We start from the raw sequence: 57,671 nt of genomic DNA on the forward strand, positions 1-57,671 counted from the left end.
AATGTAAACGCATATCAGTAAGTGGTTGCAACAAATAACCGACTGTTGTTCCTGTTTCGAATTTATAGTTGGCCTGAACCAAGGCATTTATTTTTGTGCCAACCAGCTGAGATTGAGCACTTTTTTTTAATAAAGCATAGACCGTATAATTGTGCGAAGACCAATCTGACGCATTAGACTGCTGAAACTCAGCATCGTCGTTGAAAGTACTTTCGGATAATAAAGACTCAAAATCAAAACTTGAATTGCTCGGATGATTTTTAATAACTGCCGTGATTTTGAGTGGTTTTTCCGTAAAATCAAAACGAAGTATTTTTCCGACAACCTCGGTGTTATTAAATAGTTTTTGAGCAATTTTTTCAGTAATCACAATCGAATTTGGTTCTTTTAAGGCTGTTTGCTTTTCGCCTGCAATCGTCTCAAAATCAAATATTTTCATAAAATTCTCATCTGCCAAATTGATGGTCAAGTGAAATTTGTCTTTGGTTTCAGGGTTTGACAAATTATCCCGGCCAAAACTCGTCATACGCGCCGTTGTCTCAATTTCTGGAATACTTTTCTTTGATTCTTCGGCCAATTTATAGCTTACGGCCGCAATCGTAAGGTCATCGGTTTTGGTCTTTTTGTGTTCGATGACTCGATAAATGCGCGACGCGTTACGGTGCTGTTGGTCAAAGGTTAATTCATCAAATAAGTACAAACCAATGATAAGGAAACACGTGATTCCGAAAGTCAGGCCAGCCACGTTCAAGGCCGTATACAATTTGTGGCGAGTAAGGGTACGAAAAGCGATTTTGAAATAGTTGCGTATCATGGTTGGGCTGTATGTATAGGTTGTTGGATACGGATTAGATTGGCGCTTGATGTTTGACCAACGGACATATGCGAGGGCATCGCGCCAATAGCGTTGACGGGCGTTTGACTCACCCAACCGCTGTGTGCGGCGTTGGTAGCGTTCATGCAAATCGCCCATGATTTCCTCTCGCAAATGTGGTGCGAGCAGGCGATTGAGCAAATCATCAAGCCACGGAAACGGACTAAGTGGGTTTGGAAATTTCATGACTGCACAAGGATTAGTTCCATTTTAAGGTCACTTGTGGTACAATGCGGTCCCAAAGACGGTTTCGAACTTGCCGAACGTCGTTCAATATGCGACCGCCCAAAGCCGTAACAGTAAAAATTCGTTTGCGGCGTCCTCCACGTTCGGAGGTGGCTTCTCCTAATTGAGACGTTACATAACCTTTTTGTTCTAGGCGTTGTAAGGCAGCATGCACAGCTCCTGTGCTTACAGTTTGGCCTGTTTCTATTTCCAATTCTTCGGCGATAGATACCGAGTAAGCATTGGGTGCCAGAACCGCTACGGTTAATAAAACTACTTCTTCAAATTCCCCTAAGTCGCTTCTTCGCATGAGTGGTGAAAGGTATTTTAAAGTTTAGTGCTGAGTCCCTCCAAACCTTAGAGACTGGAAGGGACTATTTTAGTCTTATTTTTAAGACAATTTTTATTTCATCTATTTCTGTATGTAAAATACCTTGCCAATTTTCAAAAAAACTACCTCGAAAGGGAGGTGTGCCAAATTATCTTCGGTCAGTGCGCTTCTTCCCCCCTAAATCCTCCCTCTGTTTTCTGCTTAGGGGAACTTGTAAAGCCCTTTTCCTGCAAGGAGAAGGGTTGGGATGAGGTTAAAACAAAAGATAATTTGGTACTCCTCTACTTCTGAAATAGCTTGTCTACCTGCTGAGAAGTGTCCAAAAACGGACAAGTGATGTACACAACTGGACGCTATTTAATCCGTTTTAAGGCTTTCTACGGGATTGTTGAGGGCTGCTCTGAGCGCTTGAAAACTAACCGAGACCAAGGCGATAACGAGTGCGAAAATAGCCACAAATATCAAATACCACCATTGGAGTTGGGTACGATAGGCAAAAGTTTCTAGCAGTTTTTGGCCTAACCAGTAAGAAATAGGCAAACTGATAATCAACGCTACACCTACAAGTTGGAGAAATTGGCCTGAAAGCATAGCCACAATATTGGTGACACTCGCTCCCAATGCTTTACGAATGCCGATTTCTTTGGTGCGCTGTTTGGCCACGAGCGAAATCAACCCAAAAATGCCCGCGCAAGCAATCAAAATAGCAAGCAATGTCACAAAGCTTATCATCTGCCAAATACTATCAATAGGCTTATAGGTTTTGGTAAGTTCGTCGTTAAGATAAAAATAAGATAAAGGGCGGCGGCTAGGTATATTTTTAAATCGCGCTTCTACTGTTTTAATGATGGTGTTTGCTTTAGTTGGGTCTTTCAAACGGATAGTTAAAAAATTACTAAGTTTTTGTTTGCCTGCATACCAATGAAGCAGCGGGTCTATGGATTCTTTCAGATTTTGATAATGAAAATTTTTGGTGACTCCTATTATTGTATAATTAGTAGGGTCATTTTGTTGGCGCAGTTGTTTGCCTACGGCGGTTTTCCAGCCAAAGGCCTTCATTGCCGCTTCATTGATAATTATATTATGATTGACTGAGTCAGCAGAATTATCCAAAAAACTACGTCCTTCAATGAAAGGGATTTTGTAGGTTTCAAAGTAATTTTCAAAGGTATTTGCGTGAAGTATACGTACACTTTGGTTAGGTTTTTTTGCGGGATAATACTCATTGAAATTGTACCAATATTTCACCGGTATAAGCGTAGAAGTACAAAACGACTCTACATTTGTATTTTGTCGCAGCTCATCCAATATCACCCTCCCCGCCGAAAGAGCCGCAGACGAATTGCGGTAATCTAGGTTGGTATTAAAAACCAAAACGTTGTTTTTATCATAACCTAGGGCGGTGGTTTTCATGAAATTGATTTGTTGTCGCAGACCCAACGTGCCTACAATCAACATCACCGCCAATACAAACTGCAATACAATCAGACCGTTTTGTCGGAAACGTCCACGGTTAGGATTGCTGGAAATCTTCCCCTTGACGGCTTCGGTAGTCTTCAATTGCATGAGGTAGTAAGCAGGATAAGTACCCGCTACGAAAGTCACCAAAAGCGAAATAGATAGTATGATTACAATTGTAGGATAGTCGTGTTCTAAAGAAATGTCGAGTTGCATGTGCCCTTCTCGAAGCTGATTGAAAGAAGGAATCAAATAATACTTGGCAAAAAATCCGGAAAACCACAAAGAGAGCAGCATAACAATGCCCGCTTCTAGCCAAAATTGTTTTAAAATCACACTTCTAGTAGCCCCAATGACTTGTTTTACTGCTACTTCCTTCAATCTTGGCAAGGCCGAAGCCATGTTGAGATTGATTAAGTTGATACTAATAATCAACAGCAGAAAAACCGCAATGGCAATAGATCCATAAATAAGCCCTTTAAATGTAGGGTTTTGATTATGAATAAAATGTTTGAATTTGCTTAGATATAAGGAGTTGTTACGAGATTCGGGTACAAAGTGAGTTTTTACAATTTGGGGGAGTTTGGCTTCTAATGCTTTGGGGTCAGTGCCTTTTTTGAGTAAGACAAATACCGGTGAAAATATATTGAACCAATTGGCTCGTTTTTTAAAATCAGGGAGAGAAAAGAGTAATTGGGTGGGAAGTAAAACTTCAAACTGCTGGGAGGAGTTGGAAGGAATAGGTTCTAATACCCCCGACACTTTAAACTGTAAAGTATCATCGAGGGTGACGGTTTTGCCGAGAGGGTTTATATTACCAAATAAATTCTGGGCGATTTTCTCGCTTATCACGATGGAATTAGGGCCTTTGAGCGCCGTGGTAGGAGTGCCATATTTTAGTGGGAAACTAAAAATTTGGAAAAAAGAGGAATCTACAAAAACGGTGCTTTCTTGGAGGTCTTTAGTGCCATAATGAATCCACGGTGAATACCAGGTTTGGATGTGGGTACCTGTTTCTATTTCAGGGTAATTTTTTTGCAATTGTTCTAAAATAGGGTAAACTGTTTTTTCATGTTTTTGGTCATTAATTTCGGTTTGGATATAATAAATCCGGTCACTATGAGCATGAAACTCATCAAAAGTGAGGCATTTTTGTGCAAAGAGGATTAAAATCACTACACATGCCATCCCTACCGACATCCCAAAGATATTGATAAGCGAAAAAAGACGATTTTTCCACAAATTGCGAAGGGCAATTTTGAAGTAATTTTGTATCATAACGCTTAATTTAGTTGTAGGTTAATCTTAGATAGACCTGTCGACTTTTGGAGGAATAACTTCTCAACTGATTCCGTAATTCAAACCAATGACAGAAAATCGATGGATATAGTACTTAGTTTTGGTAACAATGTACAAAGTACTCCCTAAAGTAATTAGAGATGTAAAAAGGTATGTTGGGTATTTCTGTCTTTTTGGTGAACAAATAGCTTGCCAGTACAATAAAGTGCTGATATTGTGTGGTTTGTCTCTTAAAAAAGTTACTAAAATGTCCGAAATCGTACATGTTTTGTACATTTTCGTACACTTTGTATAGATTTTCAAAAAGTGATTTATAACTTTTTTGAGATTATTTTTAAAAAAATTGGAAAATAATATTAGGGTAAATTGAAGGATTAGGGTCTTAGTAAATAAAGGATATTCTAATCAATCGCTCTATCAAACAACTCAACTTCTATAACGCACTTTCTCCCGATTTTCGGCAAGACCAAGTTGCATCCTCAGAAGATGTAAACGAAGGGATGGTGTATTTGGATGAAGAATTATTTATTAGAAAGGCATTTGAGGAAGATCCCAAAAAGGGCTGGGAATTGTTGTTTCGAGAATACTATACCCCTTTGTGTAGTCATGCCATTCGATACGTATATTCTCGCGAAGCTGCGAGAGATTTGGTAAGTGAAGCTTTTTATGTTTTTTGGCAAAAAGAAATTTACCTTCACATTACTACTTCTTATCGTGCTTATCTATACACGATGGTGCGTCATAGAGGGCTAAAATACCTGCAACGGGAGTTTAATCGTGATGCCAATGTAATAAGCATAGAGGCATTTGATAGCGAAGATGGGGTTTTTGTGCCTCATAGCCTTACCCCCGAAGATATCCTCAGCTATGATGAGTTATCCCAAAAAGTAGAATCTGTTATTGACAATTTATCTCCCCAAAGTCGCAAAGTGTTTATGATGAATCGGTTTGAGGGTAAGCGATACCAAGCCATTGCGGAAGAACTTCAAATTACGCTCAAGACCGTGGAAGCTCATATGAGTAAGGCGTTGGCAGGGTTGCGAAAAGCCCTCAAAAATGATGGCGCTTGGCTCGTTTTATATTTTTTCATTTCGTAAAAAAAGCCCGTTCTGCGGGCTTTTTTTACGAAATGGCGTTGGACTATTCTTTAGCCCCCATTCGTGAGAATCCTTGCTCTCTTTGTTTTATCAAAAGCGATTTCATTTCAGAGGCAATTACGGGTTGTTTTTCCAGTAAATTAGATGTTTCTCGTGGGTCGTTTTCAAGGTCATAAAGTTGAGCTTCCAGATGCTTCAAGGGCGATTCATCTTTCGACCAGCCTCCGCTACCCTGACCTTCTACGTATTTCCATTTACCTTTTCGAATAGCAAACATGCCACTAATAGAATGGTGTATGGTACTTACGCGATTAGCCTTGGTGGGGTTTTTGGATGTGAAATAAGTAGAAAAGTCAAAGCTATCTTGAGCACTGTGGGCAGGAAGACTTTGCTTAGTTAAAGTAGCAAAAGTCGCCATCATATCCGTGAGGCATACTGTTTGAGATACACTACGAGGGTTTTTGAAAGCAGCAGGCCAACGCACTAAGAAAGGAACTCGATGCCCGCCTTCCCAAATGTCAGATTTTTGACCCCGATAGATATAATTGGCTTGATGGGCTGGAAATTTTTCAGCATCACCAGGTTTCCAGTCAGCACCATTGTCGGAGGTAAATATCACTAAAGTATTGTCTTTGACTCCTGCTTCATCAAGAGTCTTCAAAATACGGCCTACTACATCGTCGGTATGAGTTACAAAATCACCGTAGATACCAGCCTTCGACTTACCCTGAAAATCGGCGGCGGGTAGCCAAGGAGTATGTGGACTGGTTAGGGGCAAATACAAAAAGAAAGGCTTTGTGTCTCGACTCGCTTGTTGGATGAAAGTTTGTGCTTGTTGGGTAAAGTGGTCGAGAGTTTGTTCGAGTTTAAAATGCTCTGCCCCTTTACCCGCTCTCCAAAAAACACCTCTTGGGTTGTTGTTGCCCGCAATATCGGTGATGACTCTTTCGGTAGGTTTGCCATTTTCGAGGTAAACATAAGGCGGAATATCCAACGACGAAGAAATAATATAACTATAATCAAAGCCGAGGTCATTAGGGCCTTTTACTAAATCACTTTTAAGGTCAACATTGGTTGCAGAAGCCTGTTCGGAAGGGCTGCCCAATTCTTGAGGCTTTAGGTTGGCATTGCTGGGCCAATTGAGTCCTAAATGCCACTTCCCGATAGCCGCTGTTTTGTAACCAGCTTGTTTTAGCAAATCAGCCACTGTAAATCTTTCTGGCTCAATCAGCATAGGAGAGTAGCCCCCTAATACCCCTTTTTTAAGTGGTGAACGAAAGGCATAACGACCCGTAAGCAAACCATAACGCGTAGGAGTACAAACGGCTGAACCTGAATGAGCATCCGTAAAGCGTAAACCTTCTTTTGCCAATTGGTTTAAGTGTGGTGTGAGAGTTTGGGCATTGGGATTGTTACATTGTGTATCACCATAGCCCATGTCATCGGCCAATATAATGATGATATTAGGGCGAGAGAGGTTGAACTCAGGTTTTGTTTTGGTAATGAAAGCCGAAAAACCGACCAATGTTACCGAGGCCAACGAAGCTAGAATTTTATGAGTGACGATTTTCATATCTATAAAACAATAAATATCGGTTAATTATAGCCGGGATTTTGGTTTCCTAAACGAGCATTATTGATAAATTCAGTAGCCGGAATGGGGTACAAATATTGTTTTTTATTGGTAATAGGATGAGTAATCGTACGCGCCGTAGGAAATTTTAACGCCAGTAAAGAGAGTTGTTGTTGGATAGTTGATTCCAAGATTCCCCAGCGGTTCAAATCAAAATACCGCTTCGTTTCAAATGCCAATTCAATACGGCGTTCGGCTCGTAGGGCTTTTCTAAAATCTGCTTGAGAGGGTAGTTGGGTAGCATCTAAGGCTGCTAAGCCCGCTTTTGTGCGTACTTGGTTTAATAGCACAAATGCTTGACTGTTTGATTGATAGGTTTTTTCGTTGAGTGCTTCTGCTTTGGCTAGCAGGATTTCGGCATAGCGAATCAAGGGAAGATTCCAAGTGCTTCTTCCATTAGGGTCTTTGGTGTTGTAGTATTTGTGGACATAGTTTAAGCTACCGACAGGTTGGGAAGCATCAACAAAATTGGCTAATCCATAATTACTCAAAATCACCGCTTTACGCGTGTCTCCATTTTCAAATGCTTGTACGAAGCCATTGCCCGAAGAAGGCCCTCCGCCTTTGCCTTTTAAGTTGTCATCGGTTGGGAGAATTAGAGCGCTGCCATTAGGAGTACTAGTAGGGGCAAAAAAAGTACTCATATTGGTAGTGGTAGAAGCATCTATTCCGCCGTATTGAACTTCAAATAAAACGCCCGTACCGTTTTCGGCAGAACCATTAAAATAAGAAGCATAATCGGCCGCTAAACTGCGCTGTCCGATGATTTTATCGGTATTTTCAATGACCGCATCCCACTCCTCTAATTCCAAATGAACCAATGCTTTGAGGGCTATGGCCGAAAGTTTGGTGGGGCGTCCAGCTTCATTTCCGCTGGTTCCGCCCGAATAAGTAAGGGGCAGTAATTCTATCGCACTCGTCAAATCATTTTTAATTTGTGTATAAACTTCGGGAATACTTGCCCGTGGTACTTCCGAATCATTTCTTTCTTTGATTTCTTTCACAATGAGAGGTACTCCTCCAAACAATCGAACCAAATTGAAGTAATAAAAAGCGCGTAAAAATTTGGCTTGCCCTTCGGTATAGCTTTTGGTTTGGGGATTTGAAAAGGTAGTTAATCCCAAATTGTCGATGACGGAGTTGGCCCGCGTAATACCTTGATAAGTAGACTGCCATACTGTTTGTGAATGTGTAAATACAGGCTCGGCCACAAACAAATCGGGCTCTAGCTCGTTACGCCAAGTCCAGCCGTCGTCGCTTGCCAAATCGGTGAGACGTTGCATAGGCCCTTTGTACAAGCCTTGGAGGGGCGCATATACACCGTTGAGGGCAGTGTTCATCCCAGCTTCGGTCGTAAATAAATTTTCTAAAGCAATTTGACCTTGCATTTGGGGTTCTAGGATGCTTTTACAGCTAGATACTAGCCAAAGCCCTAAAAACAATATCAGATAGGGAGGTTGTATGATCTTTTTCATAGAGTTGCTCTGATTTTAAAATCCGATTTGTAAAGAAGCCGAATACATTCGAGTAAGAGGATAAGGGGTATTGTCGATACCGGCTGATAGTAAGTCATTACGGCTAGAAGATTCGGGGTCTAATCCTTGATATTTGGTAAGCGTAAGCAAATTGACAGCCTGAAGAGAAACCCGTGCTCTACTAAGTTTAAGAACGTTGAGTAAAGAAGAAGGTAAATCGTAGGAAACACTTACGTCTTTCAAGCGAAGAAAATCGGCATTTTCGAGAAAGCGACTTGAGGCACGGGTGGCAAGATAGGTGGTATTGCCCCCCTGCGAAGGCCGAGGAATGGTATTAGAAGGGTTGGTGGGTGTCCAAAAATCGGCGACTTCGACGAGTTGTTGATTAAATGGTACAGAGCGGGCGTTTAGATTTCGCATCGAATTGTAAAGCTGATTGCCCGCAGAAAATGTTGCAAATACTGAAAGGGAAAATGGCCCATAGCTGAAAGTATTGGTCAGTCCTCCAAAGAATTTGGGGTGAGGCGTGCCCAAAATCGCTTTATCACCAATGTCAAATTTTCCATTTCCATTGATATCAGCATAGCGGGGGTCGCCTGGGACGGCTCCATACTGCGCTGCTAAGTCTTTGTCGGCAGTTTGCCAAATGCCCACAAACTCATAGAGATAAAAAGCTCCCACGGGCGAGCCTGCGCGGGTTAAATTGGCTGGCTCACCTGGCAACTCAAGCGTATAACCTGGAATTTCTAAGGGAGCACCTATAGAATTGGTACCAATGTCTAAGACCTTGTTTTGATTATAAGTAAGATTGAAATCAGTGGTCCATGCAAACTTTCCGACAAAGTTGCGGGAAGAAAGTGCCAATTCCACACCTTGATTTTGTACAGAACCAATATTGATAGTAGGGTTTTCAAGTACACCCGCCGTAAAAGGTACGGGGGTTCTTACCAGTAGCTTTTCTGATTTTTTGGTATAATAATCAATGGTTACAGAAAGACGGTTTCGCAATAATCCAAAATCTATGCCCGCATCTAATTGCTTGGCTGATTCCCATTGCAAATTAGGGTTTCCAATATTTTGGGGGGCGTTTCCTACTACTACGGTATTGCCAAATACGTAGGGAGCCGCACCTGCACGGGTGATAAAAGCATAATCTCCAATGTTTTGATTTCCCGTAAGCCCATATCCGACGCGTATTTTAAGGTCACTCAACCAAGTTTGGTTTTGCATGAAAGCTTCTTCCGAAACGCGCCACGCGGCAGAAGCTGATGGAAATACCCCATATCTTTTGTTGGCCCCAAATTTGGAAGACCCATCTCTGCGAACAGTAGCGGTGAGTAAGTATTTACCTTCATATCCGTAATTTAATCGCCCAAATAAAGAGGCCAAACCAGAGGTAATGTCAAAGCCATTTCCTGTAAAATTGGTTTGATTGGATAATTGATTGAGGGCATTGTCTACCGTCCCAGTACCAGTTATGTTACTACCTTTATTGATATAAGATTGAGCTGAAGTTCCAACCAAAGCTTTTATATCATGTTTGCCAAAAGTTTTGGCGTATTGAAGGGTAGCATCTGTCACCCAGTTGATTTGCTGCCCCGTAGATGTAGTTGTACTACCTTGGTCAAGGGCATAGATGCCTACTTTATAAACTGGTAAATAGGTAAAATCATTTTGGAAGACCAAATCTGCTCCTGCATTGCCCGAGAGAGTAAGCCCTGATAAAAGCTCCCAATCGGCTTTTATATTTCCTAATAGCCTACTGGAAGTAGATTTTCGAGTGGGTAAATATAAGTCAATGAGCGGATTACGATTTTCTCCAAAGTAAGGGTCTGCGGTATTTGTGATTCCTTTTAAATTACCATTTTGGTCAAAGGGCTCTACATAGCTATGTACCGAAATCGCACTTTTGTAAGCACCTCCGTGAAAACTGTCGTTGTTGACAGGGCTTTGCTCTTGGCGACTTCCTGATAAGCTAGTAGCAAGTCTAAATTTAGGACTAAAAGTAATGTCGTTGTTGGCCCGAAAGAAAAACGAGGATAAGTCAGAAGTTCGAATCACTCCTTTTCGATTCAAATAAGAAGCCGATACCGCAAAGCGGTTTTTTTCGCTACCCCCACTAATCCCTAAGTTGTAATCTTGGCGGAAACCCGTTTGTGAAACCAGATCTTGCCAATCTGTATTGACACTCCAGGCAGGATTGCTGAGGTCTTCATAAGTGGTAGTGGTACGGTTGGTGTTTTTGAAAGCTTCAATAAAGAGCTGCCGTTGTTGTTCGGTACTCAACACATCATAGCGTTTGGCTATCTTTTCTACCGCTTGAGATGTACTAAAAGTAAACTCTGTTTTGCCCGCTTGTCCGCGACGAGTAGTGATGTTAAGAACGCCATTGGACGCGCGAGCACCATAAATAGCCGTTGCAGACGCATCTTTCAAAACATCAATAGCTATAATATCCTTTGGGTTGATAGTAGAAAAATCGCTACTGAACAACGGAATCCCATCCACTACAATCAACGGATTGTTGCTGCCCGTCACAGAACCTATGCCACGAATATTGATAGTAAAGCGCCCTGCCAAATCTCCGCCCGTTTGTTGAATTTGTACCCCACTTGCCCGGCCCTGTAGCGCTTCCTGAAAGTTAGAAACAGGCCGACTTTGTAACGTTTTTTCTGAAACTCTAGCCACTGAACCTGTAATATCACTTACTTTTTGGGTACCATATCCTACTACTACTACCTCCGAAAGGGCCCGATTGTCAGGGGTCATTGAGATATTAAGAATTGAATTGCTACCTACTGCTACTTCCTGAGGATTGTATCCTAAAAAGCTGAAAACAAGTATACTAGTGGTATTTGTTACAGAAATTTTGTAATTTCCTTCAGCATCAGAGTTGGTGCCATTGGAGGTTCCTTTCTCTACAATGTTGACGCCCGGTAAGCCTTTTCCATTTTCATCTTTTACATTCCCACTAACCGTGACTTGTATGGTATGAAGTGGTGTAGGCGCCAAATGACTTTTAGGTGTTTCTAAGGGGATGTCTTGAATGATTGTACTGGTTTTTTCGGATTCGGTCGTAGGAGCTGTATCGGTCTTTTTATCAGGAAGAATGAGGTAAGTATCTTTACGGGTCTGCTCATATTTCAAACCTGATTTTTTGAGTAAAGTATGCAGCTTTTGGGGCAAACTTTGGGTACGATTGACCGATTGGGCATCCAAAGTGATGCCTTCTACTAATTTTTCGTCAAAGACAATATTGACCTGATAGCGATTCTGCAAATCCAGTAAGGCATCGCGTAATTTAACCCGAATCGTCTGCGTAGATTCAGTGCGGGTTTTGACTCCTTGGTAGGCCATTGCTTGGCCTTGAGAAGGTACAGGATAAAGCAACCACATCCATATACACAAGCCGCAATGAAAGATAAAATGTAGGTATTTATACATAAGTAGAGGTTTAGGCTTGTTAAAAGTCTGAGAAAATAGGAGGAAATGAATACGTTATTTTTCTGATAATACTACCACTGACTCTTCGAGCCTTTGGAGTTGCAGATCAAGGAGACGGGTCATCATTTGTAGTAATTCTTCCGCATTGGTAGCGGGATAATTACCCGAGAGTTGTCGCATAGCCAAGGCAGAGTCAGGAATCTGTACAGTAACTCCAAACTGCTCTTGTATTTTGCGGGCTATTTCGATTAGGGGTGTTCTATTAAATACAAATCGATGCTCTTTCCAAGCTACTTGCTCGGTTATGTTTTGTTGGGGTTGTAGATGGAAATGCCCTTGAACATTCACTGTAATTACATCTCCCGGACGAATGTCCACTGATTTTTGGTGTTTTAAGTGACGCAACTTTACTTTCCCGTGGCTAAGCGCCACTTTGGAACCGTGGCCACGGCTATATACTAAAAACTCTGTTCCTAATACTTCGACTTCTAGGTGGTCGGGAGTGTGTACAAAAAAACGGCGATGGTCTATCGTATGTACCACAGAAAATTCCGCTTCGCCTGATAACTTTACTTCACGATGATTACTCAAAAAAGCAAAGCGAGGAACTTGCAATGTTGAGTTTGCATTTAGCACCACGCGGCTATCATCGGGTAGGCGAAGGGTTTGGATTTGACCAAAACCAGTAGTGTAAGTTTTATAAAGAAGAAAATCTTGTGCCCACCAACATCCGATTAATAATAATATGACCGAAGCCGCGGCTATCCAAATCTTATAAATTGGTGATTTGTGAATAGATTCGAGGGGTGATTCTGAAAACTGCGGCGTGGGTTCTGACAATTGTAGGGTGAGCCGTTTGAAATCTTCTTCTATATTAGGCTGGAACTGTAGGTTTTCTTTTTCCCATTCATGCAGCATTCGATAAAATATTTCGCGATTGGTTTCGCTCTGTAACCATTCTAGGATAAGCTGCTTCTGGATAGAAGTAGCGCGTCCTTCGAAATAAGCCCACAAAATATTTTTATTAAGTCGGGTGTCCATTGAATGAATGCCTTTTGTAATGAAGACCCCATTTATAATGTTTACCCTAATAGGAGATTGAATAATTTTTGAAAAAACTATAGAGGAAAAGGCTTAACTCTAAAAATGCGTAACTATAAAATAGCTTTTATAAATAAAACAAAGCCCTTCCAAGACGTCTTGGAAGGGCTGATCTAGAATAGAAACTTACAAAGACTTACGTTAGCCCTGGTAAGTCTTAATATTTCTTTACTCTGCTTTCAGCGATTTTACAGGATTGCCCAAAGCCGCTTTGATGGATTGAAAACTGACGGTGAAAAAGGCGATTAGAATCGACAATGCCGCCGCAATCACAAACGTCCAAACGCTGATGTCGATGCGGTATGGATAATTTTCGAGCCACTGTTTGATGGCATAATAAGCCACAGGAAAGGCAAAAACAAACGATAAACTGACCAGTTTCAAAAAATCAGCCGAAAGTAGCGTTGTGATACTTGCCACCGACGCGCCCAATACTTTACGAATACCAATTTCTTTGGTGCGCCGCTCGGCCGACAGCGTTGCCAAACCGAAAAGGCCAATGCACGAAATAAAAATCGTCAGAATCGCGCCAAAAAGCATGATTTGCTTCCATTTGGCTTCGGATTCGTAGCGCTTTTCGTTTTCTTCATCCATAAACTTATACTCGTATGGATTCGTTGGAAAGAGTTTTTTGTAGGTTTTGGCAAGATGGCTTAGGCTCGCAGTTTCGCTTCCTTCTTTGATTTTGACGAACACCTTTCCGTATTGATTTCTTGGCTTCATTGTAAACAATTGCGGCTTGATTTCTGAGGTAAGTGACTCAAAGTGAAAATCTTTCACTACGCCAACCACTTTGTATTTTTCGCCTTCATTGTACCAAAAATCTACTACTTGCCCCAACGGGTTTGCCCAACCTGCTTTTTTCACAAAAGACTCATTGACCAATACCGACGAAGTAGAATCAGAATTAAACTCCGCCGAAAAATTTCGCCCTTTGATAATCGGGATTTGTAACAGCGGAAAGTAGGTAGCATCTACGGTTTCATAGGCAAAATTAATTTCGGTTTGGCCGTTTACTTTGGCAATTGTGTACCAGTTTCCACCGTTTTTTGGGGCTACGTCCCGTATATTTTGATTTTTCAGTAGTTCATCTTTAAAGACCTTCGCTTCATTCCGACTCAAGCCCGACTTGCCCACCATTACGATACCTTTGTCATTATAACCTAAGTCTTTGTTGGTCAAATAGTTGAACTGAGAATAAATAGTAAGCGTCGCAATGATTAAAAACGAAGCCAACGCAAACTGCAACACCACCAAGCCTTTTTGAAGGTAGTTTTTGCCCGAAAGGTTGAAGCGGCTGTAAAGCGTTTGAACAGGATTATAATTGGATAAAACCAACGCAGGATAAAAGCCCGCCAAAAGACCTGTGGCCAAAAACAAACCGATATAACCCGCCACTAATTTAGCATCAAACAAATACGAAAATGCCAATGCCTTGTTAGAAAGCTCATTGAAGGTAGGCAGCACCATTTGGACTAACAAAAGCGCAAATCCAAAGGCCAAAAAGCACAGAATAAACGATTCGCCCAAAAATTGCATCACCAACTGCCCACGGCCGCCGCCAACGACCTTACGTACCCCAATTTCTTTGGCCCGTTTGAGCGAGCGTGCCACCGTCAGGTTCACGAAATTGATACACGCAATCAGTAAAATAAACATCGCAATACCCGAAAGGATGTACGAAAACATCGGGTTGCTGCCGTCCACCAAGCCGTTTTGGGCAGGCATATCTTTATTGAGATGCATATCAGTAAAAGGCTGCAACGTATAGATGACCTTATCCTTATCGCCGTATTTCTCGGCCATTTCCTTGATAGCGCCCTTGGCGTCGGCTTGATAAACGCGGTTCATGGTTGCTTCTACTTTTTTGAGATTGGCATTGGGTTGGAGCACTACAAACGTATTTTGGAAAAAGCTGAACCAATTACTTTCATTGGCCATCTCAGCTTTGCTTACCACATAGGGAAAAAGAAAATCAAACTTAATCGAAGAATTTTGAGGGCATTTTTTGGCAATTCCCGTCACGGTATAGGGTTCAAACTCCTTTGAATCTCCTTGCGAATTTCGCACTAAAAGAATTTTTCCTAAAACGTTGGTGGTTCCAAACTGTTTTTCGGCCATTTCTTCCGAAAGCACTACTGATTTTGGTTCTCTTAACGCCGTAGCAGGATTTCCGCTGACAAGTGGGAACGAAAACAGCGCAAAAAAACTGCTATCGGCATAAAATGATTCAAAACTTTTGACTTCTGTTCCCACTTTGATGTCACTTCGGTTGCTTTGGTAACGCACCGACATTTTGATTTCGGGAACACCCGCCGCAAATTTAGGCCCTTGCAAGTACCCTGTATGGGTGTTGTACGACTGAAAAACCCCCGCAGGTGTAAACTGTTTGCTCGTAATGCGATAAATGTGAGGATTGTTGGCATGAAACCGGTCAAAACTCACCTCGTCTTTGGTGTAAAGCATGATTAACATAGCTGCTGCCAAGCCAATACTCAAACCAATGACGTTGATGGATGAATACACCTTGTTGTGCGCCAAGGTTCGAAAAGCGATGGTAAAGTAATTGCGTAACATAGATGGCTGAATTAAGAAAGGGTTATGATAAGCTTGTTTTTTCTCGCGACGACGGACAAAAGGAGGCAATACCGATGCGACATTGAGCAAATACCTCCACGTTGCTTGGCGTTTGCCTGCGCGCTCGTACCAGTAAGCGTATAGTTCATCCAAATCACCTTCCACTTCTTCGAGGGTATCTTCGGGATGAAACCACCTCAAGACGCGGTTGGCCCACTGAGGCGGATGAAGTTCGTTGGTTTTCATAGGCTGTTCAATTGCAATTTAGTCGGTGGTAAGAGTTGCCAAAGTTGTTGGCGCAGTTGTTGGATTTCCTGCAAAGCACGATTCCCCAGCGCCGTGACGTGAAAAAGACGTTTCCTCCTGCCACCGCGTTCGTTTGTTGCGCCACCGAGTTCGGAACCGACAAAGCCTTTTTCTTCCAACCGAATGAGCGTATTGTGCACCGTTCCAAAGGTCACGACCCGCCCCGTGTGTTCTTCCAACGCCTGACTGACCGTGACGCCATACGCCTCTCCATCGAGAATGGCAACCATCAGCAAAACTACTTCCTCAAATTCGCCTAAATAGGTTCGACGCATGGTATTATGATTAGTTTATATTTTATCGTACAAATCCGTGCCAGAAATACAAATGGCCCTTTTGGGCCTGTAAACACTGCTTTTAAGGATGTTCATGAAAAAATATTTGTCCGTTTACGGACAAACGTTGTCCTGAGTTGGACAGATGGGAAATTGATTGTAGAGACGTTGCATTGCAACGTCTCCACGGCAATACAACGCCTCCACGGCATTGCAACGTCTCTACGCGACAATAAATTTATTCTGATTTCAACGATTTTACAGGATTCGCCATCGCTGCCCGAATTGATTGATAACTCACTGTTAACAGGGTGATGGTCAATGCACCTCCCACCGCCATTGCAAAAATCCACCACGAAATTTCGGTGTGGTATTTATAATCCTGCAACCAGTCGTTGAGATAATAATAAGCAATCGGAATGGCAATCAGGCACGAAATAATCACCAATACAACAAAGTCTTTGGAAAGCATTCCCCACAAGTTGAATACGGAAGCACCAAGCACTTTGCGAACGCCAATTTCTTTGGTGCGCTGCTCCGCCACAAACGACGCCAATCCAAACAATCCCAAACACGAGATAAAAACGGCCAACAAAGCAAAAATGGCGGCAAGTTTACCAATGCGTTCTTCCGATTGGAATTTTTTACCAAACTCTTGGTCGGCAAATTTATAATCGAACGGAGCGGCGGGAAGGTGTTTTTTGAACGTCGCTTCAATCATCGCCACCGACTCGGAGGCACTACGCGCGGGATTGAGTTTCATCGTCATCCAATTCACGTTTTCGTAGTTCATAAAATAAATAGTTTGCTTTACGGGTTCGTAAGGCGACTGCATGAGCATGTCTTTAATGACCCCAACAATAGTAAAATGCCCCGCATCTTTTCCTTGCCCCCACTGTACTACCTTGCCCACAGGGTTTTGGATTCCCATAAATTTTACGGCGGCTTCGTTGATGACAATCGCCACTGTATCGGTTGAGAAACTCCGAGAGAAATCGCGGCCTTCTTTAAATTTCCACCCTACTGTTTTACCAAAATCGTGCGTGACCCATATCGTGGCAAATTCAGCTTGCAGACTAGGATCTTTGCCTTTCCACTCAAACCCGCCGTTGTTTGACCAAACTGCCGTCAATGGACTCGACGATTCGGCCATTTCGACAATTGCGCCTTGTTTTTTCAACTCCGTACGAAGTAAATCATATTTTCCATAAAAATCAGGCGACATCATCTGCATCATAATCAGGCCGTTGTTGTCGTACCCCATGGGGCGGTCTTTGGTATGCTGAATCTGACGATAGACAATCAGAGTTCCGATAATCAGTGTAATAGACACCGTAAATTGCACCACCACTAACACCTGACGCGGTACCGAAGCAAAACGCCCCGCCCTAAAAGTGCCTTTGAGTACTTTTACGGGCTGAAACGACGACAAATACAGGGCGGGATAACTTCCTGCCAGCACCCCCGTAAGGACAATAAAACCTACGCTTACGAGCCAAAATACGGGTTCGGCCCACGGGAAGACCATTTTTTTATCGGTAATTTCGTTGAATAATGGCAAAACAGCTAATGTCACTCCCAGTGCTCCCCAAAAGGCAACAATTACCACCAAAAACGATTCGCTGAAAAACTGATTGATTAACTGCGTCCGAATCGACCCTACCGCTTTGCGAATTCCTACCTCTTTGGCCCGTTTTTCGGAACGTGCGGTGCTTAGGTTCATAAAATTGATACAAGCCAACAGCAATACAAACAGTCCAACGATGGCAAATAGCCATATGTATTGAATGAAACCGCCCGTTTTCACACCTTCTTCCCAGTTGGACTGCAAATGCCAGTCGCTCATCGGGTGTAAAAAAATCTCCGCTTTAAATTTCTTCTCTTCCGCATTTACTTTGTCCAGCTTCACATTTGTGATTTTGTCGCTCAGCTGCGTCATGTCAGCGTGATCGGCGATTTGGGCAAATAGCTGAAAGGAGTTGTTATCCCACTGCCCTTCGTCGAGGGCGCGTTGTACCCATTTTTGGGAAGAAACGTAGAGTTTCCACGGGGCAATAAATTTTAAGTCGCGAGCGGAGGTATTAAAAGGCAAATCTTCATAAACTCCCGTCACTTTTACGTCCAACTTGTTGTCAATCCGCACGAGTTTACCCATGGGGTCTTCATTACCAAAAAGTGATTGGGCAACCGATTCAGAAAGTAAAATAGAGTTGAGTTCTTTCAGTCCGTCATGATTGCCTTTGAGCATTTTCAATGAAAGCATGCGAGGAATGTCCACATCCATGTAGTTGCCAGAACGAGTGATTTTGGTTTCTCCATACGTGAGAATGCGGTCTCCTCCCCAGGTGGCCATGGCCAAATATTTAAAATCGCTCCCGTATTTTGCTCGTAGTTCCGCTTCCAATGGCATCGGAATAGACGATTCCGTTCCTCTGTGCCCATTAAAAGTCTGGTGTTGCATCACTTGCGCAAGGCGGTTGTAGTTTTGGTGGTACTTATCGTACGACAATTCATCGTAAATCCATAGGCCAATCATCATGGCCACGGCCATACCAACGGCCAATCCACCAATATTGATGACCGAATACCCCGTATTCTTAACAAGATTGCGAAAAGCAATTTTTAAATAATTACGTAACATAGAAGGACTGTATAAAAAAGTGAATGGATAGGAATTGGGTTTACGTTTCAAAGCAAAAGGACGAATAAAACTCAGGACGTTCAGCACGTACTGCTGTCGGGCTATTTTTACGCCAAACAGCGCCACCTGCCGCTCGAATCGCTCATGCAAATCCCCTTGAACCTCTTCCAATAGGTGAGGCGCACAGAAAAATTCGAGCAGGCGTTCGGCCCAACGGGGCGGCTGGTTTTGCATATAATGATTGTATTGTAAAATGGGATGGAATTGTAGAGACGTTGCATGCAACGTCTCCGCATGCAACGTCTCTACAGGGGGATTTATTCTGATTTCAAGGTTGTTACAGGATTTATCAGTGCCGCTTTCAAGGTCTGATAGCTAACCGTAAACAGAGAAATGGCTACAATCGCTATACCCGCAACGGCAAAACTTTCCCAACCTACCTCCGTACGATACACAAAACCTTCGAGCCACTTATTCATGGCATAATACGACAAAGGAGACGCGATGGCAAGTGCAACCAAAACGGGTTTGAGAAACTCTCTGGAAAGCAGTGTTGTAATACTAATCACACTGGCGCCCAGCACTTTCCGAACACCGATTTCTTTGGTACGCTGCTCCGCCGTAAACATTGCCAAGCCAAAAAGCCCTAAGCAACTGATAAGAATGGCGATGAAGGTGAATGAATTGATAATCTGGCGCAGTGTTTTTTCTTCTATGTATTGTTTTTGAATCTCTTCATCCAAAAACGAATACTGTAATGGGAAGCTAGGGATAAGTTTTTTCCAGATTTGTTCAACATTCGCCATCAAGCCCTCGTAGTTGTCGGTTTGGACTTCCAAAACCATGTACTCTGGCTGAGCACTATAGTGCATCATCAATGGCTTGATTTCTTCTTTCAAAGAGTTATTGATGTAATCTTTGTAAACCCCAATCACTGTATACGCATCGATATTGTCGCCAGTTCCCGTGAATACCTCGATACCCACGGCTGTTTCCGTGGTTAAGTTCAAATCTCTGACACTTTTTTCGCTCAAAATCACTTGGTTGTTGGTATCGGCAGGAGTAAAGTTTCTTCCTGCAATGAGCTTAATACCGAGTGTTTTGAAAAACCCTTCGTCTACGACGTTGTTTTTGATTAACAATCCTTTATCCATACTACCCCCCGATTTAAAGACCAACATATCCTGTAAAAAACTTTGTGAAGGATAGTATCGAACTCCTCCGATGCTTTTAATCTGGTGCTGATTCAACAGCTCATTTTTCAAGGCTGTAAACTGTCTTTGGACATTTTCGTTGGAAAGCGACACTACAATCTTTTGATTTTTGTTAAAGCCTAGGTCTTTGTTTTGCATAAAATCCAACTGCTTCGAAATCACCAACACTCCGATAATGAGCACAATGGCAATCGAGAACTGAAAAACAACCAAGCCTTTGCGAAGAACTACCGAAGCGGGATTGAATTTAAACGTTCCTTTCAACACACTTACGGGTTTGAAACTTGATAAATAAATGGCAGGATAAATGCCCGCCAACAAGCCAGTCGCCAATGCTACCAACACTGTAATCAATAAAATATCAAGGTTTTGGGTAATAGTAAGCGCTAACGTACTGTCAGTAAGCGAGTTTAGAAATGGCAAAAGGAGCTTGACAATCGGCAAAGCCAAGAAAATAGAGATAAAAGCAATCAGCATCGACTCGCCCAAAAACTGCCCAATCAACACCGACCTAAAGGCTCCAACGGCTTTTCTAACACCCACTTCTTTGGCGCGGCGCACCGAGCGGGCCGTGGTTAGGTTGACAAAATTGATGCAAGCAATCAATTGAATAAAAGCCGCGATGGTCAATAAAATGTACAAAAACGAAATATCGGACACTTTATCCGTTTGGTTCGTTATGCCTTTTGAATACAGGTGAATATCCGTTACTTTTTGCAGCAAAACCGTTTTTTTCATCCCCAACTCCGCAATTCTTTTTCCACCATAACGCTGCAAAAGCGCAGGCATTTTAGCGTTTACACTTTCGGGATTGACGTTGGGTTTGAGCTTTACGTACGAATAAATAAAGTTATTGCCGCCCCATTCGGTGTTATTTCGGGCAAACTCCCCAAGCCCACCGCTGTTTAGGCTGACCAAAAAGCTGGGTCGAAGGTGCGATTTGCCAAAACTATCGTCATACACCCCTGTTACGGTATAGGTGGTGGTATTGATATTGGTACCCACTTTGATGCGCTTGTTAATCGCCTTCTCTTCCCCAAACATTTTTTTTGCAAGTGTTTTCGAAAGAACTGCCGTATAGGGCGTATCCAAAGAATGCTCTGGCGAACCTTCCAAGAAGCGGTAAGTAAAGACGTTGAAAAACGTTGAATCCACCAAAAAGCCTTTGTCGTCAATGAACGTTTCGGTTTTTCCTTCTACCCCCAAAAGGTTATTTTTTGCGGTAAAGAAATTGAGCACCCGCGTATATTCCACCACTTCGGGAAAGTCCTTTTTCATGGTAGGCGCGATGATGGGCGAACTCGTGCCGCTGTTGAACATGGGCTGATCGCCACCGTTGTGTAAAATGTTTGTTTGGAGTCGGTAAATGTTCTCGGCGTCTTTGTGGTAGTTGTCGTAGCCAAATTGGTCTTTGACATACAACAAAATATACAAACAGCACACCGTCCCGACGGTCAGACCGAGAATATTGAGCGAGCTGAACATCTTGTGGCGAACAAGATTCCGAAAAGCGATTTTTAGATAATTGATTAACATGGTCGGGCTGTATAAAAAAGTGGTTGAAAACTCGGATTTTTTACGTTTGAGGGCAAAAGGGCGAATAAAACTCAGGACATTCCACGCGTATTGTTGTCGGGCTATTTTTACTCCAAACAGCGCCGCCTGCCGCTCAAATCGTTCATAGAGATCTCCCTGCACTTCTTCCAAAAGGTCAGGCGCACAAAAGAATTCGAGCAGGCGTTCGGCCCAGCGGGGTGGGTGGTTTTGCATATTACATTCCCAAAACAGGTAACGTCTGAGGTGCAATAGCATCCCATAAACGATTTCGTTGGTCGCGCACTTCTTGGAGTGTTTTACTACCAATCACTGTCACCCGAAAGAGACGCTTGCGCCGCCCACCTCGTTCGGCGGTAGCCTCTCCCATAAATGACGACAGCATTCCTTTTTCTTCGAGGCGATGCAGGGCGGCATGAACCGCACTAATGCTTACAGTTCGTCCCGTTTGGCGGTCGAGCTCGTCGGTAATAGCTACTCCATATGCCCCTTCTCCTAGGATTGCGACGGTCAAGAGTACAATTTCTTCAAATTCACCTAAGTACGTTCGTTTCATCAAAAAAATATTATTAACTTTTGTAGAACAAATAGTTTGCCAGCTACCTAAACCTGCATTTTTAGCCTGTATAAGGGGATTTTAAGATTGTTATTTGTCCGAAATCGTACACTATTGTCCAGTAGTGTACAACATATTCAATGGTTTATTGGTGGTAGAGGCGTTGCATGCTGTAGAGACGTTGCATGCTGTGGAGACGTTGCATGCAACGTCTCTACCAGGCGGTTTATTCGGATTTCAATGCTTTAACAGGATTCATCAAGGCCGCTTTTATGGTATGAAAGCTTACAGTAAGCAACGTAATAAGCAATACCAAGGCCGCCGCAAGAATAAACGACAAGGGGTGCAATTCGGTTTTGTAGGGAAAAGGCTCCAACCATTCGTTCATAAAATACCACGCAATAGGGAAGGCAATGAGACAAGAAATACCTACTAGATACAAGAAACTTTTAGCAACTAATGTGACAATATGCCCCGTCTCGGCTCCCATCACTTTCCGAACACTGATTTCTCTTCGACGCTGCTCGGTTGTAAATGCTACTAACCCTAAAAGCCCTAAACACGAAATCAAAACGGTAAGTAAGGAGAAAGTTGTAAAGAGCGAACCACGTTTTTGATCGGCGGCAAACTGTGATTGAAAAGTTTGGTCTAAGAAATCATACCGAAATAGATATTGAGGAAAAATGGTTTTGTAACTTTTTTCGATGAAAGCCAATGTACTCGGAATATTCTCAGCATTGATTTTGACTTGTACCGAACCGTTGCTTTCGCGATATACCAACGCCATTGGTTCAATAGGATTATAAAGTGATTTTTGGTGAAAGTCTTTGAATACCCCAATCACTTCAGCTGTGTTTACAGAATCTCCGGCATACCTAATCTTCTTTCCTAAGGCATCGCTCCAACCCATTTTTTTGACAAGTGCTTCATTTACAATGATTCGACGTAGAGAATCGGCCCGGTCTAAATCCGTAAAGTTGCGGCCTTTGACAAGTTGAATCCCCAATGTAGGGAGATAACTAGGGTCAATTCCATATACTTCGATGGCGTAGTTGGTAAAGCCCGCTTTTCCTTCAATTTCCATGAGGTTGACACTCTGAGACGCGCTACTAGGTACATACCACGACGAACTGATGGATTGGACATTAGGATTTTTTTGAAATTCTGATTTCATCCGTTTTATCATAGTGCTCCGTGCGCCAGAATTGATAGAAGGCATATCAATCACCACCACTTGCTCTTTATTATAGCCCAATTCTTTGTGTTGAAGATAACGAAGTTGGTCATAAACCACCCACGTACTAATAAGCATAACCATCGAAATTGTAAATTGGACAATCACCAATGTACGCCGCAATGGGGCATTGGTAGAGGCTTTGGCCAAATTCCCTTTTAATACATTCAAGGGATTGAAACCTGATAAGTAAAAAGCAGGGTAACTACCTCCTAAAAAGCCTGTGACGATAACGATGAGCCCTATCCCCAAAAGCGTGCTAGGACGGAGTAAAGTCTGTATGGTAAATGTTTTGCCCGAAATATCATTAAATACAGGAAGCAACAGGGCAATCAAAACCAAGCTGAGCAACAACGACGTCAACGTCAATACTACTGATTCGGTTAAGAATTGAAAAATGAGGTGGCTTTGCAACGAACCCGATACTTTACGGATACCAATTTCTTTGGAGCGTCGCGCCGACCGTGCCGTAGTCAGATTCATGTAGTTGATGCACGCAATCAAAATCATAAATACTGCAATTGCCGAAAATATGTAGATATACGACATGCTACCCAATTCTTCGGGCTCATTGTCGAAGTCGGACTTGAGGTGAATCTCGGTAATGGGCTGAACAAGGTAGGTGATCTTAACATTGAAGGGAGCAAAAATCGCCGCCATATATTTTTCATACAAAGCGGGTAATTTCTTCTCTAATTGGCCGGGGCTTACGTTTGGTTTGAGCAATACATAAGTGTAATGGCTAAAATTACCCCAATTGTCAGAAAAGTTTTTTTCCAAACTAGACACAGAAACCAGCCCGTTGAAACGAAAATGAGAATTGTTAGGGACATCTTCAATGACTGCCGTAATGTTATAGGTTTCGTTGTTTCGTCCTTGCAACGATTTTCCTACCACATTTTGGGTAGTTTGGAAAAATTTCTCGGCCAATGATTTGGTCAATACCAGTGAGTTGGGCGCTTTCAATGCGTTTTTGGCATCTCCTGCAATGAATTTGTAGGTAAAAATATCAAAGAAGGCACTGTCAGTATAATAAACTTTTGGTTCTAAAAACTGCAACTCACCCTTTTTCAACAATTTTGGATTTTCTGGTTGAGCCAATCGTGCCGCATACTCAACTTCTGGATATTCTTTTTTGAGTGTCGGCCCCAAAAGAAAGGGTGTAATCGCAATACGCCCCGAACGTTCGGGTTCTTGTAAGATGCTGTTGATTCGAAAAATGCGGTCGGCATTTTCGTGATAACGATCAAAGCTAAGTTCGTCAGTTACGTAAAAAAAGAGAAATAACCCAAACGTAAGGCCAAGGGTAAGGCCTATTAAATTGAGTGCTGTGTAGCCTTTGTCTTTCAGAAGGCTTCGTACGGCGATTTTGAGGTAGTTTTTAAACATGGCTTTATGGTAAAGAATAGAGAGAGAGAATTATTCCGTTTTCAATGTATGGGCAGGATTGGCCAAAGCCGTTTTAAGGGCTTGGTACGCAACGGTTCCTAAGGCAACCACCATCGCTATGACGCCCGCAAACACAAACACCCAAGCATTTATCTCAATGCGGTACGCAAAGTCTTGAAGCCACTGATTACCAAAGTAGTAGGCTACGGGACAAGCAATGAAAATGCCGATAAGCACCAGTTTCAGGAAGTCTTTTGACAAAAGCGCCACAATGCTCGTTACGCCTGCCCCCAGCACTTTCCGAATACCAATTTCTTTGGTACGTTGTTCGGTCACGAAAGTGGCCAAGCCAAACAATCCCAAGCAGGCAATCAAAATAGCCACCAGCGACGTATAGGTTAAAATTTGCTTCCAGCGCAAGTCGTCGGCGTAACGCTCCATCCGAAAATCTTCCAAGAAGTAGTATTCCAAAGGAAGGTAAGGGACGTACTTTTTATAGACTTTCTTAATCTGCGCCAGTGCTTCTTTTTGGTGATTAGGAGTCAGTTGGATGTGAATACAGCCTGCTTGTCGGCGGGTATCGCGCGCCCACACGATGGGTTTTATTTTCTCCTTAAACGAAGCATAGTGGAAGTCTTTCACAATGCCGACGATGTTCAATGCTTTATCCCGTTGGCGAATAGACAGAGTAAAAGGGTTTTGACCTTTGGGGACAAATTCCCGTACAAAAGCCTCGTTGACAATGATATTTGAAACCGTATCCAACGCATATTTTGGCGAAAAATACCGCCCTTGCACCAACGGAATACCCATCAATTGCAAATGATTTTCGTCGATGTACTCGTAGTAAGTATAGTCGGTGCTTTTGCCATTGATTTGGTAAATCGTACTGTTCCAATCTCCTGATTTGTTGGAAACTTTTTCGACGTAAGGCAACTGCGCCAACTCATTTTTGAGCGGTGCGGCTACTCTTTCTATTTGATCCCAAGGCAACCAAAAGCGAAGAATGTTGTCGGTTTTGTAACCAAGTTCGGCCTGAGCGATGTAATTAAACTGACGAGTCGCAATAACCGTCCCGATAATCAACACGCCTGCCAACACAAACTGAAACACGACCAATGCTTTCCCGAATGTTTGTCGGCCTGTCAGTTTAAATGGCCCACGCAAAGTTTCGATCGGGCGAAAACCTGACAGCACCAACGCAGGGTAAAATCCTGCTAAAAGCGCCACCAAGAGCAATAACCCGCCAAAAAGCCCCAAGGTAGTCGGTTGAAAAAGGTAGGTGCTTTCTAAATGTTTGTCGGTCAATTCGCTGAACGTAGGCAGCAACAGGTAAGCCAACAACCACGACGGAACAAACGCCAAAGCCGTCAGCAAAAACGATTCTCCCAAAAACTGCGCTAAAATGTGCTGACGCGTGCCTCCCGTTGCCTTTCGGATGCCAATTTCTTTGGCGCGTTTGAGCGAGCGAGCCAGCGTAAGGTTCACAAAATTGATGCAGGCAATGACCAAAACCAACAACGCCAGCCCCGATAAAATCTTCGGATAACGCTCATTTGACCAATATTGCAAGCCATTAGAAGCATAATAGTCAGGATTTAAGTGCATTTCGTACAAAGGTTGCAGCTTAAACTTAATCTCGTACGTTTTGCCTTCACTATTGTCTTTACGCACACTTTCTAAAAAATCAGAGGTGTACTTCTTAGTCACTGCCTCCATTTTTTTGCCCAACTGTGCCACGTTCACTTTCGGATTGACCAACAAAAACGTATTCAAACTTGCATTAAACCAATTTTCGTCGTTGGCGCGCTGCTGAGGGTCAGGTGAAATGAGGTGGTCGATAGACATCAACATATCAAACTGAATCGACGAATTGGCGGGTGGGTGTTTGACGACGGCCGCCACCACAAACGGCTTAAAAGCCGCCCCTTCATCACCGATTTGCATTAGTTTACCTACGGGGTCTTGGCTTCCAAAATACTTTTCGGCCATTCGGTCGGTAATCACCACGTTTTTTAAATCCTTGAGAGCTGTGCGGGCGTCTCCTGCCACTACCTCAAACGAAAACATGGTCAACACGGAGTTGTCGGCGTACATCAAATTCTCTTTAATCCCTTCATTACCTTTCTTCACGAGGGTATTCCAGCCGTTTTTAAAGCGGCAATACGCCTCAAAATCACCTAGTTCGCGTACAAACGCGGGGCCTTGCGGCATCCCTGTGTTTCCCATTTTACTCAGATTTCCCTGCAGGTCTTTGCGGTCTTGTATCAACCGAAAAATCTGCGGTCCTTTCGCGTGCATACGGTCAAAGGACAAATCGTCTTTGACGTACAGCATAATCAGCATCACCACCGTCAGTCCGAGGGTAAGTCCTGAGAGGTTAACAAAGGAATACACTTTGTTTTGCCAAAGGTTCCGAAATGCGATTTTGAGGTAGTTGCGTAGCATAACGATATAATTTTTATGGCGATGACGTAGAGACGTTGCATGCAACGTCTCTACAGGGAATTATTCCGATTTCAATGATTTGACAGGATTCATCAGGGCGGCTTTAATCGACTGGTAACTAACCGTAAACAAAGCAATAACGACCGTTACAAGTCCTGCTAAAACAAAAACCAAAGGATTGATCGTGATTTTGTAGGTATAGTCTTCCAACCATTTATTCATTATCCAGTACGACAGCGGACTCGCAATCAGAAAGGCCAATAGCACTGGCGTAACAAATCCTTTTGACATCAATAGCACAATTTGCCCTATTCCCGCTCCTAAGACTTTACGAATGCCAATTTCCTTGGTTTTTTGCTGGGCTAACGACGTGGCCAAACCAAGTAAGCCTAAACAAGTGATAAAAATGGTCAAGAACGCAAAACCTTGTGCCATAAACGATAACCGCTCTACACTTGCAAATTTTTCATTGTAAGCATCGTCCACAAAATGATACTCAAAAGGGTAATTGGGATTGTATTTCCTAAAAATGGCTTTTGCATTTTCTAGGTTTTCTTTGATAGGTTTTTCGGGGTTGTATTTGACATGAATCGCGTTGAAAAAATTCATTTTCGCCCCCGCAATTGTCACCGCATTCACTTCTCGAAAAGGCGATTGCATCACAAAATCTTTCACCACCCCAATCACCTGAAACTCCCAACCACCGTCGGTGATTTTTTCGCCAATGGGGTTTTTGAAACCCATCATCTTCTTGGCTGTTTCGTTAATAATTACCCCCGAAGAATCGGTTGGATAGGCTTTTAAATCAAAATCACGCCCTTCGATAATCTCTAAACCAAGCGTTTTTACAATTTGGTCGTCTGCTCCAAAACGGTCAATGTTCCTGTGGTCGTCTGTCGCTTTGCCCCGCCATTTCATTCCACCTGTGTTACTCCACGTTTCGGTAATAGGTGAAAATGTTTTTACTACCGAAACCGCCACGTTGTTTTTCAACAATTCAGCTTTTATGAGGTCAAAGTTTTTAGAAATATCGCCCTCTACGGGGTGATAGACCAGGTTTGCTTTGTCGTATCCTGATTTTCTGTTTTGGGCATAATCCAACTGTTGCTTGATAATCATGGTACAAGAAATGAGCAAAACAGAGAACACAAATTGACAAACGACGAGTATTTTTCTGGGAGTAATTGGAGAAGAGATATTGAAATAACTTCCTTTCAATACTTGCAAAGGGTCAAAACTCGAAAGGAATAGCGCAGGATAAGACCCTGCCACCAATCCCGTGACAACAACAAAACCCAACGAATAGGCAATCCATTGAGCATCCCACCAATCAATCACAATTTTGGACTCAATGAGTTGATTGAACGCGGGGAGACTGACCATAATAATGCCAATTGCCAACACCCCTGCCAACAATGAGGTGAGAATAGACTCGGAATAAAACAGCTTAATGAGGGATAAACGGCTAGCTCCCGACGCCTTTCGGACTCCTACTTCTTTGGCCCGTTTGTCGCTTCGGGACGTGCTCAAATTCATGAAGTTGATGCACGCAATCAGCAATATCAAAAGGGCAATGACCGTAAAGTTGCGAACTTGTTCGATTTTACCACCTTCTTCCACTCCATTTTTAAAGCTTCCGTAAAGCCGCAATCGCTCAAAAGGATACACGAAGGTCTCCCAAGAGGCGGTTTCTTTGTCATACTGCTTTCTTAGATGTTTGACTTTTAGGTTGAAAGCCTGAGCGTCAGTGTTCTTTTTTAACAACACATAAGTAGTGGTAGAGTTGTTGCCCCAGTGCAAACTCTCCATGTTATTGACTACCTTGAACCGCCACGGCACCAAACAATCAAAATTAAAATTGGTGTTGGTTGGAAGTGATTTCACTACGCCTGTCACCACAAAATCGCTTTCGTTATTGAGCTTGACGATTTGGCCAAGTGGCTCATTATTTCCAAATAGTTTTTGGGCAAAATCTTGCGTAATTACCAAATTATTGACCCCGTTTAGGCAGGTTTTGATATCTCCTTTGAGCAATGGAAACGTGAATACGTCCAAAAAAGTAGAATCCACTATCTGAACCGTCCCTTTTATTTTTGTCTCTTTCGCTTGAACCAAATATTTGTCTGCCCAATCGACCCGCACCATTTTTTCAACTTCGGGATAGTCTTTTTGCAGGGCGGGTCCCATGGATTGTGGAGTGACGTTCCAACTACTGGTTTTGCCTTTTTCGGTGACTTGGTTCCACGCCTGAAAAATCCGCTCTCGGTTTTCGTGGGTGTTTTCAAAGTTCATTTCGTCATTGACCCAAAGTAAAATCAACGCCGATGCCGAAAATCCTATCGCCAAGCCTAGGATATTGATACTGCTAAATACTTTGTCGTTCAGTAGGTTCCGAAATGCGATTTTGAGGTAGTTGCGTAGCATAACGATGTAATTTTTATGGTGGTGACGTAGAGACGTTGCATGCAACGTCTCTACGGGTATTATTCCGATTTCAATGATTTAACAGGATTCATCAGGGCGGCCTTAATCGACTGGAAACTAACCGTCAAAAACGCCAACAACATCGTAGCCACGCCCGCTGCCACAAAAATCCACCACGGAATTTCGACCCGAAACGCGAAGTCTTCGAGCCAAGTGTTCATCGCGAAGTAGGCCAACGGCGCGGCAATCAAAAAGGCGATTCCTACCAATTTCAAAAAGTCTTTGGAAAGAAGTCCCACGATGCTCCACAAGCTAGCTCCCAGCACCTTCCGAACGCCGATTTCTTTGGTACGCTGCTCGGCGATGTAGGTAATGAGCCCGAACAAGCCCAAACAAGCAATAAAAATCGTCAGAATGGCAAAAATGAGCGCAATAGTACCAACGCGCTGTTCGGCCTGATACATTTCGTTGAAAGAATCATCAAGAAAATGGTAATTGAACGGCATCCCCGTCGAGAGTTGTTTCCACTTTCCTTCGATTTGTTTTACCAATTGTTGCGACTCCGACGTATTTATTTTAAATGCCATATCCCAGCCACTACGCCCGTACCGAAAGCACAAAGGGCCGACGTTTTCCCGCATCGACGAATAATGAAAATTTTTCACCACTCCAATAATCGTCAGCGTACTTGTTTCGGAAGCATTGCCAGTACCCGCATAGAGATTTTTGCCCACGGGGTCTTCATAGCCTAACATCTTCGCCGTTTCTTCATTGATAATAATCGAGCTAGAATCTGCCCCAAATGCTTTGGAAAAATTACGCCCCTTGATGATTTTCATGCCCAAAGTCGGGATGTATTCTTCATCAATCACCCAGTTTTGCATATTAAACCCATTTTTTACGTCGATAACCGCCGTTTTAGAGTAGGTATTATCGCTGCGCGACGAGTTGGCCACGGGTAAATACCCCGCAAAAGCCCCCGCTTTTACCCCCGCCATTTTTTTGACTTCTTCCTTAAAAACGCGGTTATTTTCGCCCAACGACGACGTACCCGTCACCACCAACACTTGGTCTTTCGAAAACCCGAGGTTTTTGTGTTGAATGTAATTGAGTTGGCGGTAAATGATAAAAGTAGAAATGACCAATACCAACGACGTCACAAATTGGAACGTCACCAACGCATTTCGGAAATTGGAGCGTTTAAAATTGGCATTGAGCTTGCTTTTGAGCACTTCAATTGGCTTAAACGACGACAAGAAAAAGGAAGGATAATAGCCTGCCAACGCCCCAACGCCAAGCGGCAACGCCAATAAAAAAGGCAAGTACACAGGTTGGTAAATCGTAGTCGGCGTAAATTCTTTGCCCGCAATTTGATTAAAATAAGGAAGCAATGCCGTCGTAAATACCAACGCAATACCAAATGCCAAATAACTCGTCAGTATCGACTCCGCCATAAACTGTCCAATCAAGCTATTTCGTTCGGTGCCTAATACCTTCCGAATCCCCACTTCTTTGGCGCGGTTGGCCGAGCGAGCCGTGCTCAAATTCATAAAATTGATGCAGGCAATGAGCAGTAAAAACAAAGCTACAATCGAAAAGATATACACATATTCGATATTACCGTTGACCCCAAACTCGTATAATTTGTTGGATTTTAGGTGAATGTCCAGCAGCGGCATCAGCGAATACTGAATGTAATTCCCCGCTTTTTTGAACTCGTCCATGCTTTTAATATCTATGAAGGCTTTGGCTTGAGGAAGAATATATTTGTTGATAAAGCCGTCAAATTTTTTCTCAAACTGCTTATAATCAACGCCTTCTTTCAATTTGACATACGTATAAAAATTGTGACTCAAGAAGTTTCCAAAGGTGTAGTCCACATTTTTGAACGAAAAAATAATATTCGTCCGAAGGTGAGAATTCTGCGGTATGTCTTCATAGACCGCCGTTACTTTATACTCTTGGGGATTGTTAACTCCCGTCGAAAGGATTTTCCCCACCGCAGGGCCATCGCCAAAGTATTTCTTCGCTACCGACTTACTAATAGCCACTGTATTGGGGGCATTGAGGGCTGTTTTGCCGTCTCCTTCGAGCACATGAAGTGGAAAAACCTCAAAAAACGTCGAATCCGCATTTACGCAGTTGTTTTCTACCAAAAACTCATTGCCTTTTCGGATAAATCGGCGACTGTTTTGGGCGAACAAACGCACGTATTGCTCCACCTCAGGATAATCTTTTTTGAGCGTTGGGCCAAAAGGGTCGGAGCTCAAGGCCATTTTCATTTCGGTTCCCCCAAATTTGATGTCCGAATGTATGCGATAAATACGAGCCGCGTCTTTGAGGTAGCGGTCGTAGCTCAATTCATCGACTACGTACAACGAAATCAACAAAAAACAGGTAAGCCCAATGGCCAACCCGAAAATGTTGATGATGCTGTATAGTTTGTTTTTGAGGAGGTTTCTCCAAGCGATTTTGAGGTAATTCCGTAGCATGATGATATGGTTATTATGGCGATGCCGTAGAGACGTTGCATGTAGAGACGTTGCATGCAACGTCTCTACGGCGAATGGATTATTCTGATTTCAATGATTTTACAGGATTGACCAAGGCGGCACGTAAGGTTTGGTAACTGACCGTCAGCAACGTAATGACCAATGCACCAGCGGCAGCTATCGCAAACACCCACCACGAGATTTCGACGTGATAATCGTAGCCTTTCAACCAATCGTTGAGGTAGTAGTACGCAATAGGGCTGGCAATGAGGCTCGAAAGTAATACCAAACCGACAAAATCGCCCGAGAGCATTCGCCACAAATTAGGCACGCTTGCACCCAATACCTTCCGAATGCCGATTTCTTTGGTGCGTTGTTCGGCCACGAAGCTCGCCATTCCGAAAAGTCCCAAACACGAAATCAGGATGGCCAAGACCGCAAAGTAGAGCGAAAGCGTACCGATACGCTCTTCGGCCTTGAACTTATTACCGTATTGTTGGTCAATAAATTCGTACGAAAAAGGCACATTCTGTACGTACTTTTTCCAGATACGTTCGAGGGTGGCGATGGATTTGCTTGAACTTTGAGCAGGGTTGAGTTTGATGGTAAGATTATACAAATCCTTGTCGCGGGTATGGTACAACGACGGGCGCACGGGATAAAACGGCGACTCGGCCATAATATCACTCACTACCCCAATAATGGTGTAAGGCTTACCATTCCATTTTAAAATTTTGCCAATGGGGTCTTTGAACCCCAAAAACTTCGCCGCTGCCTCGTTGATGATAAACGCCGCCGAATCGGTGGCAAACTCACGCGAGAAATCGCGGCCTTGTTTGATTTTCCAGCCCACGGTTTTGCCCCATTCTTTGGTAACGCGGCTGTTTGGAAAATCAACGCCCAAATTCGGGTCTTTCCCTTCCCAATCGAAACCGCCGTTGGTATTCCATACGCCCGTAAGTGGGCTGTTGGAAGCCGTCAATTCTTCAATTGCTCCCGCCGATTTTAGCTCCCCTCTGAATGCCTCAAAGTGATCCTGAATTTCTTTGTCCATCCCCATGCTTATCAGGCCGTTGCGTTCGTAGCCAATGGGGCGATTTTTGGCGTGTTGAATTTGCTGATACACAACGATGGTTCCAATAATCAATACCACCGAAACCGTAAACTGAATCATTACCAATGCCTTGCGCGGAATGGCGGCCCATTTTCCCACCCGAAACGTCCCTTTGAGGACTTTCAAGGGCTGGAAAGACGATAAGTATAACGCTGGATAACTTCCCGCCAACAAACCCGTAAGCGAAATAAATGACAAACTAAGCAGCCAAAAAACGGGATTTGCCCAAGGAAGTTCAATTTTCTTATCAGCTACTTCATTAAAAAATGGCAGGCACAGTGTGACCAATACCAGTGATACCACAAAAGCAAACACCACCACCATGTACGACTCCGAAAAGAACTGATTAATCAACTGCGACCGCACCGACCCTACGGCTTTGCGAATACCCACTTCTTTGGCGCGTTTTTCGCTGCGGGCGGTGGCTAGGTTCATAAAATTGATGCAAGCCAACATCAACACAAACACCCCAATGATACCAAACATCCACACGTAGCGAATGCTTCCTCCTGTGTTGATGCCTTCTTTAAACTCACTTTCCAACGCCCATTTACTCATGGGGTGCAAAAACGCCTCCCATTTGTACTTCAATTCTTCCTTACTTAGGTTGTTGGCTTTGACATTTTTAATGCGTTTGGAAGCTGCCTCCATTGATACATTATCTGCGACTTGGACGAATGTCTGGCTAAAATTGCTATCCCAAGGGTCTTCCATTGTTTTTACCCACGGATTGTCAATCAACCAAAGCGACCAGGGCATGATGACCTTTACGTTGCGAAACGAGGTATTGTAAGGCAAATCTTCGTAAACGCCCGTCACCTTAACGTCGTAGGTTCGGTTGATTTTCAGTGTTTTATCCAGCGGGTTTTGGTCACCAAAGAGCGATTTAGCCACCGATTCCGACAACATAATCGAATAGGGGTCTTTCAAACCTGCGTACGTTCCATAGCGCATCTTGAGGCTAAGCATCTCAGGGGCACCTTCTTCAAAGTAAATCCCCGATTTTGTTATGTGATTATTCCCCAGCGACAACACATACGAGCCTTCCCACGAGGCTTGCACTACGTGTTTGAAGCTACTTCCGTATTTTGCCCGAATTTCGGGGCTCATTTGGGCAGGATTAGAGGTTTGGGTTCCCACTTTTCCGTTGAAAGTAGCGTGTTGCATAACCTGCGCGATACGCTCATAATTTTGGTGGTAGGTATCAAACGACAATTCATCGTTGACCCAAAGTCCAATCATCATAGCTACTGCCATGCCCACAGCCAGTCCACCAATATTGATGAAACTGTACATTTTGTTTTTAGTGAGGTTGCGCCACGCAACTTTGAGGTAATTCCGTATCATGGTTGTATAGGATTATTGATATATTATGTAGAGACGTAGCATGCTACGTCTCTACGGCGTATGGATTATTCTGTTTTCAATGATTTCACAGGATTCATCAGCGCTGCTTTGACTGCCTGAAAACCTACCGTTAGCAATGCAATCACGATGGCTAATAGCCCCGCCGCCGCAAACAACCACCAGCTAAGTGCAATGCGAGAGGCAAAATCTTTTAGCCATTTGTCCATGAAGTACCATGCAATAGGAGTAGCAATGAGAATCGCAATAAGCACTAACTTGAGAAAGTCTTTGGACAATAAAGCCATGATTCCAAATACCGATGCCCCCAATACTTTGCGAATCCCTATTTCTTTGGTACGCGACTCAACGGTGAAGGTGGCCAAGCCAAACAAACCTAAACAAGCAATGAAAATTGCCCATAACGACGCCGTCGTGAACATACGGCTGTATTGTTGTTCAGAAACATAAAGTTTGTTGTAATTGTCATCCACAAAAGAGTAGTCAAATGGGTTGCCAGGAAAGTAAGTCTTGTACAGTTTATCCAAAGCGGCTATTTTTTCGGGCATTCGGTCGGCCGTCAAGCGAATAGTGAAATAAGCACTGTTGTTTTGGGGATAAAAAATAATGGGGTCAATGGCTCTTTTTAATCCTGCGTGATGGTAGTTTTTCACCACCCCAATCACCTCCAAATAACGCTCATCCCACTTGATTTTGGTGCGAAGGGCTTCTTCTGCACTGGAAAATCCTAATAACTCTACCGCTCTTTCATTGAGTAGTACCTTGCTGTTTTGGTTCCACTCTACATCACATTCAGCCGGGGTAAAATTGCGCCCCGCTTTGAGATTGATTTGGTACGTTTTTAGAAAACGGTCGCCAATAATGGCAAATGAATACGAGATGAGCTCATCGCCTGGCTTAGATTTGGGCTGGGTAAAGCCTGAAGTTGCAAAATTGTACCAACCACTCGGTACACTTCCTGAGGTCGCATAATCTTTCACAAATGTTTGCTGCGTTAGCTCATTCTGAAACGTGGTTTTGCGTATTTTGTAGGTAGCATCTCTGCCCACTTCTGGCCCACGAACAACCAACAATTGCTGTGTATTTAGTCCCAAGCTTTGCGTTTGCATGTGGTGTAGCTGACGATAAATCACCAGCGTTGTAACGACCAAACACACCGAAATCGCAAACTGAAACACCACCAATGATTTCCGAAGTAGCCCACCACCCGACGTTTTGGCTAACTGACCTTTTAAGGTTTTAACAGGGTTGTAATTGGAAAGTGAAAAGGCTGTGTAACCTCCAGAAAATAACGAACCTAAAAGCAAAATGCCCAATCCCCAAGCCCAAACCGATGTGTAGCCTAAGGAGGAAAAAGATAACGGCGTCCCAATAAGTTCATTAAAAAATGGCTGAAGTAAGACCACTATTAGCAAAGCTAATCCAAAACTTAGGAGATTGACCAACAGCGATTCGCCCAAAAACTGCCGCACCAAATGGCTTTGCGTTGCGCCAATTACTTTGCGAACGCCTACTTCATTGGCTCGTTTGAGCGACTGAGCCGTCGAAAGATTGACGTAGTTGAACCAGCCGATTACTAGAATCAAAAACGCAATTCCACCCAACATATACACGTATTTAAGGTTTCCTTGCGTGAGATAAGTATCGCTCAATGAAGCTGCCAAGTGCACATTTTTGAGGGAGACCAGACGAAACTTTACCCCATCATTTTCTTTACTAAGTTCGTTTCTTAGGGCTGTTAGTTTCTTCTCAAAAGCTACTGGGTTTACCTTTTCATTGAGCTGGAAAAATGTATTAATGTATTGATTGTCAAGGTTGTTTACGTTGGCCCAGTCGTTCCCATGCAAATTGGCTGGATTACGCAATGTTTCCAATGAAAAGACCATGTCATACCGAATATCTGAGTTGGTGGGCATGTCGGCGTAAATACCTTCTACCGTAAAAGGATTAGTATCAAATTGATTGGACAGTAGTAATATTTTTCCCAAAGGATTTTCAGAGCCAAAGTATTTTTTAGCGGAGCTAGCCGACAAAAACACTACATTCGTCTTTTCCAATGCCTTGGGAGAGCCTGCGGTAAGTGGAAAACTAAAGAATGAGAAAAAATTGCCCTCTGCGTAGCTAATGTTGGTTTCGCGGAATGCTTCGGTTTTAGCACCTTCTCTTCGTACAATGCCTTGCGCCATTCCGTCCGCAAAACGGCAATAGTCTTTGATGTCGGGGAAGCGTTGTTTGGCACGCGTAGCCCAGCCTGGTTCTACTTCGCTCCACATCTCTCCTTTTACATCTTCGTTGAGAAGTCGATATATGGAAGGCGCATTGGCATGAAACTGGTTAAAGCTTTTTTCGTGACTTACGTATTGCAAAATCAACACAAAAGCCGCGATACCCATCGCCAAGCCAGTGATGTTGATAACGCTGTATGTTTTGTTTCGGACTAAGTTTCGAAAAGCGATTTTGAGGTAGTTCTGTAGCATAGGACGATTGGGATTTGTAGTATTTTTCCCAAATGCCATACCAGAAACTTAATGTATTGATTATAAGTTATTTGTAATTGTGAAAAATAAAGAAAATTGTCCGTTTATGGACAATTTTAGTTCGTTTATGGACAGGGTCGTATCATCGTTGCATTGCAACGATGGGGCGATAGACCAACGATGCCAGGATACCGCAACGGTAGAGACGTTGCATGCAACGTCTCTACAAGGACGTTGATTTATTCCGATTTCAACGATTTTACAGGATTTGTCAAAGCGGCTTTGGTAGCTTGAATAGCGACGGTCAAAAGAGCGATAAAAATGGCTAAGCCGCCCGCCAATGCAAAAATGTCGATTTTCAGTTGGACTTGATAGGCAAAATCTTGCAGCCATCGGGTGGCGGCATAATACGCAATCGGAAACGCAATGACATTGGCCACGATAACCAACCGAAGAAAATCTTTTGAAAGCATCGTAACAATGTTGGCAACACTTGCCCCCAGTACTTTTCGTACGCCAATTTCTTTCGTTTTTTGTTCGGCCGTAAACGTGATAAGCCCAAAAAGACCCATACAGGCAATAAAAATGGCAATGACCGTAAAACCTGAGAAAAGGTAGCCCATTCGTTGTTCGGCGCGGTATTGTTTGTTAAACGCCTCGTCCAAAAAGTAATACTCGAACGGGGCATTAGGCTCATATTTTTTATAGCTTTTTTCAATCGAAGCTATCTTTTGTCGGACATCTGCCTTGGGGTCTAAGCGCAAATAAAGAGCCCGTAACTGCGTTGTATCTTTGACAACTTTTAACATCATGGCTTCCACTTTTGACTGCAAAGAAGCGAAGTTAAAATCTTTCAAAACACCAACGATTTCGGCTTTTTTTGATTCTTTATCAAACACATCCAGTTTCTGTCCGATAGGTTTATCGCTTATTTTTAATTTACCCACTGCCGTTTCATTGACCACCAATTGGTTTCTATGAGCCAGTTCTTCGAGGTTATCGGGCTTGTGCTTCCATTCAAGACCTAAGAGTTCGATAAAGTTTTCGTCCACCACCATATTATTGAGGCTCACATCTTCATTGGTAGTCGGAGTTTTGGTAAAAAACATATTCCAGCCTCCCGTAAATAAACTCAGTGACGAAGCGCCCAACTGACGAATACCCACGCTTTGAACCAAGTCATTCCGAAACGCAGCATAGTGTTTTTGCGCTTCTTTGGAAAGCGTGATGACCAACACTTGCTCTTTGTTCATGCCTATTTTCTTGGTTTGCATGTAGTGTAATTGCCGCTGCACTACCATACTGAAAATAATCAGCACAATTGATGCCCCAAACTGAAAGACAATAAACACGCGCCGCACACGACCTCCTTGGCCTGCTGCCGAAAACTTGCCTTTTAAAATGCTGACAGGTGAAAACTTTGACAATAGCAACGAAGGATACGAGCCTGCGATAAGTGCCGTAGCAATAACTAACCCCAACAAAATAGACAAAAATAAAGGGCCTGTCACAAACGAATCGTCGATGGATAAGGATAAAAGTTGGTAAAAGGGGGTTTTTAGGAGCTGAAACAGCAATAAGGCAAGGGCAAAAGAAAGCAAGCTTATGAGCACTGACTCTCCGTAAAACTGCGATGCTAAGTGATGGCGATGTGCTCCAAGTACTTTACGGACGCCTACTTCCTTGGCTCGAATCGTTGAACGAGCTGTGGTAAGGCTCATATAATTGATAAGCGCCAACAGCAACACGATGCCTGCAATACACAGAAATATCATCACATACTTGGTGTTCGAAGAATCACCCCAGTTGTTTCCGAGGTGAGTTTCCAAAAAAGGTGTTAGCTGATACTTTGAATGCGACTCTAATTCTCCTTTTTTATCTGTGAGTAGCGTTGGAATTATAGCTTCTACTTTTGCAACAGCTTCAGGATTTTTAAGCAAAAAATAGGTTTCATAACTCCCCATACCCACGACATCGTCTGCCTCGTAACGCTGGTTTGGGTCGCGTTTCATAATCCCCTCAAACGTTGGCAACGAAGCAATAAAGTCAAAGTGAAGCGATGAGTTGGTGGGCAATTTCTTCACCACTGCGGTCACCTTCAACGCTTCATTTTTGTTATAAATCAAGGTTTTACCAACAGGGTTTGTGTTCCCAAAGTATTTTTTAGCCATGGTCTCTGTCATTACCACCGCGTTGGGTTCGTTCAGGGCCGAAGCGGCACTCCCATTGACAAATTCAAACGCAAATACGTTGAACAACGAGGGCTCAGAAAAGTAAAATCCTCGCTCAAAAAACTGATGACTTTCATCGGATTTTATAACTACATCGCCACGAAACGAAGAAGCAATTCGTACAAAATCTTCGACCTCTGAGTTAGCCTGTTTTATGGCTGGGCCAAAGTTTTTGGAAAGCTGGTTAAACTGAACGGTATTGCCCCCAAAATTCATTTGGATAAAGGTATGAAAGATGCGTTTTCCCTTAGGATGAAAACGGTCATAGCTCAGTTCGTGCGAAACGTACAGCAAAATCAGCATACTTACAGCCATTCCAACAGCAAGTCCCGTGACATTAATAAAGCTAAAAACCTTGTTTTTAAGCAAATTTCGCCAAGCGATTTTGAGGTAATTATGTAGCATAATTTTTTCGTTTTTGCCGTTGTAATGTGGTTGTAGAGACGTTGCATGCAACGTCTCTACGCGATGTTGATTTATTCCGATTTCAACGATTTCACAGGGTTGGTCAAGGCAGCTTTGATCGACTGCGTACTTACTGTTACCAACGCAATACCAACAGCCGTAAGCCCAGCTACCACAAACACCCACCATTCTATCTCAATTCGATACGCAAAATCATTGAGCCAGTAGGTCATCGCATACCATGCTAAGGGAGAAGCGATGAGGATGGCTATCAGCACTAATTTTAGAAAATCGGCAGATAAAAGCGTCGTGATGCTGGCAGTGGATGCGCCAAGCACTTTGCGGATTCCAATTTCTTTGGTACGCTGTGCCGTGACGTAGGCCGACAAGCCCAACAGACCTAAACAAGCCAGCAAAACGGCCAAGGCAGAAAAATATGTAAACACCTGATTGATACGGCTTTCATTGGCATACATTTGGTTGTATTCGTCGTTTAAAAACGTGTAGGTAAACGGACGATGTGGCGCAAACGTTTTCCATTTATTTTCCAAAAAAGTCAGTGTTTGTGGGAGATTATTTCCCGTCAACTTTACCAACAAGACATTCCCCCAAGTGACTGGAAAAATTACCAATGGGCCAATCGGTTGTTTCATCGACGCAAAATGGAAATCCCGAACAATGCCTTTGACTTCGCCCGTTCGGCCTCCCACACGTACTTTTTTACCAATCGCTTCGGCAGGCTTCCAGCCCAATTGCTTTATCATCGTTTCGTTCAGCAAAAAGCGATAATCGGCTTGGCTCTCGTCTTTGCCTTTGAGTCGTTCCATGTCTTCTGATGATAAATCATTTCCTGCAACCAACTCCAAATTGAGCGTTTCGGCCATGTCTTCATCACAGGGAAAAGCGGTAATCATTTTTTGCACAGGCGCCGATGTTCCCACCGTTTCAAGCCCATCGCCCCACTTAATGAACGTGGGAGTTTCGTAGGCCAGCGAAATACTTTTTACATTCGGATTTTGCCGCAGTTCGTTCTTCAAAGCAGGCAAATTTTTGTTAGTTCGCTCGTCGGTCGTGAGCGCAATTACGTGTTGTTTTTCGTACCCCAGCTTTGTGTTTTGAATAAAATGCAGTTGGTTCTTAACCACCAACGTTCCAATGACCAAAAACACCGAAATCATAAACTGCAACACAATCAGCGACTTACGAAGGGCCAAGCCCGAAGCCGTATTCTTAAATGCGCCTTTTAGCACTTTAATCGGTTGAAAATACGATAACGCCACCGACGGATAACTCCCTGCAATACAACTGACAACCAACCACGCTCCTACCAACGCCCCTATTCCTGCGGGTTGAAGTAGTATTTGCAAAGTCAGTTCGCGTTCGGACAGGGTATTAAATACAGGCAACAACAACACTGTCAGCAGGATACTGAGCAGCAAAGCCACCAGCGTCACCACCATTGATTCGCCCAAAAATTGCAAAAACAATTGCCCACGTACTGCCCCCATCACTTTCCGAACCCCCACTTCTTTGGCACGCTCCGTCGCACGGGCCGTTGTAAGATTCATGTAGTTGGTGGTCGCAATAATCAAAATGAGCAACGCAATCACCGAGAAAATATAAATGTAACGAATATCGCCAGAAGCAATAATACCGCCTTCTGCCTCAGACCGAAGGTGGACGTCCGTAAGAGGTTCAAATTGATACGTCAGAAAGTTATTTCCTGTCATTTCAGTTTCTGCTGACTGCTTACGCATGTAAGCAGGTAGTTTGGCTTGCAGCTGCGATGCCGAAGCAGATGGTTTCAACAAAAAGTAAGTGACATAATTGGCGGTCCACCACATTTCTGTTTTGGCGGCTGAGAGCGACATAAACGACGCCACAAAATCAAACTGAAGTTGAGAATTGGAAGGGGCATCGGCCGCAACGCCCGTTACGGTATAATCCACTCGGTCTTCTAACCGTAAGATTTGACCAATAGGGTTTTCATTCCCAAAATACTTTCGCGCCATCGCTTCCGTCACCACCACTTTGTTGGTGCCATTCAGGGCCGTTGCCGCGTCGCCCTTCACCAACGAAAACGAGAATACATCAAAAAACGTAGAATCAGCCCACAAAAAGCGAGATTCATTAAACTGTTGTTCTCCTTTTTTTATGACTACTTTTTGTTGCGAAAAGGCGGGGTCAGCCACGCGTACAAACTGCTCAATTTCAGGAAAGTCGCGTTTCAACGCAGGCCCTACTTTCGTTCCCGTCATTACTGTTTTATTGGCCGTTCCTTCGATGCTATAGTGCATTATCGTACGAACGATCTGCTGCTTGTTTTTGTGAAATTGGTCAAAACTCAGCTCGTGCTGAATGTACAACACAATCAACATGCAGGCCGTCAAGCCTGCCGCCAAACCAAAAACATTAATGAAAGTAAATGTTTTGTGTTTCCAGAGGGTTCGGAGCGTGGTTTTTAGGTAGTTTTGAAACATAGCTATTCGGATTTTAACGCTTTGACGGGATTTCTTAGTGCTGTCTTTATGCTTTGTGAACTAATGGTTGCAAAGGCGATTAGCAAGGTAAAAAAACTGGCTATCACAAACATCCACCAACGTATTTCGATGCGATACGCAAAATGTTGTAGCCAATTGGTCATGGCAAAATAAGTAATTGGCCATGCAATAAGATTGGCCACAACAATCCAACCAAGGAAGGGTTTTGAAATCGTAAATACCAATTCCGCTAATGATGCCCCCAATACCTTACGGATTCCGATTTCTTTTGTTTTCTGCTCTGCAATCAACACCGCCAAGCCAAATAAGCCCAAACAAGCTATGAATATAGCCCATGCCGAAAACAACGTTGCAATGATGTTTACCTTTCGTTCAGTTGCATAAAGACGTTCCAAGTTTTCATCCATAAATCCATAACGGCAGGTTTCTCCCTTGGCAAAGAGCTTCCAGGTTTTTTCTAAATGTGCCAATGCCGCATCAGGATTGCCTGCCCGTAAACGTACTGTTAGAAGGCTGCTAGCTTGCCGAACCGCACTCAAATGAAATGCCAATGGACGAATTTCGCGATGGAGCGATTCGTAGTTAAAATCTTTAATCACGCCTATAATGGTATATGTCTCAGGTTGATTCTGGTTATTAATAACTGTCAGTGTTTTATTCAGTACCGAACGACTAGGCAATTCTTTGAGTGCCGCTTCATTGATGATGATAGCCGCGCTATCAGTCGGAAAGTCTTTGGAAAAAAATCGTCCTTCTTTTAATTGCAGTCCAAAGGTTTTGAGAAAGTCAGTATCAATATCCAACGCTTGAAGTAATACAGGGTCGGTGGTAGCTTTTTTATCAAACAAAAAGCCTTTTCCTGGAACTCCCGATGAAAATATTAAAGAACTATTGGTTGCCGCTTCGATATGCGGACTTTTTAAGAGTTCTTGTTTGAACGCGGATATTTGCTTACCAAGCGCATTGGCATTATCAATCGATAGCAAATATTCTTTCTTGAAACCCAAATTTTGCTCTTGGATATGATTAAGTTGGCTTTTAACCACAATCATCCCAATAATCAACGCTGCCGAAATCGAAAATTGAACCACTACCAACGCACTCCGAAAACCAATTTTACGCTTTAGAGTTGTTTTGAGGAAAATATCAATTGGTTTAAAGGACGATAAGAAGAAGGCAGGATAACTCCCAGCCAATGCTCCTACTGCCAAGGTGAAGAGCAGTAGTGCAGGAACAGCGTAAAGATTCTCTACCAAGTTTAATGTCAAGTGGCGATCAATCAATAGATTGAATAGAGGTAAGGTGATTTGGAGAAGGGCCAATGCCAGCACTACCGCAAAAAAAGTAATCAGTACTGACTCGGTAATGAATTGCTGAATAATCGACTTACGGTCAGAGCCAAGCGTTTTTTTGATGCCTACTTCTTTTGCCCGTTTTTCAGAGCGAGCGGTGCTTAGGTTCATAAAGTTAATGACCGCGATCAGCAAAATAAACAAAGCCACAATTCCAAAAATATACACATAGGTAATGTCGCCAAATTTCATTGCTCCCCACTCAGTATTGGTATCAATGCCATATGTTGCTTGAGAATACAAATAGATAGATGTGAGAGGCTGAACTTTAAGCTCGTAGGCATTTCCACGGGCTAAAAAGTTGTCAAACGGGATTCCCAAAAGTTTTTCGGCCTGTGGTTTTACGTAGGTAGTAATGATTTGCTTTAGCTTAGTTTCAAACTGAGAAACATTGACCCCTGCTTTCAGCAAAATATAGGTAGTATAATCGAGTCCCAGCCAGTAATCAGTGTTTGCTTCTTTGGTATAGGTAGCCATAGAGAGCAAAAAATCGCAACGGAAATGCGATTTTTCAGGAAAATCTTTCATTACTCCCGTCACCAAATACGAAGAGTTTCCGTCGACAAGTAGCGTTTTTCCAACGGGATTAACCGTTCCAAAATACTTTGCCGCAGTGGTTTCTGTCAAAACTACTTGGTTAGGTCCGTTTAACGCTGTTTTGGGATTGCCATAAACAAAAGGGAACGAAAAAACTGAGAAATAGGTCGAATCAACCGTATAAATGCTGCGTTCGCGGAATGTTTTGTCACTGTACTGGAGTATATGTTGCCCAAAATACCCAATACGAGTATATGACATTACTTCAGGGATGTCTTTAAGTAACGATGCACCTAATGGAGCGGCAGATTTTGAGTTGTTGGTTTCTTGCCCATTGATATTCGAATGAACGTATACACGACAAATCCGGTCGGCATTTGCATGAAAGCTGTCGTAGTTTAATTCGTCAAGTACAAACAACGCTAGTGTTAGAAAACATATGATTCCCAACGATAAACCGAGAATATTGAGTGCCGAAAAAAGCTTGTTGACTTTTAGGCTTCGCCAAGCGATTTTGAGGTAATTGAAAATCATGGTTGTAGTAAAGGAGAAAGATTAACAGATAGAAAATGGAGAAAAGACTCAATAACACAATTCCTTTCTCCTAATATTTCCTTTTCCTGTGCTTAAAATTAAGAATGGCTGTATGAATATTAATATTGTTCTTTAATTCTGCCAAAGCTATGCCAGATAGTCAATTTTTTAAAAATCAGCAAATTACATTGCCGTAAAAATAAAAAAGTGTCCGAATCTGGACACTTTTTGTACGCGAGTGGACAACGTTATTCAAAATTTTTGTGCTAGTATTCTTTGACGTAAATGAGCAAAAGTATGAAGATGATTTCTATTTTGTAATTACTTTTATTCTGATTTTAAACTATTTATCGGATTTGTCAAGGCTGCTTTCAACGTTTGAAAACTAACGGTGATTAACGCTATGATAATGGCAGAAGCACCAACACCGACAAAAATCCACGCACTGATTTCGATGCGGTAAGTGTAGCTATCCAGCCATTTTTGCATCAGAAACCAAGCCAATGGAATGGTAATGGCCAAAGCAATCAATATCAGTTTGATAAAGTCCTTTGAAAGTACAATGACGAGGTTGGGAAGACCAGCTCCCAACACTTTACGGATACCGATTTCTTTGGTTCGCTGTTCAATCACCAGCAAGGCAACCGCAAACAGCCCCAAACAAGATAAGAAAATGGCAATCCCCGCCGCTAGACTAAAAACCTGCGACATCATTTCTTCATCTTGGTACCAATCGTCAATATTTTTATCCAAAAATGTGCCCATGAATTCGGCCTGCGGCGCTACTTCTTTCCATACATTTTTCAATTTGTCCATTGATCTAACCAAGCTTTGGGGCGTGACTCGAACAAAGATATAATGAATGGTTTCGGTGTTAGAAATGTGCATCGTAATCGGCCTACTTTCTGAAGTCAACGAATACAAATGAAAGTCAGGCACAACCCCGATGATTTGGGATTTAGCACTTGTCGTATCGCCATCATCTCCCAACAGCAAACCCACTGGATTCTTTTCGCCCATCGCTTTGGCCATACTCGCCGTAATCACCAACCGATTGACCGAATCGCTTGGATAAGCTGGGTCAAAATCCCGTCCTGCTGCTACTTTGATATTCAGTGTTTTGAGGTAATCATAATCCACCAACAACCAGTCGGTGGCTATTTCTCTGCCTTTGTAAGTGAACCCAACCACCGACCTCGAACTGACGCGATCTTTACCTTTTCCCAAATTGACGCCAGTACCCGTTACAGAAACGATAGCAGGGTTATTGGCCAATTTATTCCTCATTCGTTGAAGTACCTGCCGACCATTTGTGTAATTGCCAACAGGAATACTGATGACTTGTTCTTTCTGAAAACCGAGCGGCTGTTGACGTAAATAACCGACCTGTTGAAGCGCAATAATGGTGGCACAAGCCAATAAACAAGACATGGAAAATTGCACGACAAGGAGTGAATTTCGTAAAAGCCCTGGACGTTTTAGGGAAACTTTCCCTTTTAGTACTTCTACAGGATTGAACTTAATCATTTGCCAAGCAGGGTAGCCTCCCGCAATAAATGTAACCAAAACGAACAGGAGCAACATAACGGCCATAAACCCAGGCTGGAATGCGTACTCAAGTTGAATTTTAGCATTAAATTGGGCATTAAACTCAGACAAAAACGAAAAAGCCAGAAGAATGCCCACCCCAAATCCTATAAAGCAGATGATGGTTGACTCGCTCCAAATTTGAATAAATAGCTGTTTTTTTAAAGCACCCAACGATTTTCGGACACCCATTTCTTTGGCACGTGTAAACGAACGGGCGATGCTCAAATTGATAAAATTGATGCAGGCAATCAACAAAATAAAGAAACCTATACCCAACAGCACATAAATCAAAGCAATAGGAGTTCCCTTACCCCCATCAATATCCCGAGCAAAATGAACATCGGCCAAAGGTTGAAGCCGAATAGTAAACAAATCACCACGCTCATCCGACTTGACACCCTTTTTGACAAGTGTCTCAATCACTCCCGCATAATATTTTTTTGCAAACGACTTTAATCGATTTTCTAATGTAGCTTGCGTCACTTGTGGGTTTGTTTTGACAAAAACCAAATGAGAGTTATTCAACCAGTTGTCCTTTTCAGATTGGTAATTGGCTAGGCTTTCAACCCTAATCAAAGCATCGTACTGAATCGTCGAATTATAGGGGGCATCACTCAAAATACCCGTAACAATGTATTGTTTCTGAGTTCCTTCATTCCCAATTTTTAATGATTTTCCAAGAGGGTCTTCGTTTCCAAAAATAGCCTTGGCGGTGTTTTCACTAAGTACAATGCTGCTCAATTCTTGAAGGACTACTTCGCGATTCCCCTTGCGCAAAGGAAATGAGAATACCTTCATAAAATCTGGGTCGGTCAGAGTCACTAATTTATCAAAGTATTTCCCTTGGTATTCAATTAAACTCTTCCTCCCCGATACTATTCTCGCGGCGGCTTCAATCTCAGGATATTCTGTTTTTAAAGCGGGCGTCAACGGTATCGGCATCGTACCCGATTTGCGAGCGCTTTCTGGGTCATTGTTGACGAAATATGTTTGAAAAACTCGGTTGCCGTCGGTATGAAAAGCATCAAAAGTTAGTTGTAAATAGGCTATTAAAAACAAAAACAAGCAGATACATACTGCTACGGCAATACCTACTACATTGATAGCGGCATAACCTTTGCTTTTAAGTAGATTTCGATAGGCGATTTTGAAATAGTTACTTAACATAGCTGCGTTGGGTTTTCATGTCTTAATCTACAGGACGGGACAATACTTATGCCACATACATATCTATTTAATAATCAGAAAATTACATAAATCCACAAACACAAAAATGTCCGTAAATGGACGATTTTTCGTTCACTTACGGACAGGAGAAATGGAATGATTAAGGTTGTATTATTTCATGAGCGCCTCCAGTGCTTTTTTTCCGTATTCATTCTGGGAGTTCAGTTCCAATGATTTTTTGTACATTCGGATGGCCTCTTCTTTTTGACCATTCTTCATAAGCGCCTCGCCATAACTGTCATACACATTCCAACTATCGGGATAGAGATACACATTCAGATGAAAAAGTGGGAGGGCTTCGGTTAGTCGACCTTTACTAAGAAGCCTATAAGCCCAATCATTCAAATCTGGTTCCGAAGGCGGAATACCGCCCTTTGCTTTTTGTTCTTTTACAATCGCAATCGCTTGGTCAAAACCTTGTTTGCGAAGCTGGATGTGAAGTGCCGTAAGCGGGTCAGAAGCGGGGATTTCTGGGTTGAAGCATCCCGCCAATTCATCAATAAAATCTTCGGGAGAAGCTCCTGATAGATTGGTCAAGACCACAATCGTTAAATCATCTTCGGGATACACAAAGAAGGCCGACCGTCCGCCACCCGTAGCAACTACAGCCGAGTGTTTCGCGCGAGGTTTAGTCATCCACCCCAATGCCCATTGCGTAGGCTTACCATTGTTGTATGTGCCTGCGGTCCAAAGCGTTTTGATGGCTGTTTTAGTTTTTAGCAAATTTCCTTTTTGTAATGCTATAATCCACTTAGCTATATCTTCGGCAGTGCTGTTCATTCCCGAGGCTGTCCGGCGAAATGGCGGAAATTCAGCATTAAAATTAATGATTTTTTCCTCTTTCAATTTTTGCCCATTAAGACTTGAAACATATTTATAGCTTTGAGTCATGTTGGGAATGACATCGCGATAATCACCAAAACCAGTATTGGGCATTCCAGCCGCTTGAAATTGTAATTCCTTAAAAACCTCAGCAAAAGGTTTTTGGCGGTATTTATCAATGATTTTTCCCAACAGCGCATAGTTGGTTTGATTGTAGCTAAACTGCGTTCCTGTAGTAAAACTCATCGGGGCTATAGTCGTTTTGGCCCATGCTGCTTCTTCGGAGAGATTGGGAGGCGAAGTTTCTAAAACTCTAAGAATGTCAGGAAGGCCTGATACATGAGTGAGTAGTTGACGTACTTTGACTGGTTGCCATGCTTGTGGAAGGCTATCCAGATAGCGTGACACAGGCGCCTCAAGGTCTATCTTTCCTTCCTCTACTAGTTGCATAATGGCTACACCCGTAAAGGCTTTGGTGCAGGAATTAATTTGAAAAATGCTTTTTGAAGTGACGGGAATAGCGTATTGGAGATTGGCTATGCCGTACGATTTCGATAATACAATTTGCCCTCGTTGAACCACGGCAATTTGCAAGCCAGGAATTCGCCGTTCTTGCATTTCACGTTTGATAATTGATTCAAGTTGAGGATTTTGTGCAAAGATGGGAGCAACAAAAAGAATAAAAAGAAATGAGAGGGCTGTTTTCATAAACAGGGAAATAGGTGTGGTTTAAAAGATTGATAAACATGAGTCACCCCGAATTTTAGGTAATCTTATGCAGCCATATAAGGGCATTTAAGTTGGGCTCTCAGCAACTCCCATGCCCTTATATGGTTCAAAAAAACTATTTGGCCTTTCGGATATAAATATTACCGTGCATGTTTTTCATCATTACTTCGCTGCCGCCCCCGTTGACTTTGCCTTCTACCCAGTCGTCGATGCTTACTTTATAAAGACCGTCTTTCGTAACCTTGTTGGCTTTAGGAGTAGTTTTGTCTACATCTACGTCAAAGTCGCTGTAAATTTCGCCTCGGTCAGATTTAAGCTTAACGTTAAACTTGGCTGTTGGAGGGAAAGTCACATCCAATCGTCCATTGAGGGATGTAAAAGCCATAGGAGTATCGGTATTTACACTTTTGAAATTGGCTTTTACTTCACCGTTTACGGTAGTAGCCACCGCCGAACCCGAAACGTTGTTGAGGTGAATGGCACCATTTACATTGCTGATTTCCAGTACTCCCGTTACATTTTCGACTACTATGTCTCCATGATTGACTGTGCTGATTTGAAGCGAAAATTGTTGTGGTACTTTAATCGCCAAATCCATGGGACGTTTCATAAAGTGCGAAGAGACTTTCACGTTGTTGTTACGTTCTTCGGCAGTCAGGTCAATCCCCCCGCGCGTCGAAATCTTCTTCATTCCTGTGGCGAGTTCATCTGTTTTTTCTTTAGGGTGGGGTTTAGGAGCCTCGCTCGTAGCATCTATGATGATTTCTTTGCCACTGTAGCCTGTTATTTTGATGGAGCCATTCACCATATTAAGGCGCAAACTACCTGGTTTGTTGGGGTCGGTCAAGGGTACTACCAATTGCTCTTTGATGTCATTTTGAGCGTTTACCGACAAGTGGGTAGTTATGAATACAAAAGCTGCGAAAGATAATTGAATGATTTTCATAGTATTAATAGGGCCTTCTTTTCGGAAAGTTAGGACTTGTTTTGTTTATCCTACACCAATGGAGGATAAGAAAATTGGGTGATTATGATTGTTTTTTGATATAAATATTACCATTGAAGGTCTCAAATCGGAAGATTTTGCCGCCATTTCCAATCCGAACGGAGGTTTCGGTATTGAGTTTATACACCGTGGTTTTTCCTTCTTTTTGATCCTGATTTTTGACCACTTTGACAGGCAGATTTTCTACATTTTCAAAATCAGTATAAAACTCTCCTCGAAAGCTCTTAAACTCACAGTCGGCTGATAAAGCCGCAGGATAGGTGATTCGGATATCTCCATTGAGGGTTTTGTAATCAGATTTTCCGGGCGGAATAGCCGTATAGTTGGCGGTCACATTGCCATTAACGGTGCGGGCTTCGGTAGCACCTTTGGCATTGGTGAGCGTAATAGCACCATTGACATTATAGGCTTGGAGCGCACCATCTACATTTTCTACGGTGACATTTCCGCCGTTGACGGTTGAGATGTGAATGCTCATCGCTCGCGGTATTTTGATGGTAAAATCGAGGTCGTAGCGGTATTCTATACGTCGATTGTAGTTTCGATCTTTCCAATTGCGATTGGGACGGGAATCATAGGGCTCCAAAATATAAGCGATGATGCTGTCGGGTTTTTGTTCAAACATCAGTTTAAATTCGGCTTTGCCTTGCTCCAAAATTTCCTTAGTTTTGGCCGAAATCGTCTGGTCAACTTCTATCAGTACTTTGTCGCCTGAGTAGCCTTCTACTTTAATGGATCCATTGATGTTGTAAATGGCTAAAGTACTATTGGCGGCATTTTGTTGGAGCGTAAATTCCTTCTTGACTTGTTCCTTAAAATCAAGAGATTGGGCGGAGGTTTGGGTACAAGAGAGTACCACGCCCGCCAGTAGGGCGAGAAAAATAGGTTTCATAGCTATTGGAGAGATTATTTTATTTAGAGCGTTTTTTTGTAACTGTCTGACTGTGAGTTATTGCTGTTGCTTGAGGCTATGACAAGTCTTTGATGGTTTGTTGGATTTTTGTTTTTACCAAATCATTCAAATCATCACGACGGAGCATTTGCTTAAATGCCCTGATAGAGCGTTTTTCTTGCAGTTTTACCATCAAATCGGCCAAGGCTACTTGCACCAGCGGCGACTCTTGTTGGGGAAGCGATTGCACCAAACCCTCCCTCACGTGAGGGTCTTTTGCCATTTGGGCCAGCGCTTCTAAAGTCACTAAACGCACATTGACGTTGGGGTCGTTGTTGAGAGTTGTAAACAAAGCTTCTAGCACGCGGCTGTCTATTTCGTTGATTTCTTTGGTATAGCTTACAGCACGTAGGCGCTCGCTTGCCGAAGGGTTTTCAATCAGCGAAAGCATCATCATTTGGCGCATATCTTGTACTTCTTTTGTAAGAGTATCCAGTTGCTCCTGATAGGCCATTTCTTTGGGGCGAGTTAGCCAGTATCCCCCTAGCAAACCTATGCTTATGAGACAAATACTATAAGCCAATCGAAGAGCTAGTTGTGGGGTCCAAAAACGTTGCCATTTTTGGATAAATTCTTGCCATACATTCGTCTTTTTGGGTGCTTCCGTTTCTTTAAAATGGTTGAGCATTGCATAAAAACCCTCTCGCAAATGCTCAGTAGGTTGGGGTATAGTTACCTTTCCCATTAGCTGCCACAGTTGGCGGTCGGTTTCAAATTCGCGCTGACAATCCGGGCATTCAATTAAATGTTTATTGAGGGCTTCTTGTTCGGACTCAGTTAGTTGGTGATTTAGCCAGCCCGTTAGCCGTTGTTTTGACTCTTCACAGTTCATGAGCTTTGCTTCCTTTTTCAATGTGTAAATAATTTTTTTTTAATTCTCCCAAAGCACGGTGCACTCTCACTTTGATGGCGCCTTCGGTAGTATTCAGAATCTTGGCGATTTCTTCGTATTTTAATTCTTGGTATCGGCTCATTATCAGCACTTCTCTATGTTCGGGGCTAAGTTTGGCCATAGCGTCTTGTAATGCTTCTAATTCTTGCTTCTTTTCGAGTTGTTCGTCGGCCGCTACACCCCCGCCGAGCTTTTCGGCCAATTCGGCTATGTCGTATTTGGGGCCTCCCCAGCGTTCTTGTTGACGGAAGGAATCATTCAAAATATTCCGTGCCAAATGATACATCCAAGTTCTAAACTCCCCATCACCATTGAAAGTATGGCGATATTTGAGCATTCTATAAAATACATTTTGAACCAAATCTTCGCAAGCATGGGCTTGGCCAGTCATGTGGTACAAAAAGGCGAACAATGGCCGATGATAACGCTCAAAGAGCAAGCCCATCTTGTCTAAATCTCCGGCTTTTACCCGAAGCATAAGCGCATTGTCCGATAATGTATTCAAGTGTTTCGAGGATGATTAATGAGGTGATTTGTACGTGGAAACTTCCGAAGCGTAAGAAGGTTACAGGAAAAAGAGTTTTTTTTGCAATAAATATAAAAAACAAATACAATTGTCAGATAATCAGGTAGCTATGTCTATCTGAGTTGCTATTCCTTTTGTCCTTCTAATTCTTTCAGTGCCCGCTTTCCTTCCTCATTGTTAGGAGATAACACAATAGATTTTCGGTACATCGCAATCGCCGCTTCTTTCTTGCCGCTTTTGGCTAAAGCATACGCGTAACTGTCGTAGGTATTGCCGCTTTTTGGATAAAGTAAGGTATTGATTTTAAATACTTCCAACGACAATTCATTATGATTAGGAAAAGGCGCTTTGAGCAAGTCATAGCCTAAGCGATTCATTTCTAGTTCATCTACGTAATAATTGGTGCTGTCATTTTTTAATTCGTTGAACTTAGTGGCGGCGTCATCAATACCTTTGTTTACCAATATTTCTCCATAAACTTTTGCCAATGATTTGGTGAGCCGAATGGGTAAGGCAGGCGTGCCATTCAACAAATTAGAAATCGAAACCATGACTTGTATTGGATTATTTTCAGTATTGTCGTAGAAGAGAATCGTTTGCTTTTTAGTGAGATTGCGGTGCATAAATGTGGTTAGACCAATAATGCGCCCATCATGAAAAATAGAGGTGTCGGCGGGTTCGGCCTTACTTGTATAAACATTCCACCCTAAACCGTAAGAGCGCGTACTGCTGCCCATGCGAAATGGCTTCCCGTCGTTTAGTACAACGGGCATAAAGGCTGTTTTCATCAGTGTCAAAGAGAGGAGCTTGCCAGCAGCAAAGGCATTGTCAAAATGCCACAAATCTTCTATCGTACTTATGATGTTATTGGGCCCTATTAGACTGCCCAAATGATAATAAGTATAATGCTCGGCGGGGTTTAGAGAATCGACATTATGGTAGGTGGGGCTGTAAAAATTGAGTAATGTATATCGTGATGTATTGGCCATGCCAAGTTCTCGGACGTAGGTTTTTTTCATACCTGCAGGGGTGAAAACATTCTTTTTCATGTAGTAAGCAAAAGAGGTTTGGCTTAATTTCTCCACCAACAATGCCAATAAAAAATAATTGGCATTGTTGTACTGCCATCGATTCCCCGCCGTAAAGTTCAATGGTTTGTTTAAGGAAACTAGATGTTCATAGGCTTTTTGAGTACTAATAATTTCCTTTGGGTACGCTTTTATGTACTCCTCCTCGTAGCGTTCTACGACAGGAATACCTGATGTTTGGGTCAGTAAATGCTGAATTGTAATTGCCGTGTAGGGAAAATTGGGGAAATAGCTAGCAAAGGTATCTGTTAGTTTTAGCAGCCCTTTTTGTACCAATTGAAGCACCGCAATCGCCGTAAAAGGTTTGGATAAAGAAGCCAAGTTGAAAAGACTGGTGTCGGTATTGGGTATGCCCCGCCCAAAATCAGCATACCCTAAGGATTTTTTATAGATAACTTTTCCCTCCTCGGCTACCAAAAGAGTTCCATTGAATAAATGATGATTGGCTAAAGAGGTTACAAAAGAATCAATTCGAGCTACTTTTTGATTGATAGGTATCGTTTGCTGCGAAAACCCAGCTTGGTAGCTCATAATAAATAAGAGAAAGAAGGCGCTCTCAAAAAGGCTGTTTTTTTTCATATAGAGTAAATGAGAAAAAGGTTGTGGAGGATTTGGACGTGAAAACTTCGCTTCTCAAAAAAAGTTACAAATAATTTGTAATGTTTTTTGAGCTCAATCGTCTTTGCTATTGAAATGGATTTAAAAGCTTTTACACAACTCGTTCTTCCTACCCAAGGGCGCCTTTATAGGATAGCCAAGCTATTTCTTCGCAGTCGTGAGGAAGCGGAAGATACATTGCAGGATGTGCTGCTGAAGTTGTGGAGCAACCGTCAACAACTTGACAATTACCAGAGTGTAGAAGCGTTGGCCGTACAGATGACCCGAAATATGTGCTTGGATAAACTAAAGTCTAAAGTATATCAAAGTACCGAAGCAGAGACAAACTTGCCAGAAATAAGTACCAATGCAAAGTCACCGTATCAGCAGGCCGAACTCTCAGACAGCGCTGCCCTGATGCGCCAACTTATAGAGGCATTGCCAGAGCAGCATAGGCTTATTTTGCATTTGCGAGATGTGGAAGAGTATTCTTTTGAAGAAATTCAAGAAATAACCGGAATGACCATCAACAACATAAGGGTGGCATTGTCGAGGGCGCGGAAGGAAGTGAGAGACGGGTATTTAAAAGTAAATAATTATGAATCAGGACATTGAAGCATTGTTAGATAAATATTATGAAGGCGAAACGTCTTTGGATGAAGAGCGGCAATTGCGCGATTTTTTTCAGCAAGAAGGCATTCCTGTTCATTTACAAAGTCACGCAGCACAATTTCGCTATGCTACCGATGCCCGCACGCAAGAGCCGTCGGCAGGGGTAAGCTATCGTATAGTGAATCAACTCCACAATCGCACCAAAGTACGTACACTCACTACATGGGGTTTACGGGTGGCGGCGGGTGTGACCTTGATTTTGGTTGGATTTGCGGGCGGAAGGGGGTACACACTTTATAAATCTCAAGCAATGGATATACAGAGCCACGAGATGATAGCCATGAAGAAAAGCTTGGATTTGAGCCAATCCCACACCTCGGCTAGTGAGCGTATTTGGGCGGTCAATCAGGTAAGTAATCTCTCTGAGGTGGATGCTGAAATTACCCAAATTCTCATCAATACCATGAATTTTGATGACAACATAAACGTCCGTTTAGCGGCATGTCAGGCGTTACGGCGGTTTGAAAATGAGCCTTTGGTAAGGGAAGGGTTGATTCAATCACTCAAGATTCAGACCGACCCCAATGTGCAACTTACATTGATTGAAATTTTGGTGTCTATCAAAGAAAAACGCGCCGCCGACGCCATGCAACGTTTAGCCCAAAATCAAGAAGCATTGGAGATTGTGCGTCAAAAAGCAGAAGAAGGCGTCATGCAATTGAAGAAAAAATCAACCTCTTAAAGAGAGGCCAAAACAATACATCTTACTTTACAATATCAAACCATGAAACGAAACATTTTAGTAGGCACCTTATTGTTGGGGTGTGTTGGGGGAGTTTTTGCCCAAGAGTTTAAAACCAAATTTGCCAATTCGAAAGAGCAAAAAATTGTGATTGAGATGGATGCCGGAAATCTCAAAATCGAAGGCTACGATGGCAATGAAGTAATCATTAAGGGAAATGGATTTCAGGCTCCACCCGAGCAGGCCAAAGGACTCAGACCTTTGTATAATTCGGCTATTGATAATACGGGTGTTGGGCTAGCGGTGACCACCCAAAACAACGTACTCAAAATCGAAAAGGCATCTCGTAAAAATTCCAATTACGAAATCCGAGTTCCTAAAAAAGCGGCTATTTTTTATGAACAAGCCAACTGGCACTCTGCTGATATTTACATCAAAAATATGGATGGAGATTTAGAAATCAAGACCAAAAATGGAAAAATTGAACTCTATGACGTCACCGGCCCTGTGGTGGCCAATAGTACAAGTGGCGATGTAAAAGTAGTGTATTCGAATGTCAATCAGACAAAGCCAAGTGCTATTTCGGTGATTAGCGGGTTTATTGATGTGACATTGCCAGCCAATACCAAAGCCAATTTAAGTCTTCGGTCGATTACTGGTGAAATGTATACTGATTTTGACCTTGGTCTTAAAACTTCCAAAGAAGGGATGCCCCGAGTAGGTGGCGGTAATAATATCGACGCTACCACCAATGGAGGCGGGGTAGAAATTAAACTCAATAGTATAAGTAGCAATATTTACCTCCGGAAACAAAAATAACCCTCTACAACTCATACTGCCATGAAAACTTTTTCACTTTTGCTGGGAGCCTTATTGGTGATTAATACAGCTTTTTCTCAAAAAATCATTGAAAAGAAAATTCCTTTTTCGGCTAAACAAACCGTAAACCTAAATCTAAAATTTGGTGATAGCATTCAGGTAAGATACTGGGACAAATCCGAAGTCTCCATAAGGATTGAAGTAACCATAAACAGCGGTCACCTCAATGATGCCCTTACTGTCGAATCATCTTCTAGCGCTGAAGAGATTGTATTCAAAACTGATTTTGACAAAGAAATGATGAAACAAGGCAAAGCGGAGGATTGCCCTGGGTCTAAATCTACTTGGCGCACAGAGCGCAATGGCAATGATTACTATGTGTGTAGTAAAATCAATTATCAAGTGTATTTGCCCAAGCAAGCTAAGTTGAAGCTAGAAACTATCAATGGCAATATCGACATCAAAGGTGCTAGCAGTCCTGTATTTGCCAAAACCATCAGCGGCTATGTGGATTTTAGTTGGCCCACAACCCAAGGGGTTAATTTGGCTATGAAGACCATTACAGGAGAGGTTTATACAGATTTAAATATTGATTTTAAATCTAAAAATCAGAAAAATCCGATAGTTGGGTATTTGTTAGAAGGAACCGTAAACGGTGGCGGGCCAGAGGTACGATTAGAATCAATCAGCAACAATCTGTATGTCCGAAAAAATCCGTAGAGACGTTGCATGCAACGTCTGTCTGTATTCAACGTCTTGTATAACGTCTGTCTGTATTCAACGTCTTGTATAACGTCTGTTTGTATTCAACGTCTGTCTGTATAACGTCTATATTCAACGTCTGCACGCAATGTCTATATAACGTCTGTCTGCAAGACCCGTAGATGTGGATGATGCCAATGTGTAGAGACGTTGCATGCAACGTCTCTACTGCAATCGTACAGGCAATCGTAATACGGGCAATACACCAATTATTCGGTTTTTAATGATTTTACAGGATCTGATAATGCCGCTTTGACAGATTGAAAACCAACCGTCAAAAGGGCAATCAAAACGGCTAATCCTCCTGCAATCGCAAACATCCACCACGAAATACTGATGCGATAAGCAAAATCTTGTAGCCACGCCGACATCAAATACCAAGCAATAGGAGAAGCAATCACAATCGCGATAATCACAAGCTTGAGGAAGTCTTTGGAAAGTAGTGCTGTGATGCCTAACACAGAAGCGCCCAAGACTTTGCGAATGCCAATTTCTTTGGTACGCACTTCAGCCGAAAATGTGGCTAGGGCAAACAATCCCAAACAGCCAATGATAAGTGCCAAAGCCGTAAATACCCCTAGAATCAAACTGACTTTGTTTTCTGTATGATATAACGTCTTGAAAGAAGCATCCAAAAAGTCAAACTCAAACGGAACATTAGGGATACTCTTTTGCCATAAAGATTCGATTTTGGCGATGGCCGCTTTTTCGGTATGAGGTTGTAATTTGACCGCTAGGTACGAA

Annotated in this window: 34 protein-coding genes (2 of these 34 cut by a window edge); 5 read left to right on the forward strand and 29 right to left on the reverse strand. The window is 42.8% G+C overall.

Annotation, left to right across the window (positions count from 1 at the left end):
• The 3 genes from P1X15_RS00160 to P1X15_RS00170 form a co-directional block, all read right to left on the reverse strand.
• On the reverse strand, positions 1 to 1,060 hold the beginning of the coding sequence (locus P1X15_RS00160) for an ABC transporter permease (protein ID WP_277336121.1). 1,637 nt of this gene lie to the left of the window's left edge; only the first 1,060 of its 2,697 coding nucleotides appear in the window; it begins with the start codon at positions 1,058 to 1,060; its stop codon lies beyond the left edge, outside the window.
• 13 nt (positions 1,061 to 1,073) lie between these two features.
• Positions 1,074 to 1,409, reverse strand: a complete 336-nt coding sequence (locus tag P1X15_RS00165; RefSeq protein ID WP_277336122.1) for a PadR family transcriptional regulator — start codon at positions 1,407 to 1,409, stop codon at positions 1,074 to 1,076.
• 378 nt (positions 1,410 to 1,787) lie between these two features.
• A complete protein-coding gene (locus tag P1X15_RS00170; RefSeq protein ID WP_277336123.1) occupies positions 1,788 to 4,166 on the reverse strand; it encodes an ABC transporter permease in 2,379 nt (792 codons plus the stop codon).
• 521 nt (positions 4,167 to 4,687) lie between these two features.
• Here P1X15_RS00170 and P1X15_RS00175 point away from each other — a divergent pair.
• Complete coding sequence (locus P1X15_RS00175; protein WP_277336124.1) at positions 4,688 to 5,284, forward strand: RNA polymerase sigma-70 factor; 597 nt, start codon at positions 4,688 to 4,690, stop codon at positions 5,282 to 5,284.
• 43 nt (positions 5,285 to 5,327) lie between these two features.
• Here the strand turns inward: P1X15_RS00175 and P1X15_RS00180 are convergent, their stop codons facing one another.
• From P1X15_RS00180 to P1X15_RS00300, 25 genes are all read right to left on the reverse strand, one after another.
• On the reverse strand, positions 5,328 to 6,857 hold the full coding sequence (locus P1X15_RS00180) for a sulfatase-like hydrolase/transferase (protein WP_277336125.1): 1,530 nt from the start codon (positions 6,855 to 6,857) through the stop codon (positions 5,328 to 5,330).
• Between the two features lie 23 nt (positions 6,858 to 6,880).
• On the reverse strand, positions 6,881 to 8,392 hold the full coding sequence (locus tag P1X15_RS00185) for a RagB/SusD family nutrient uptake outer membrane protein (RefSeq protein WP_277336126.1): 1,512 nt from the start codon (positions 8,390 to 8,392) through the stop codon (positions 6,881 to 6,883).
• A 15-nt stretch (positions 8,393 to 8,407) separates the two neighbouring features.
• Entirely contained in the window at positions 8,408 to 11,836 is a 3,429-nt protein-coding gene (locus tag P1X15_RS00190; protein ID WP_277336127.1) for a SusC/RagA family TonB-linked outer membrane protein, read from the reverse strand.
• Between the two features lie 54 nt (positions 11,837 to 11,890).
• Positions 11,891 to 12,877 (reverse strand): FecR family protein, encoded by a 987-nt coding sequence (locus P1X15_RS00195; RefSeq protein WP_277336128.1) that lies wholly within the window; start codon positions 12,875 to 12,877, stop codon positions 11,891 to 11,893.
• Between the two features lie 228 nt (positions 12,878 to 13,105).
• The gene (locus P1X15_RS00200; RefSeq protein ID WP_277336129.1) at positions 13,106 to 15,760 is read right to left on the reverse strand and encodes an ABC transporter permease; all 2,655 of its coding nucleotides are present in this window, start codon (positions 15,758 to 15,760) and stop codon (positions 13,106 to 13,108) included.
• Entirely contained in the window at positions 15,757 to 16,095 is a 339-nt protein-coding gene (locus tag P1X15_RS00205) for a PadR family transcriptional regulator (protein WP_028523024.1), read from the reverse strand. Before P1X15_RS00205 ends, P1X15_RS00200 begins: the two co-directional genes overlap by 4 nt.
• A gap of 238 nt (positions 16,096 to 16,333) precedes the next feature.
• Positions 16,334 to 18,970, reverse strand: coding sequence for an ABC transporter permease (locus tag P1X15_RS00210; protein WP_277336130.1), 2,637 nt, complete (start codon positions 18,968 to 18,970; stop codon positions 16,334 to 16,336).
• Between the two features lie 83 nt (positions 18,971 to 19,053).
• Positions 19,054 to 21,720, reverse strand: coding sequence for an ABC transporter permease (locus tag P1X15_RS00215; RefSeq protein ID WP_277336131.1), 2,667 nt, complete (start codon positions 21,718 to 21,720; stop codon positions 19,054 to 19,056).
• Between the two features lies 1 nt (position 21,721).
• Positions 21,722 to 22,060 (reverse strand): PadR family transcriptional regulator, encoded by a 339-nt coding sequence (locus P1X15_RS00220; protein WP_277336132.1) that lies wholly within the window; start codon positions 22,058 to 22,060, stop codon positions 21,722 to 21,724.
• 226 nt (positions 22,061 to 22,286) lie between these two features.
• Complete coding sequence (locus tag P1X15_RS00225) at positions 22,287 to 24,683, reverse strand: ABC transporter permease (RefSeq protein WP_277336133.1); 2,397 nt, start codon at positions 24,681 to 24,683, stop codon at positions 22,287 to 22,289.
• A gap of 30 nt (positions 24,684 to 24,713) precedes the next feature.
• Positions 24,714 to 27,131, reverse strand: coding sequence for an ABC transporter permease (locus tag P1X15_RS00230; protein ID WP_277336134.1), 2,418 nt, complete (start codon positions 27,129 to 27,131; stop codon positions 24,714 to 24,716).
• A 60-nt stretch (positions 27,132 to 27,191) separates the two neighbouring features.
• Positions 27,192 to 29,555, reverse strand: a complete 2,364-nt coding sequence (locus P1X15_RS00235; RefSeq protein WP_277336135.1) for an ABC transporter permease — start codon at positions 29,553 to 29,555, stop codon at positions 27,192 to 27,194.
• Positions 29,556 to 29,614: 59 nt separating this feature from the next.
• The gene (locus P1X15_RS00240) at positions 29,615 to 32,047 is read right to left on the reverse strand and encodes an ABC transporter permease (RefSeq protein WP_277336136.1); all 2,433 of its coding nucleotides are present in this window, start codon (positions 32,045 to 32,047) and stop codon (positions 29,615 to 29,617) included.
• A gap of 79 nt (positions 32,048 to 32,126) precedes the next feature.
• Entirely contained in the window at positions 32,127 to 34,508 is a 2,382-nt protein-coding gene (locus P1X15_RS00245; protein WP_277336137.1) for an ABC transporter permease, read from the reverse strand.
• A gap of 65 nt (positions 34,509 to 34,573) precedes the next feature.
• Entirely contained in the window at positions 34,574 to 37,003 is a 2,430-nt protein-coding gene (locus tag P1X15_RS00250; RefSeq protein ID WP_277336138.1) for an ABC transporter permease, read from the reverse strand.
• Positions 37,004 to 37,242: 239 nt separating this feature from the next.
• Positions 37,243 to 39,639, reverse strand: coding sequence for an ABC transporter permease (locus P1X15_RS00255; RefSeq protein ID WP_277336139.1), 2,397 nt, complete (start codon positions 39,637 to 39,639; stop codon positions 37,243 to 37,245).
• 71 nt (positions 39,640 to 39,710) lie between these two features.
• Positions 39,711 to 42,119 (reverse strand): ABC transporter permease, encoded by a 2,409-nt coding sequence (locus P1X15_RS00260; protein ID WP_277336140.1) that lies wholly within the window; start codon positions 42,117 to 42,119, stop codon positions 39,711 to 39,713.
• A gap of 2 nt (positions 42,120 to 42,121) precedes the next feature.
• Positions 42,122 to 44,563, reverse strand: a complete 2,442-nt coding sequence (locus tag P1X15_RS00265; protein WP_277336141.1) for an ABC transporter permease — start codon at positions 44,561 to 44,563, stop codon at positions 42,122 to 42,124.
• 327 nt (positions 44,564 to 44,890) lie between these two features.
• Positions 44,891 to 47,320 carry an ABC transporter permease gene (locus P1X15_RS00270; RefSeq protein ID WP_277336142.1) on the reverse strand — a complete coding sequence of 810 codons (2,430 nt, stop codon included), beginning with the start codon at positions 47,318 to 47,320 and terminating at the stop codon, positions 44,891 to 44,893.
• A gap of 171 nt (positions 47,321 to 47,491) precedes the next feature.
• The gene (locus P1X15_RS00275) at positions 47,492 to 48,910 is read right to left on the reverse strand and encodes a serine hydrolase (RefSeq protein ID WP_277336143.1); all 1,419 of its coding nucleotides are present in this window, start codon (positions 48,908 to 48,910) and stop codon (positions 47,492 to 47,494) included.
• Between the two features lie 136 nt (positions 48,911 to 49,046).
• Complete coding sequence (locus tag P1X15_RS00280) at positions 49,047 to 49,877, reverse strand: DUF4097 family beta strand repeat-containing protein (RefSeq protein WP_273211491.1); 831 nt, start codon at positions 49,875 to 49,877, stop codon at positions 49,047 to 49,049.
• Positions 49,878 to 49,959: 82 nt separating this feature from the next.
• On the reverse strand, positions 49,960 to 50,829 hold the full coding sequence (locus P1X15_RS00285; protein WP_277336144.1) for a hypothetical protein: 870 nt from the start codon (positions 50,827 to 50,829) through the stop codon (positions 49,960 to 49,962).
• Between the two features lie 76 nt (positions 50,830 to 50,905).
• Positions 50,906 to 51,742, reverse strand: coding sequence for a HEAT repeat domain-containing protein (locus tag P1X15_RS00290; RefSeq protein ID WP_277336145.1), 837 nt, complete (start codon positions 51,740 to 51,742; stop codon positions 50,906 to 50,908).
• Complete coding sequence (locus P1X15_RS00295; RefSeq protein WP_277336887.1) at positions 51,711 to 52,259, reverse strand: RNA polymerase sigma factor; 549 nt, start codon at positions 52,257 to 52,259, stop codon at positions 51,711 to 51,713. Before P1X15_RS00295 ends, P1X15_RS00290 begins: the two co-directional genes overlap by 32 nt.
• 173 nt (positions 52,260 to 52,432) lie before the next feature.
• Positions 52,433 to 53,926, reverse strand: a complete 1,494-nt coding sequence (locus P1X15_RS00300; RefSeq protein WP_277336146.1) for a serine hydrolase domain-containing protein — start codon at positions 53,924 to 53,926, stop codon at positions 52,433 to 52,435.
• Positions 53,927 to 54,088: 162 nt separating this feature from the next.
• Here P1X15_RS00300 and P1X15_RS00305 point away from each other — a divergent pair, with 162 nt between their 5' ends.
• From P1X15_RS00305 to P1X15_RS00320, 4 genes are read left to right on the forward strand one after another with little or no spacing between them, the layout of a single operon-like run.
• Positions 54,089 to 54,607 (forward strand): sigma-70 family RNA polymerase sigma factor, encoded by a 519-nt coding sequence (locus P1X15_RS00305; protein ID WP_277336888.1) that lies wholly within the window; start codon positions 54,089 to 54,091, stop codon positions 54,605 to 54,607.
• Positions 54,591 to 55,346: a HEAT repeat domain-containing protein gene (locus tag P1X15_RS00310; protein ID WP_277336147.1), complete on the forward strand. Its 756-nt coding sequence runs from the start codon at positions 54,591 to 54,593 to the stop codon at positions 55,344 to 55,346. Before P1X15_RS00305 ends, P1X15_RS00310 begins: the two co-directional genes overlap by 17 nt.
• A 42-nt stretch (positions 55,347 to 55,388) precedes the next feature.
• The gene (locus P1X15_RS00315; protein WP_277336148.1) at positions 55,389 to 56,165 is read left to right on the forward strand and encodes a DUF4097 family beta strand repeat-containing protein; all 777 of its coding nucleotides are present in this window, start codon (positions 55,389 to 55,391) and stop codon (positions 56,163 to 56,165) included.
• Positions 56,166 to 56,186: 21 nt separating this feature from the next.
• Positions 56,187 to 56,885 carry a hypothetical protein gene (locus tag P1X15_RS00320; RefSeq protein WP_277336149.1) on the forward strand — a complete coding sequence of 233 codons (699 nt, stop codon included), beginning with the start codon at positions 56,187 to 56,189 and terminating at the stop codon, positions 56,883 to 56,885.
• Between the two features lie 251 nt (positions 56,886 to 57,136).
• Here P1X15_RS00320 and P1X15_RS00325 read toward each other — a convergent pair whose 3' ends face one another.
• Positions 57,137 to 57,671 carry the 3' portion of an ABC transporter permease gene (locus P1X15_RS00325; protein ID WP_277336150.1) on the reverse strand. Its footprint extends 1,937 nt past the window's final position, so the window shows 535 of its 2,472 coding nt (coding positions 1,938-2,472); the start codon falls outside the window, past its right edge; its stop codon occupies positions 57,137 to 57,139.

The organism is Runella sp. MFBS21 (assembly GCF_029433105.1).
Lineage (GTDB): Bacteria > Bacteroidota > Bacteroidia > Cytophagales > Spirosomataceae > Runella.

What these genes read in the sequence shown, in the direction of transcription:
- P1X15_RS00315 (WP_277336148.1), top strand. Translation starts at nt 55,389, where the DNA reads ATGAAACGAAACATTTTAGTAGGCACCTTATTGTTGGGGTGTGTTGGG.
- P1X15_RS00275 (WP_277336143.1), bottom strand. Translation starts at nt 48,910, where the DNA reads ATGAAAACAGCCCTCTCATTTCTTTTTATTCTTTTTGTTGCTCCCATC.
- P1X15_RS00320 (WP_277336149.1), top strand. Translation starts at nt 56,187, where the DNA reads ATGAAAACTTTTTCACTTTTGCTGGGAGCCTTATTGGTGATTAATACA.
- P1X15_RS00245 (WP_277336137.1), bottom strand. Translation starts at nt 34,508, where the DNA reads ATGATACGGAATTACCTCAAAGTTGCGTGGCGCAACCTCACTAAAAAC.
- P1X15_RS00265 (WP_277336141.1), bottom strand. Translation starts at nt 44,563, where the DNA reads ATGATTTTCAATTACCTCAAAATCGCTTGGCGAAGCCTAAAAGTCAAC.
- P1X15_RS00190 (WP_277336127.1), bottom strand. Translation starts at nt 11,836, where the DNA reads ATGTATAAATACCTACATTTTATCTTTCATTGCGGCTTGTGTATATGG.
- P1X15_RS00175 (WP_277336124.1), top strand. Translation starts at nt 4,688, where the DNA reads ATGGTGTATTTGGATGAAGAATTATTTATTAGAAAGGCATTTGAGGAA.
- P1X15_RS00210 (WP_277336130.1), bottom strand. Translation starts at nt 18,970, where the DNA reads ATGCAAAACCAGCCGCCCCGTTGGGCCGAACGCCTGCTCGAATTTTTC.
- P1X15_RS00270 (WP_277336142.1), bottom strand. Translation starts at nt 47,320, where the DNA reads ATGTTAAGTAACTATTTCAAAATCGCCTATCGAAATCTACTTAAAAGC.
- P1X15_RS00180 (WP_277336125.1), bottom strand. Translation starts at nt 6,857, where the DNA reads ATGAAAATCGTCACTCATAAAATTCTAGCTTCGTTGGCCTCGGTAACA.
- P1X15_RS00195 (WP_277336128.1), bottom strand. Translation starts at nt 12,877, where the DNA reads ATGGACACCCGACTTAATAAAAATATTTTGTGGGCTTATTTCGAAGGA.
- P1X15_RS00280 (WP_273211491.1), bottom strand. Translation starts at nt 49,877, where the DNA reads ATGAAAATCATTCAATTATCTTTCGCAGCTTTTGTATTCATAACTACC.
- P1X15_RS00305 (WP_277336888.1), top strand. Translation starts at nt 54,089, where the DNA reads ATGGATTTAAAAGCTTTTACACAACTCGTTCTTCCTACCCAAGGGCGC.
- P1X15_RS00250 (WP_277336138.1), bottom strand. Translation starts at nt 37,003, where the DNA reads ATGCTACAGAACTACCTCAAAATCGCTTTTCGAAACTTAGTCCGAAAC.
- P1X15_RS00240 (WP_277336136.1), bottom strand. Translation starts at nt 32,047, where the DNA reads ATGCTACGGAATTACCTCAAAATCGCTTGGAGAAACCTCCTCAAAAAC.
- P1X15_RS00255 (WP_277336139.1), bottom strand. Translation starts at nt 39,639, where the DNA reads ATGCTACATAATTACCTCAAAATCGCTTGGCGAAATTTGCTTAAAAAC.
- P1X15_RS00300 (WP_277336146.1), bottom strand. Translation starts at nt 53,926, where the DNA reads ATGAGCTACCAAGCTGGGTTTTCGCAGCAAACGATACCTATCAATCAA.
- P1X15_RS00185 (WP_277336126.1), bottom strand. Translation starts at nt 8,392, where the DNA reads ATGAAAAAGATCATACAACCTCCCTATCTGATATTGTTTTTAGGGCTT.
- P1X15_RS00165 (WP_277336122.1), bottom strand. Translation starts at nt 1,409, where the DNA reads ATGCGAAGAAGCGACTTAGGGGAATTTGAAGAAGTAGTTTTATTAACC.
- P1X15_RS00205 (WP_028523024.1), bottom strand. Translation starts at nt 16,095, where the DNA reads ATGCGTCGAACCTATTTAGGCGAATTTGAGGAAGTAGTTTTGCTGATG.
- P1X15_RS00170 (WP_277336123.1), bottom strand. Translation starts at nt 4,166, where the DNA reads ATGATACAAAATTACTTCAAAATTGCCCTTCGCAATTTGTGGAAAAAT.
- P1X15_RS00225 (WP_277336133.1), bottom strand. Translation starts at nt 24,683, where the DNA reads ATGTTTAAAAACTACCTCAAAATCGCCGTACGAAGCCTTCTGAAAGAC.
- P1X15_RS00295 (WP_277336887.1), bottom strand. Translation starts at nt 52,259, where the DNA reads ATGCTTCGGGTAAAAGCCGGAGATTTAGACAAGATGGGCTTGCTCTTT.
- P1X15_RS00260 (WP_277336140.1), bottom strand. Translation starts at nt 42,119, where the DNA reads ATGTTTCAAAACTACCTAAAAACCACGCTCCGAACCCTCTGGAAACAC.
- P1X15_RS00310 (WP_277336147.1), top strand. Translation starts at nt 54,591, where the DNA reads ATGAATCAGGACATTGAAGCATTGTTAGATAAATATTATGAAGGCGAA.
- P1X15_RS00220 (WP_277336132.1), bottom strand. Translation starts at nt 22,060, where the DNA reads ATGAAACGAACGTACTTAGGTGAATTTGAAGAAATTGTACTCTTGACC.
- P1X15_RS00285 (WP_277336144.1), bottom strand. Translation starts at nt 50,829, where the DNA reads ATGAAACCTATTTTTCTCGCCCTACTGGCGGGCGTGGTACTCTCTTGT.
- P1X15_RS00215 (WP_277336131.1), bottom strand. Translation starts at nt 21,720, where the DNA reads ATGCAAAACCACCCACCCCGCTGGGCCGAACGCCTGCTCGAATTCTTT.
- P1X15_RS00235 (WP_277336135.1), bottom strand. Translation starts at nt 29,555, where the DNA reads ATGCTACGCAACTACCTCAAAATCGCATTTCGGAACCTACTGAACGAC.
- P1X15_RS00200 (WP_277336129.1), bottom strand. Translation starts at nt 15,760, where the DNA reads ATGAAAACCAACGAACTTCATCCGCCTCAGTGGGCCAACCGCGTCTTG.
- P1X15_RS00230 (WP_277336134.1), bottom strand. Translation starts at nt 27,131, where the DNA reads ATGCTACGCAACTACCTCAAAATCGCATTTCGGAACCTTTGGCAAAAC.